The 56491-nt window shown below is 54.7% G+C and carries 61 protein-coding genes and 1 pseudogene (1 of these 62 cut by a window edge); 58 read left to right on the forward strand and 4 right to left on the reverse strand.

Annotated features, from left to right (window positions below; genetic code table 11):
- Positions 1-191 precede the first annotated feature (191 nt).
- From B5E62_RS06740 to B5E62_RS06770, 7 genes are all read left to right on the forward strand, one after another.
- The gene (locus tag B5E62_RS06740) at positions 192-992 is read left to right on the forward strand and encodes a MerR family transcriptional regulator (RefSeq protein ID WP_087173867.1); all 801 of its coding nucleotides are present in this window, start codon (positions 192-194) and stop codon (positions 990-992) included.
- Entirely contained in the window at positions 989-1801 is an 813-nt protein-coding gene (locus B5E62_RS06745; RefSeq protein ID WP_087173868.1) for an ABC transporter ATP-binding protein, read from the forward strand. The genes B5E62_RS06740 and B5E62_RS06745 overlap by 4 nt, the downstream gene beginning before the upstream one ends.
- Positions 1802-2512 carry an ABC transporter permease gene (locus B5E62_RS06750; RefSeq protein WP_087173869.1) on the forward strand — a complete coding sequence of 237 codons (711 nt, stop codon included), beginning with the start codon at positions 1802-1804 and terminating at the stop codon, positions 2510-2512.
- A 107-nt stretch (positions 2513-2619) separates the two neighbouring features.
- Positions 2620-3321 (forward strand): hypothetical protein, encoded by a 702-nt coding sequence (locus tag B5E62_RS06755; protein WP_087173870.1) that lies wholly within the window; start codon positions 2620-2622, stop codon positions 3319-3321.
- A 15-nt stretch (positions 3322-3336) separates the two neighbouring features.
- Positions 3337-3996 carry a suppressor of fused domain protein gene (locus B5E62_RS06760; protein WP_087173871.1) on the forward strand — a complete coding sequence of 220 codons (660 nt, stop codon included), beginning with the start codon at positions 3337-3339 and terminating at the stop codon, positions 3994-3996.
- A 243-nt stretch (positions 3997-4239) separates the two neighbouring features.
- The gene (locus tag B5E62_RS17120; RefSeq protein WP_206414303.1) at positions 4240-5220 is read left to right on the forward strand and encodes a helix-turn-helix domain-containing protein; all 981 of its coding nucleotides are present in this window, start codon (positions 4240-4242) and stop codon (positions 5218-5220) included.
- A 121-nt stretch (positions 5221-5341) separates the two neighbouring features.
- Positions 5342-7222 (forward strand): GLUG motif-containing protein, encoded by a 1881-nt coding sequence (locus B5E62_RS06770; protein ID WP_087173873.1) that lies wholly within the window; start codon positions 5342-5344, stop codon positions 7220-7222.
- Between the two features lie 140 nt (positions 7223-7362).
- Here the strand turns inward: B5E62_RS06770 and B5E62_RS06775 are convergent.
- Positions 7363-7886, reverse strand: a pseudogene (locus B5E62_RS06775) (helix-turn-helix domain-containing protein); the annotation flags it as partial.
- Positions 7887-8044: 158 nt separating this feature from the next.
- Here B5E62_RS06775 and B5E62_RS06780 point away from each other — a divergent pair.
- Positions 8045-8419: a hypothetical protein gene (locus B5E62_RS06780; protein ID WP_087173874.1), complete on the forward strand. Its 375-nt coding sequence runs from the start codon at positions 8045-8047 to the stop codon at positions 8417-8419.
- Complete coding sequence (locus tag B5E62_RS06785) at positions 8420-9181, forward strand: aminoglycoside 6-adenylyltransferase (protein WP_087173875.1); 762 nt, start codon at positions 8420-8422, stop codon at positions 9179-9181.
- Here the strand turns inward: B5E62_RS06785 and B5E62_RS17505 are convergent.
- Positions 9093-9611, reverse strand: a complete 519-nt coding sequence (locus B5E62_RS17505) for an FKBP-type peptidyl-prolyl cis-trans isomerase (RefSeq protein ID WP_330398040.1) — start codon at positions 9609-9611, stop codon at positions 9093-9095. The two genes, B5E62_RS06785 and B5E62_RS17505, sit on opposite strands and share 89 nt — an antisense overlap.
- A 480-nt stretch (positions 9612-10091) precedes the next feature.
- Between B5E62_RS17505 and B5E62_RS06795 the strand changes: the two genes are divergently transcribed.
- From B5E62_RS06795 to B5E62_RS06845, 11 genes are all read left to right on the forward strand, one after another.
- Positions 10092-10490, forward strand: a complete 399-nt coding sequence (locus tag B5E62_RS06795) for an RNHCP domain-containing protein (RefSeq protein WP_087173877.1) — start codon at positions 10092-10094, stop codon at positions 10488-10490.
- Positions 10474-10884, forward strand: coding sequence for an RNHCP domain-containing protein (locus tag B5E62_RS06800; protein WP_087173878.1), 411 nt, complete (start codon positions 10474-10476; stop codon positions 10882-10884). Before B5E62_RS06795 ends, B5E62_RS06800 begins: the two co-directional genes overlap by 17 nt.
- 99 nt (positions 10885-10983) lie before the next feature.
- A complete protein-coding gene (locus B5E62_RS06805; RefSeq protein WP_087173879.1) occupies positions 10984-11715 on the forward strand; it encodes an HAD family hydrolase in 732 nt (243 codons plus the stop codon).
- A 3-nt stretch (positions 11716-11718) separates the two neighbouring features.
- Positions 11719-12450, forward strand: coding sequence for a formate/nitrite transporter family protein (locus tag B5E62_RS06810; protein ID WP_275532579.1), 732 nt, complete (start codon positions 11719-11721; stop codon positions 12448-12450).
- A gap of 48 nt (positions 12451-12498) precedes the next feature.
- Positions 12499-13515 carry an aldo/keto reductase gene (locus tag B5E62_RS06815; protein ID WP_087173881.1) on the forward strand — a complete coding sequence of 339 codons (1017 nt, stop codon included), beginning with the start codon at positions 12499-12501 and terminating at the stop codon, positions 13513-13515.
- A gap of 23 nt (positions 13516-13538) precedes the next feature.
- Positions 13539-13916, forward strand: a complete 378-nt coding sequence (locus B5E62_RS06820) for a DUF5655 domain-containing protein (protein WP_087173882.1) — start codon at positions 13539-13541, stop codon at positions 13914-13916.
- A 173-nt stretch (positions 13917-14089) separates the two neighbouring features.
- The gene (locus B5E62_RS06825) at positions 14090-15253 is read left to right on the forward strand and encodes an iron-containing alcohol dehydrogenase (RefSeq protein ID WP_242957764.1); all 1164 of its coding nucleotides are present in this window, start codon (positions 14090-14092) and stop codon (positions 15251-15253) included.
- Positions 15254-15385: 132 nt separating this feature from the next.
- A complete protein-coding gene (locus B5E62_RS06830) occupies positions 15386-15820 on the forward strand; it encodes a GNAT family N-acetyltransferase (RefSeq protein ID WP_087173883.1) in 435 nt (144 codons plus the stop codon).
- Positions 15820-16236: a pyridoxamine 5'-phosphate oxidase family protein gene (locus B5E62_RS06835; protein WP_087174014.1), complete on the forward strand. Its 417-nt coding sequence runs from the start codon at positions 15820-15822 to the stop codon at positions 16234-16236. Before B5E62_RS06830 ends, B5E62_RS06835 begins: the two co-directional genes overlap by 1 nt.
- A 240-nt stretch (positions 16237-16476) precedes the next feature.
- The gene (locus B5E62_RS06840; RefSeq protein ID WP_087173884.1) at positions 16477-17076 is read left to right on the forward strand and encodes a hydrolase; all 600 of its coding nucleotides are present in this window, start codon (positions 16477-16479) and stop codon (positions 17074-17076) included.
- Entirely contained in the window at positions 17076-19124 is a 2049-nt protein-coding gene (locus tag B5E62_RS06845) for a HelD family protein (protein ID WP_087173885.1), read from the forward strand. The genes B5E62_RS06840 and B5E62_RS06845 overlap by 1 nt, the downstream gene beginning before the upstream one ends.
- 10 nt (positions 19125-19134) lie before the next feature.
- Here B5E62_RS06845 and B5E62_RS06850 read toward each other — a convergent pair whose 3' ends face one another.
- Positions 19135-20457, reverse strand: coding sequence for an MATE family efflux transporter (locus B5E62_RS06850; protein ID WP_087173886.1), 1323 nt, complete (start codon positions 20455-20457; stop codon positions 19135-19137).
- A gap of 175 nt (positions 20458-20632) precedes the next feature.
- On the opposite strand from B5E62_RS06850, the gene B5E62_RS06855 reads away from it, so the two are divergent.
- The 33 genes from B5E62_RS06855 to B5E62_RS07015 all read left to right on the forward strand — a co-directional run bounded on the left by B5E62_RS06855 (position 20633) and on the right by B5E62_RS07015 (position 51684).
- Positions 20633-21178 (forward strand): DUF4854 domain-containing protein, encoded by a 546-nt coding sequence (locus B5E62_RS06855; protein WP_087173887.1) that lies wholly within the window; start codon positions 20633-20635, stop codon positions 21176-21178.
- Positions 21179-21198: 20 nt separating this feature from the next.
- Positions 21199-21792: an HD domain-containing protein gene (locus B5E62_RS06860; RefSeq protein WP_087173888.1), complete on the forward strand. Its 594-nt coding sequence runs from the start codon at positions 21199-21201 to the stop codon at positions 21790-21792.
- Between the two features lie 41 nt (positions 21793-21833).
- Positions 21834-22436 (forward strand): flavin reductase, encoded by a 603-nt coding sequence (locus B5E62_RS06865; protein WP_087173889.1) that lies wholly within the window; start codon positions 21834-21836, stop codon positions 22434-22436.
- Positions 22437-22521: 85 nt separating this feature from the next.
- The gene (locus tag B5E62_RS06870; RefSeq protein ID WP_087174015.1) at positions 22522-22809 is read left to right on the forward strand and encodes a YabP/YqfC family sporulation protein; all 288 of its coding nucleotides are present in this window, start codon (positions 22522-22524) and stop codon (positions 22807-22809) included.
- Positions 22810-22828: 19 nt separating this feature from the next.
- The gene (locus B5E62_RS06875; RefSeq protein ID WP_087173890.1) at positions 22829-24109 is read left to right on the forward strand and encodes a sporulation protein YqfD; all 1281 of its coding nucleotides are present in this window, start codon (positions 22829-22831) and stop codon (positions 24107-24109) included.
- Positions 24096-25094, forward strand: coding sequence for a PhoH family protein (locus B5E62_RS06880; RefSeq protein WP_087173891.1), 999 nt, complete (start codon positions 24096-24098; stop codon positions 25092-25094). Before B5E62_RS06875 ends, B5E62_RS06880 begins: the two co-directional genes overlap by 14 nt.
- Positions 25095-25589, forward strand: coding sequence for an rRNA maturation RNase YbeY (gene ybeY, locus B5E62_RS06885; RefSeq protein WP_087173892.1), 495 nt, complete (start codon positions 25095-25097; stop codon positions 25587-25589).
- 21 nt (positions 25590-25610) lie between these two features.
- Positions 25611-27272 (forward strand): putative polysaccharide biosynthesis protein, encoded by a 1662-nt coding sequence (locus B5E62_RS06890; protein ID WP_087173893.1) that lies wholly within the window; start codon positions 25611-25613, stop codon positions 27270-27272.
- Positions 27273-27328: 56 nt separating this feature from the next.
- Positions 27329-27718, forward strand: coding sequence for a hypothetical protein (locus tag B5E62_RS06895; protein ID WP_087173894.1), 390 nt, complete (start codon positions 27329-27331; stop codon positions 27716-27718).
- A 46-nt stretch (positions 27719-27764) separates the two neighbouring features.
- Positions 27765-27986 carry a DUF896 domain-containing protein gene (locus B5E62_RS06900; RefSeq protein ID WP_087173895.1) on the forward strand — a complete coding sequence of 74 codons (222 nt, stop codon included), beginning with the start codon at positions 27765-27767 and terminating at the stop codon, positions 27984-27986.
- Positions 27964-28545 carry a 5-formyltetrahydrofolate cyclo-ligase gene (locus B5E62_RS06905; protein WP_087173896.1) on the forward strand — a complete coding sequence of 194 codons (582 nt, stop codon included), beginning with the start codon at positions 27964-27966 and terminating at the stop codon, positions 28543-28545. The genes B5E62_RS06900 and B5E62_RS06905 overlap by 23 nt, the downstream gene beginning before the upstream one ends.
- Positions 28542-28724: a DUF4250 domain-containing protein gene (locus B5E62_RS06910; RefSeq protein ID WP_087173897.1), complete on the forward strand. Its 183-nt coding sequence runs from the start codon at positions 28542-28544 to the stop codon at positions 28722-28724. Before B5E62_RS06905 ends, B5E62_RS06910 begins: the two co-directional genes overlap by 4 nt.
- A 112-nt stretch (positions 28725-28836) precedes the next feature.
- Positions 28837-30291: a tRNA (N6-isopentenyl adenosine(37)-C2)-methylthiotransferase MiaB gene (gene miaB / locus B5E62_RS06915; RefSeq protein ID WP_087173898.1), complete on the forward strand. Its 1455-nt coding sequence runs from the start codon at positions 28837-28839 to the stop codon at positions 30289-30291.
- A 79-nt stretch (positions 30292-30370) separates the two neighbouring features.
- Positions 30371-30799 (forward strand): putative ABC transporter permease, encoded by a 429-nt coding sequence (locus B5E62_RS06920; protein ID WP_087174016.1) that lies wholly within the window; start codon positions 30371-30373, stop codon positions 30797-30799.
- Between the two features lie 83 nt (positions 30800-30882).
- A complete protein-coding gene (gene mutS, locus B5E62_RS06925; protein WP_242957766.1) occupies positions 30883-33528 on the forward strand; it encodes a DNA mismatch repair protein MutS in 2646 nt (881 codons plus the stop codon).
- 1 nt (position 33529) lies between these two features.
- Positions 33530-35632, forward strand: a complete 2103-nt coding sequence (gene mutL, locus B5E62_RS06930; RefSeq protein WP_087173900.1) for a DNA mismatch repair endonuclease MutL — start codon at positions 33530-33532, stop codon at positions 35630-35632.
- Complete coding sequence (gene miaA, locus B5E62_RS06935; RefSeq protein WP_087173901.1) at positions 35632-36612, forward strand: tRNA (adenosine(37)-N6)-dimethylallyltransferase MiaA; 981 nt, start codon at positions 35632-35634, stop codon at positions 36610-36612. The genes mutL and miaA overlap by 1 nt, the downstream gene beginning before the upstream one ends.
- Positions 36576-36887, forward strand: a complete 312-nt coding sequence (locus tag B5E62_RS06940) for a hypothetical protein (RefSeq protein ID WP_087173902.1) — start codon at positions 36576-36578, stop codon at positions 36885-36887. The genes miaA and B5E62_RS06940 overlap by 37 nt, the downstream gene beginning before the upstream one ends.
- A gap of 23 nt (positions 36888-36910) precedes the next feature.
- Entirely contained in the window at positions 36911-38200 is a 1290-nt protein-coding gene (locus B5E62_RS06945; protein ID WP_087173903.1) for a methionine gamma-lyase family protein, read from the forward strand.
- Positions 38197-39471 (forward strand): aminoacetone oxidase family FAD-binding enzyme, encoded by a 1275-nt coding sequence (locus B5E62_RS06950; protein ID WP_087173904.1) that lies wholly within the window; start codon positions 38197-38199, stop codon positions 39469-39471. The genes B5E62_RS06945 and B5E62_RS06950 overlap by 4 nt, the downstream gene beginning before the upstream one ends.
- Entirely contained in the window at positions 39468-41108 is a 1641-nt protein-coding gene (locus B5E62_RS06955; RefSeq protein ID WP_087173905.1) for an NAD(P)/FAD-dependent oxidoreductase, read from the forward strand. Before B5E62_RS06950 ends, B5E62_RS06955 begins: the two co-directional genes overlap by 4 nt.
- 101 nt (positions 41109-41209) lie before the next feature.
- Entirely contained in the window at positions 41210-41470 is a 261-nt protein-coding gene (locus tag B5E62_RS06960) for a DUF4321 domain-containing protein (RefSeq protein WP_087173906.1), read from the forward strand.
- A 38-nt stretch (positions 41471-41508) separates the two neighbouring features.
- A complete protein-coding gene (radC, locus tag B5E62_RS06965; RefSeq protein ID WP_087173907.1) occupies positions 41509-42216 on the forward strand; it encodes a RadC family protein in 708 nt (235 codons plus the stop codon).
- A 6-nt stretch (positions 42217-42222) separates the two neighbouring features.
- Positions 42223-43245: a rod shape-determining protein gene (locus B5E62_RS06970; RefSeq protein WP_087173908.1), complete on the forward strand. Its 1023-nt coding sequence runs from the start codon at positions 42223-42225 to the stop codon at positions 43243-43245.
- Position 43246: 1 nt separating this feature from the next.
- The gene (gene mreC, locus B5E62_RS06975) at positions 43247-44125 is read left to right on the forward strand and encodes a rod shape-determining protein MreC (protein ID WP_087173909.1); all 879 of its coding nucleotides are present in this window, start codon (positions 43247-43249) and stop codon (positions 44123-44125) included.
- 3 nt (positions 44126-44128) lie between these two features.
- Positions 44129-44647, forward strand: a complete 519-nt coding sequence (gene mreD / locus B5E62_RS06980; protein ID WP_087173910.1) for a rod shape-determining protein MreD — start codon at positions 44129-44131, stop codon at positions 44645-44647.
- Positions 44640-47525: a penicillin-binding transpeptidase domain-containing protein gene (locus B5E62_RS06985; protein ID WP_206414306.1), complete on the forward strand. Its 2886-nt coding sequence runs from the start codon at positions 44640-44642 to the stop codon at positions 47523-47525. Before mreD ends, B5E62_RS06985 begins: the two co-directional genes overlap by 8 nt.
- 30 nt (positions 47526-47555) lie before the next feature.
- Positions 47556-48143, forward strand: a complete 588-nt coding sequence (locus tag B5E62_RS06990; RefSeq protein ID WP_087173911.1) for a septum site-determining protein MinC — start codon at positions 47556-47558, stop codon at positions 48141-48143.
- Complete coding sequence (gene minD / locus B5E62_RS06995; RefSeq protein ID WP_087173912.1) at positions 48128-48919, forward strand: septum site-determining protein MinD; 792 nt, start codon at positions 48128-48130, stop codon at positions 48917-48919. The genes B5E62_RS06990 and minD overlap by 16 nt, the downstream gene beginning before the upstream one ends.
- A gap of 15 nt (positions 48920-48934) precedes the next feature.
- Positions 48935-49147: a cell division topological specificity factor MinE gene (gene minE / locus B5E62_RS07000; protein ID WP_087173913.1), complete on the forward strand. Its 213-nt coding sequence runs from the start codon at positions 48935-48937 to the stop codon at positions 49145-49147.
- Entirely contained in the window at positions 49144-50292 is a 1149-nt protein-coding gene (locus B5E62_RS07005; protein ID WP_087173914.1) for an FtsW/RodA/SpoVE family cell cycle protein, read from the forward strand. The genes minE and B5E62_RS07005 overlap by 4 nt, the downstream gene beginning before the upstream one ends.
- Positions 50293-50309: 17 nt before the next feature.
- Positions 50310-50705 carry a methylglyoxal synthase gene (locus B5E62_RS07010; protein ID WP_033124905.1) on the forward strand — a complete coding sequence of 132 codons (396 nt, stop codon included), beginning with the start codon at positions 50310-50312 and terminating at the stop codon, positions 50703-50705.
- Positions 50689-51684: a D-alanyl-D-alanine carboxypeptidase family protein gene (locus B5E62_RS07015; RefSeq protein ID WP_087173915.1), complete on the forward strand. Its 996-nt coding sequence runs from the start codon at positions 50689-50691 to the stop codon at positions 51682-51684. The genes B5E62_RS07010 and B5E62_RS07015 overlap by 17 nt, the downstream gene beginning before the upstream one ends.
- Positions 51685-51795: 111 nt before the next feature.
- Here the strand turns inward: B5E62_RS07015 and B5E62_RS07020 are convergent, their stop codons facing one another.
- Complete coding sequence (locus B5E62_RS07020; RefSeq protein ID WP_087173916.1) at positions 51796-52008, reverse strand: DUF378 domain-containing protein; 213 nt, start codon at positions 52006-52008, stop codon at positions 51796-51798.
- 61 nt (positions 52009-52069) lie between these two features.
- Between B5E62_RS07020 and B5E62_RS07025 the strand changes: the two genes are divergently transcribed.
- The 5 genes in view from B5E62_RS07025 to B5E62_RS07045 are tightly spaced (at most 25 nt apart) and all read left to right on the forward strand, a layout consistent with a single transcriptional unit that may run on beyond the window.
- Entirely contained in the window at positions 52070-53014 is a 945-nt protein-coding gene (locus B5E62_RS07025) for a TIGR01212 family radical SAM protein (protein ID WP_087173917.1), read from the forward strand.
- A gap of 16 nt (positions 53015-53030) precedes the next feature.
- A complete protein-coding gene (locus B5E62_RS07030; protein WP_087173918.1) occupies positions 53031-54422 on the forward strand; it encodes an HlyD family efflux transporter periplasmic adaptor subunit in 1392 nt (463 codons plus the stop codon).
- Between the two features lie 16 nt (positions 54423-54438).
- Entirely contained in the window at positions 54439-55134 is a 696-nt protein-coding gene (locus tag B5E62_RS07035; protein ID WP_087173919.1) for a YggS family pyridoxal phosphate-dependent enzyme, read from the forward strand.
- 25 nt (positions 55135-55159) lie between these two features.
- Positions 55160-55774: a cell division protein SepF gene (locus B5E62_RS07040; RefSeq protein WP_087173920.1), complete on the forward strand. Its 615-nt coding sequence runs from the start codon at positions 55160-55162 to the stop codon at positions 55772-55774.
- 17 nt (positions 55775-55791) lie between these two features.
- Positions 55792-56491 carry the 5' portion of a YlmH family RNA-binding protein gene (locus tag B5E62_RS07045; protein ID WP_087173921.1) on the forward strand. 56 nt of this gene lie beyond the right edge of the window, so only the first 700 of its 756 coding nucleotides appear in the window; its start codon is at positions 55792-55794; its stop codon lies off the right edge, out of view.

The following is a 56491-nucleotide window of genomic DNA, read 5'->3' on the forward strand; positions in this document are numbered from 1 at the left end:
TATTTAATTTTTCCATAACTATATTTTACACCTTTTGCCGGGCTTTGTTTAGCCCGGCATTTGGTTTATTTTGGAAAAGAAAAGAGGCCATCGCACTAATCACTTAGTGCGACAGCCCCGAAATTTTTTAAAAAGACCTTGTTTGTGACGCTGCGTAATAATTTATAATAGGTGTCAGGAGGTGGAAGATCATGGCAAGATACAGGGCAATCCCGCAAGGGTTTATGACTGTTGGCCAAGTTGCAAAGAAAATGGGCGTTACCGTCCGTACTCTGCAATACTATGATAAGGAAGGACTGCTTTCCCCATCGGCAGAGAGCGAAGGTGGACGCAGGCTTTATACTGATAAGGACCTGGTCAAGCTCCATCAGATCATATCCTTGAAATCACTGGGATTTTCTCTGGACGATATAAAGGGGCGGCTGATTTCTTTGGAAACACCGGCTGATGTTGCAAATGCCCTTACAGAGCAGGCAGAGGATATACGCCAGAAAATAGGCCGGCTCCAGGCTTCTCTGTCAGCAATAGAACAGCTGAAAACAGAGGTGTTGCAAATGCAGACGGTCAACTTTAAGAAGTATGCGGATATTATAGTCAATCTGCAAATGGAGAACGACTCTTATTATCTCATCAAGCGTTTTGACGACGATACGCTGGACCACATACGCAGACAATTTGATAAAGAAAGCGGCCTGGATTTCATGGACAGATTTAACCGCCTGAGTGACGAGATCGTACAGCTTCAAGAAGAAAATGTACCGCCTGAGAGTGAAAAATGCCAGCAGGTTGTAAAAGAATACTGGGGCCTCATTGTGGAGTTTACAAATGGTGATATGAGCATGCTCCCGAAATTGATGGAGGTCGGCAGCATCGATACAGCCACAAACGCCTGGGAAGAAAGGCAAAAAATCGTAAACGATTATTTAGAGCCGGCTTTGCAGGTCTATTTCTCAAGACTTGGAACCAATCCCTTTGAGGAGGTGGAATCGTGAAAGATGCAATACAGGTCCGCGGATTAACGAAAAGCTACGGCAGCCATATGGTCCTTAAAGGTCTCGATATTCAGATTGAAAAAGGAGAGATTTTTGCTCTCCTCGGCGTAAACGGGGCAGGGAAAACGACTGCACTTGAATGTATCGAAGGCCTGCGGAGCTATGACAGCGGCGCGGTCACTATAAACGGGAAAACGGGCATCCAGCTGCAGTCATCCTCCCTGCCGGCCCACATCAGGCCGATGGAGGCTGTCAAGCTGTTTGCGAAATGGAATAGAACAAAAATCGACCAGGCCATGCTTGACGGTCTTGGCATCCAGCAGATGGAAAAGAAGCAGTACCTGCAATTATCCACAGGGCAGAAAAGGCGGTTACATCTGGCCCTTGCCCTTGTCGGCGACCCTGATGTCATTTTCCTCGATGAGCCAACCGCGGGGCTTGACGTGGAGGGAAGACTGTCGCTCCACGAACAGATCCGAAATCTCAGGGCACGCGGAAAAACAATCGTTCTTGCAAGCCACGATATGGCGGAGGTAGAAACCTTATGTGACCGCATTGCCATCTTGAACAATGGAACGATCGTCTTTTGCGGCACAGCTTCGGAGCTGACCGATAAGGTGGGAAGAAAATATTTTATCCATATCAGGACGCAGCAGGGAGAAAATATTTTTGAGACTGACAATATCGAAGACACTCTGATCACCCTGCTGGGTGGATTAAAGCAGAAAAAAATCCATGTATCGGATATCAAAGTGGATCGTGGCACGCTGGAACAGCATTTTATCGAACTGGCAAGGAGGGACGCTTAAATGAACGGCTTTTTATATGGCGCGGCATTACAGTGGAAACTGGATATACGCAGCAGATCTTTGTTGGTAACCTGCTATATCGTCCCGCTTATTTTCTTTCTGCTGATGGGCGGCATTTTTACTTCTGTCATGCCTGAAATGAGAGGCACACTGATACAGTCGATGATCGTGATGAGCGTTTCCATGGGGGCGTTTATCGGGGTGCCGCCATCACTGGCAGAAACTTACGGGAGTGATGTGAAAAAGGTTTATAAGGCAAATGGAGTACCTCTGTATTTGGGCCTTGTCACAATGTTTCTATCTGCATTTGTACACTTGATGCTCAGCTGTGCCATTATCTTACTGCTTGCCCCCATACTGTTTGAGGCGTCTTTGCCGGAACAGCTTCTGTCTTTCTTTCCTGCCCTTGCCATATACATCATCGTGTCGCTGGGTATTGGAAGTGTGTTGGGACTGGCCGTAAAAAACCAGGCGAAGCTGACGATGACAGCGCAGCTTGTGTTTTTGCCATCCATCATGCTCTCGGGGATCATGTTCCCTGCCGACCTGTTGCCCGGCTTTCTCAAAGCTATAGGGCGCATCTTTCCCGCTTCCTGGGGATACCGCTTGATGCTGGACCATGGAATCTGCCTTGAAAATCTGTGGTATCTCATTCTTGTGTTCTGTGCGGCGTCGGCCCTGTGTGCGGTACTTCTGAAAGAGTTGTATTAAACGGAGTATGAGATATTGTGTTTTTAATAGTCTGAGCGTATAATGAAGACATAAAATATGCTTGGCCGTATGATGGAGAGCCGCACCACAAGAGAGGGCGCCGAAAAATGAAGGTTACAGGAACAAAATGCTACGTACAGATCGAGGATGATGCCGGGAATATCGCAAGATTTGACGGGGAGGTCTGCTTGGGAGAATTTTGCGCGTTGGCTGACTCGGTTGAATGGGTCCGGCACAGTGGTGAGGCGACAGAGCAGGACAGGATCGACCTGATCTATCAGGCAACCCGATATGGGAAGGACACCGGCACCAGGATACTCTTTTTCAGCTCTGATGGCCAGGTGATGTTTGAAGACGAGCTTGGGCTGAAAACGGAAGTGTACTGCTCCAAAACGTACCTGGTCATTGTGGCCGTGGCCGTCGTGTCCCTGCTTTTTCCCACTCTGCTCATAGCTGCGCTGGATGTGGCAAGTCTGAGATTTACCACAGGGATGGGGATTGTGACCATTCTGCTGGCCAGTCCGTTCCTTGTCTGGGCCTTCCGGATATGCAGATTCCGGATCACGGCCGAGGGGGATGTCGTAACTGTCAGACCTGCGGCCGGAAGGATCCGGCGGTTTCCCGCGTCCGACATAACAAGGGTTGTCCGGAGGGTCAAGATGGATTCCGGCTGGGAGATGATACAAAGGGTCAGGTTTTATACAGGGGGTAAGCGTGTGTCGCTAGGTCAGAGCATGACAGGCATTGAGGATATGGACGCATATCTCATGCGGCATGTTGACGCAGAAAAGATCACTACCAGGAAATGAGGGAGGTGCTGCAAAATGACGAGAGAGGAATATGTGGAGAGAATGGAGAGGGAGGATGACTGGGCCCCTGGCTGGGATGCCATCGACAGAGAGTTTGACCGGCTGTACCCCGGACAGGAGCCTGCCCACTACGGTACAAATATCCACGCAAGAGCAATTTTCGGAGGCGATAACTATCTTGACGGATATTCTGTTTATCAATCGCAGAAGGGCTATCAGCATATAGTCACATACGGAATGAGTGAGCTCTACGCAAATGAAGAGGCCCTTGGAGAGGAGTACAGCAGATGGGGCTATGAGATGACGATAAAGCTGAAAGAAAACAGCGCGGAGGATTGCCTGTGGGCACTGGATATGCTGTCAAATCTTGCGCGGTATACATACACGACCGAAAGATTTTTTGAAGCGGGCGAATGCGTGCCCGGAAACGGAACTCCTCTCCACGTGGGGACAGATTCGCTCATAACGGCACTTCTGATCGTGAACGATACCTCTGCCCAGACGCTGGACACACTCCACGGCAAAGTGGAATTTATCCAGCTCGTGGGGATAACGGAGTCAGAGCTGGATGCGATCAGAGAAGACAGCAGTCATATTTCTCTTCTGATAGAAAAAATGAAGAAGGACAACCCGGAGCTGATAACAGATATGAAGAGAAAAACGTCTTATTTATAGTGTCTGCTTTTGACCGGGGCAGTCTGTCTTTAGTTCATGCGGGATATCGTGATACATCCCCGGCTTTCTTATGATAAAATCTACGAACAGGGACAAAATTGTTCGTAATAAAGGAGATACAAAATGGAGGATAGGACGGTGTGCGAAGCTGCAAAAGAGGGGAGGTGTCTGTGCGCCTCATCCAAAGACCTTGTGCGGAGGGAAGACTTGACGGGACAAGCAGAACAGGCATTTCCAAATCTTATGCCATTGATGAACACAGCCTTTGTGCCGGGCAAGTGCCTGGAATATATCCGAGGGATGAAAAAGGGACCGAAAAAGGATATTGCATTTGCGGAATATCACTATTTCAGCGGGCATCCGCGTGAAGCCGCGCAGGAGACAGAGATGTATCTGACCTGTGGGGACCCGGAGCTCCGCCTCTCTGCCTGCCTGATCTACGCATATTCCAATCTGTCTGTCGGGCAGATACAGCGTGCCCGATATGGGCTGGAAGAGATAAAGGACACACTGAAAGCGGATACAGAGAGAACTCCTCATGCCAGGTCGATCGAAGGGTTTATTTCAGCGGCAGCGGCAGTCCTGCTTCATCTTCCGCTGCCGGAGGAGCTGCCGGACACGCGGGAGTTCATGCCTCTGCTTCCTGCAGGACTGAGGGCGTTTGCGCTGTATGTGCAGGCGCACTATCTCTATCTCCAGAAAAAATATGAACACAGTATCGGCATCATAGAAGCGGCACTGACTATGGGCGGGGAGCAATATCCGATCCCGGCCATCTATCTTCATCTGGCGGCTGTCATGGACCATATGAGCCTAAAGCAGCCCGATAAAGCAGAAGAACACCTGTTAGCCGCATGGGAGCTGGCGCGTCCGGATGACCTGATCGAAGGCTTTGGTGAGCACCACGGACTGCTGGGCGGAATGCTGGAGGCAGTAGTCAAGCAGAGGTGGCCGGAGGATTTTAAGCGTATCATCGCGATCACCTATGGATTTTCCTCCGGATGGAGAAAGATACATAATCCGGAGACAGGGCACGATGTGGCTGACAACCTGACCACGACTGAGTTTGCGACAGCCATGCTGGCGGCGCGGGGCTGGACGAATCCCGAGATCGGGGAGCATATGAATATTTCCGTAAATACAGTGAAGCATCACATCTCCCAGGCTATGAAGAAGTTACATATCGAGAGCAGAAAAGATCTAAAAAAATACATGCTCAAATAAAAAGAAAGCTTACAGTAACAGGGCTATTACCCATTTTGAGGTGAAAAACGGGTAATAGCCCTGTACTTTTTAAAATGGTAAAATCAGACATAGACAGAGGGCATCTTAAGGAGGAATGATCATGAGATTAAAATTATTCAAGAGGGTATCCGCAGCGCTGCTGTCGCTGGTGCTGTTGGCCGGACTGATGCCGGCGGAAGCCTTTGCAGCTGGCAGTGTTCCTGACACCGTATGGACGGACTATGCCGCAGCAGACTTTGCAGGCGGCACAGGGACGGAAGCGGATCCTTATCAGATCGCTACTGCGGAGCAGTTAGCTAAGCTGTCAAAAGATGTAAGCGAAGGAAACCACTACCAGGGAACGTTTTTTGAACTTACCGGAAACATCGATCTGAGCAGTCATCGCTGGATCCCCATAGGCATTCATAAATGGGAATTAAGTGGAGCATCTACCTACAGTTGGTTTGAGGGATTTGTCGATGGGAACAATCAGACGATCAGCGGTCTTATTGTGGATGAGAGAACAGATAAAAATGCCGCCGGTTTCTTTGGAGATATCCGGAATGTCAGAGGAGGTACCGTGGGCGCGAAAAATCTGATCATTTCAGATGCCAGCATCTATGCCGATGAAGACGGACTTATGGAATTAAGGGCAGGCATTCTTGCAGGATATGCTCTGGCCAATTCGGGTCAGCAGATTGTATTTGAAAACATAACCGTTTCCGGTGATATTGAGATAGAAAGTACCGATGGCTTTAACAATGTTGGCGGAATGATCGGATACGGCGACGGAGTAAAAGCAACAGACTGTAAAGCGGAACATATTTCTATTGCAGGAGCCAGCAACAGCGGCGGATTCATAGGCAACAGCGGTGACTCTGTCTTTGAAAACTGTGAGGCATCCGGAACGGTTTCCGGCTTGTGGGCGCTGGGAGGCTTTGTCGGATATACTACGGCAGCAGACTATTCAGAAGCTACACAGTCCGTTTATAAGCATTGTGCCGCAGATGTGGATATTACAGGCTCTGACTGGAACCTGGGCGGCTTTGCCGGTTACGCAGAGTACGGGAAATTTGATAACTGTGTTGCTTTCGGAAATGTATCCAGTACTGTCGATGGCTGGAAGCCGAATATCGGCGGATTTATCGGGGAAAGTGACAATGCCGAGGCCAGCAGCAGCCATGCGGCGGGTGAGGTGATCTCCGCCTCCTCAGATTTTAAAGCCGGCGGCTTTGTGGGCAATTATGTGGGCGGCACATTTGCAGAATGTTCCTTTAACAGTGAGAAGAACAGCGGTCTGACCGCCGCCGGCATAGGCGCCATTTCATCCGGTGTGGAAGGCGGCAGCACGAATGAGGTACTGGTCAACATCTGTGAGGATTACTACGGCGATCACAAGTATAGTTCCGATTGGACGATAGATACGGCGGCTGCCTGCACAACAGAGGGGAGCAAATCCCAGCACTGTGAGCGCTGCGATACCAAAGGCAATATCACGGTCATTCCGGCAACAGGCCACACTATGCAGAAGACCGACAAGGTGGAGGCTGCCTGCACGACACCGGGCAAGGAGGCCTACTACACCTGCAGAGTCTGCGGGAAGCATTTCGAGGACGAAGCCGGTACAGTGGAAATTGCGGACCTTGACGAATATGGAAATATCCCTGCGACCGGTCATAAAGCTGGGACAGAATGGAAATCAGACGGAACCGGCCACTGGAAGGAATGCGTATATTGCGGAGACAAAATGAATGAGGCCGCCCACACCTACAAATGGGTGACGGATAAAGAAGCGACAGCGTCCCAGGATGGTTCCAAATATGAAGAGTGTTCGGTATGCGGCTATGCAAAGGCTGCGGTGAAAATCCCTGCAGCGGGGGCGTCAGACATCCCGCGGACCGGTGATGTCAGCAATATCGCCCTTTGGCTCATGGCTTTGCTGGCAGCCAGCACAGCGCTGACCAGCGCTGCCCTTTACAGCCGAAAGAAAAAAATAAAGTAAACAATTTATAACATGCGCCTTGGGGGATAAAAAGCCACAGGGCGCAGCTTTTTTATGCGGGCTAAACTCGCATTTAACGATCTGATCCTCAAAAACCATAGACTTTTCAAGGCCGCACGCCTGTTTTTCGTTCAAAATGGTGCTTGTTCCGATCCGCCCTTCTGTCCACTCTGCATCGGGTCGCAGTAATAAATGCTGGAACGCTGTATTCCGTTCACGCAAGGAAGAGCTTTTCTTTGGTGAAAAACAAGGTCAGCAGGGTTTTTTTGGATTCCCTGGAAGAATGGACCGTATCCATTTGGACATAGTCCGTGAGGGAAAGGGAACAGAAGTCGCAATAGGATCGGTTGGCAAAGACTGCCCTGTCCGTGATCTGTATTTTATGGCACTTTCTTGGCTTGAAATGGACTTTCCGCTTCAGATTTATGTTCCTTGCCGTAAAGAGTCCCTGGTCGGTCAGAGGGGAAATGATCTGGTCCTTTTGGCGAAGCTCTTGTTTGGTCATGTTGATCCCTGTTCTGGGATCCCGGAGTTTTTCCCGGTATTTCCTGTCAGCGAACCTGGCAATATCCTTAAAGGAAGAGCCCTTATTTAGTTCGTTTTCGATATAGATACGGTTTTCAAGGGTAAGCTGTTTTTGGTTACCAGGAATATATTTACTCATGATGAGCCTCCTTCTACTGCTGTCAGAAGGAGAGATTTTTATGCGGACAATAAAGAAAATGACAGGGAAATGATGGGATGGTATAATAGGAGAGGATGGTCAGATACTTTGAGGCATACCACTCCGGATAAGATCATTGTGAAGAAAGGGAAATGACTATGAAAGAGAAGAAAGTGCCCGTTTTTGTCTGCGTCATATGCAGTCTGCTTGCGTCGGTACTGTTTTTAGGTATTGGATATTTTAAGGGATTGTCCGCATCCGGCGGCCAGACATTCTATGCGACGATCGCGGATCTGGGAGACAGTTATATGACTGTCAGGGGAATAGAGGAAAATGATATCAATTTCAGGGGAGACTTCCGTTTGAGCGTGGATGAAGACACAGAAATCATGTGGAGACACACTGACATAGGTCTGGAGGACCTGGAGCCGGGGGACCGCATCTCGGTGACCTTCAAAGGCGGGGTGGAAGAAACAAGTCCGGCAGGGCTGGAGGATGTTACACAGATCCTGCTGCTGGAGGATGAACTGTAAGTGGGGAAAGAGCATATGCGCACAGAGAAAGAAATGTTTCAGATCATCATCAACACTGCCAGGTCCGATGATCGTGTGCTGGCGGCGTATCTGAAGGGATCAAGGGCAAACCCCAATGTTCCCAGGGACATTTACCAGGATTTTGATATTATGTATGTGGTGACGGAGACGGAAAGTTTCCGCGCGGATCTGTCGTGGATGGATCCCTTCGGTAAAGTCATTCTGAAGCAGGAGCAGGATGATGTGTTTGGATACGGCGACCGTTTTGGACTGCGCAGCCACTATGACAGGACTTATTCCTGGCTGCTCATATTTGAAGATGGCAACCGTATTGATATCGGCGTCGAGACAGTGGAGGCCATGCGGGAAGGGAGCAACAGAAACAAGCTTTTTCTCCCGATTCTGGATAAAACAGGATGTCTTCCCAAGCTGCCACCACCGACAGATGAGGACTTTTATGTCCGAAAGCCCGGAGCGGAGCAATTCCGGGGATGCTGCAATGAATTTTTCTGGTCTCTTTGTGATGTGGCAAAGGGGATCTTCCGGGATGAACTTCCCTTTGCCATGGCGATCTATTATGCGCAGCCCCACCATATGCTTGGAGTTATGCTGGGGTGGTATATAGGGAGCAGGACAGACTATTCGGTCTCCTGCGGCAAGCAGAATAAATATTTTAAACGGTATCTGCCGGAAACAATCTACCGGTTATACCAGCAGCCTTTCCGTTCAGATCCTCTACGCCGTAGTCCTCAGGGAAGGTGACATTGACTTCCACTGTGTCGCCCGGATGGGCGTCTATGAGCTGGTCTTCAAAGCCGTCAATGTAGGAACCGGAGCCGATCACCAGGTCTGTGCCTGCGCCGTCTGTGCTTCCGCCTTCAAATTCCACACCGTCCACCGTTCCTACATAGTCAATGTTGACTGTGTCGCCACTCTCTACAGTGAGTGATGTGTCAGTTGAGTAGGAGGTGCTGCCCGTCTCATCGCTGCTGGTGTCCGCTGTGTCTGTGCCGGAGGTGTCTTCTGCGGTTGTGCCGGAAGATGAGTCGTCCCCGGATGAGCGGGAAGAGAGGGCTATGGCTGCAATGAGAAGGATGACGGCAAGACAGGGAACTGCTATGGTGAGGAATTTTTTGAGCTTGCGTATGCGTTCTTTTTTGCGGCGTTCCTGTGCTCTGCGCTGCTGTGCCATTTTTCGATTTTCTTTTTTCATTGTGTACTCTTACCTCGTTTCGTTAAAAATGTCTTTTATTATTTTACAGGGAAAATATGATCAATCTATGATTTCCGGGAGGAAAATAAGAAAAATCAGGGCTTGTGCGTGGAGGAGCGCTGTGCTATGATGGAAAAAGCAAAATAAGGGAGGTGGCTTGATGTCGGCTATTCGCTAATAAAAAGGACAACGGATCTTGTCTCATCTATATTATGGAGATGGGTTTATTTGTTGTATCTGTCTGCGGATAGTGGCATCAGGCTGGCTTTTGATCAAAAGGCAGTTCTATTTACTGTGGGAATATGTGGGATACCGCATCTTTTTGCATAGGGAGAGGACTGTATATATTTGTAAAGTCTGATACAGAACAGGACAGATATGCGGATAACCCGGATGGAAGGGTTGTCCTTTTTTTGTGGTCATAAAAGATGCAGAATATAAGATCAGAGGAGAAAGATCATGAAAGAAGAAAAAGAATACAGATGTCTCTGCTGTGGCTGGACATCAGACCTAAAAGACAAAGAACCCTGGCCGGATCACTGTCCCAACTGCCTGTCGGGCATACACAGTGCAGACGAGGAGGGAGAGCCATGCGGCGGTATACTGGAGCCGGTGGGGATCTGGGTGAGAGAGAACGATGCCTGGGAGATCGTGGAGAGATGCCGGTTTTGCGGAGAGATGACCACTGTGGAGATGTCGGAGAAAGACAATCTCATAAAAGTGATGGCCATTGCCTCCAGACCTCTGTCCTCACCGCCTTTTCCCATTGAGAGGCTGGAAGAGCTGACAAGGATCATGGGCGGACGAGGAGAGCTCAGAAGAAGAGAAGGAGAAAAGAAAAATGAACAGAGAAAATAAAAAGCGAAAATATGACAAGAAATATTTCCGGACGCATCCCTGTATGGATCCTTTTACGTGCAAGGTGTGCGGGTGGCCGGTCGTGCCTGCGGGAGCTGGAAGCAGCCACAGAAATCACTGTCCCAACTGTCTGTACAGTCTGCACCTGGACAGGGAGCCGGGAGACCGGGCATCAGACTGTCACGGCCGGATGGAGCCCATAGGCGTGTGGGTCAGAAAGAATGGAGAGTGGGCCATCATACACCGCTGTCTGCGCTGCGGAAAGATCGGATCAAACCGCATTGCGGCAGATGATAATCCTATGAAGCTTATGGCGCTTGCCATGCGGCCCTTTGGGAGCAGCGCTGTCTCACGGGAAGAGATCCGGGATATGACAGTGTCCATGGAAAGCTAGGCAGCGGATCCGGGAAAAAAGATAATTGCGTGAGAGTGATATTGTCTATCCCATGAATTGAGGGTATAATAAATAAGACAAAACGAGAGGAGCCTTAAGATGTACGAGACCTGTATTTTTGACCTGTATGGTACGCTGGTGGATATACACACAGACGAAAAGAAAGAAGAACTGTGGGAAAAACTGGCTCTCTTCTATGCGTTTTACGGAGCTTTCTACACGCCCGGGGAGCTGCGGGAGGCATACGGCAGGCTGACAGAAGAGCTGAGCGCAGGAAAACGAGGAGTCAGAAAAGATGCCCACGAGGCGTTCCCGGAGATACAGATCGAGGATGTCTTTGAGGCTCTGTTCCGCGCAAAAGGCGTGCAGGCAGATGAGCCCCTTGTGAGACATGCGGGACAGTTTTTCCGCATCCTTTCCATGGACCGTCTGCGGCTCTATGAGGGAACAAAGGAGATGCTCCAGGCTCTGCGGGAACATGGGAAGAAGATATACCTTCTGTCCAACGCCCAGAAGATTTTTACGGAGTATGAGATGCAGGCCCTGGGACTCACTCCCTTTTTTGACGGCATTTTCATCTCCTCGGAGCAGGGCTGCAAGAAGCCGGACCTGGCTTTTTACGAGTCCCTCCTCACAGCTTTTGACATTCCAAGGCAGACGGCGGTCATGACGGGAAATGACGGCCTGTGCGACATAGAGGGGGCGAAGCGGGCCGGGCTTGCCACGGTCTACGTGCGGACGGAGATTTCCCCCAGGGAACCCCTCCCCGCGGCAGACCATGTCCTGGAGGAGATAGACATGAAAAAGCTCAGGGATATCCTCCTTGGATAGGAACTGGCTGAAAAGAGAGCTGACGGAAAAAAGAGAACAGAAGAGGAAAATACGATGAAAGAAAAATGGATGAGCAGTGTCATGGCAGGCGTTTTTATCTCCATGGGAGCCATGACCTATCTTGCGATCCCAAATACACTGGTGGGAAGCCTGTTTTTTGCGGTGGGCATCCTCCTTGTCCTCAATCTCCACAACATGCTGGTGACGAGGGTGTGCCCCCTGATGGTGTATGACAGGAGATACCACTGGGGAGATGTGGCTGTGGCCTGGGCGGGGAACGGCATAGGGACGCTGATCGCAGCTGCCGCCGTGCAGGGCACGAGATTTAAGGAGACCATCCGGGAGCCCCTGACCAGGATCAGCGAGACGAAGCTTGCGGACTCCCCCTTGAGCCTCTTTATCCTGGCTGTGTTCTGCGGGTTCTTTGTGGCCTTTGCAGTGCTCATTGGCGCCAGGTACGAAAAGGGCTCTTTTGCCCAGATATTTTATGTGTGGCTCTTTATCACAGCCTTTGTGTTCTGCGGGTTTGAGCATATCGTAGCGGACATGTTCTATCTGTCCTGCTGCTGGCTCCAGTACGGGATAGACGGTCTGGAGGCCCTGAAGGTGCTGGCCCTTGTCACGGCAGGGAATCTGGCCGGGGGCATGTTCATTGCCTGGGCCGTGCGCAGCCTGGACCAGAAGGGGGACAGCGCCGGAATAGACAGAAAATATGCCGGGACAGGCAGGAAATAAAAAGACAGCAAGAGTTGAAAATACAAAATGAAACGGAGGAAACAGAGCATGGACAAAGTGATCTTGGGAAAGACGGGGATCGAGGTAAACAAGAACGGTTTCGGGGCGCTGCCTATCCAGCGCATCAGCAAGAAGGAGGCTGTCTATCTTTTGCAGAAGGCCTTCTACAACGGAGTCAACTATTTTGACACTGCAAGGGCCTACTCGGACAGCGAGGAAAAGCTGGGAGCAGCCTTTGAGTACACAAGGGACAGGATCGTCATCAGCACGAAGACGGCGGCCCAGACAGCTGAGGATATGTGGAAGGACCTGGAGGAGAGCCTTACAAAGCTGAAGACAGACTACATAGATATCTACCAGTTCCACAACCCTGCCTTCTGTCCGAAGCCGGGGGATGAGTCCAGTCTTTACGATGCGGCACTGGAGGCGAAAAAGCAGGGAAAGATCCGGCACATCGGCATCACCAACCACCGGATAGCTGTGGCGAAGGAGGCCATCCAGTCAGGGCTCTATGAGACGCTGCAGTTCCCCTTCTCCTACCTGGCGGCAGATGCGGATATGGAGATCGTGGAGGAGTGTAAGAAGGCGGATATGGGCTTTATCGCCATGAAGGGCCTGGCCGGGGGACTGATCCACAATTCGGCCTGTGCCTACGCCTTTATGGCCCAGCCTCAGTTCGCCCATGTGGCGCCGATCTGGGGTGTGCAGAGAGAGTCGGAGCTGGACGAGTTCCTCTCCTATCAGGTCTGTCCGCCGCAGCTTGACGGGGACCTGCTTGCGGAGATCGAGAAGGACAAGGAGCAGCTCTCCGGTGATTTCTGCAGGGGCTGCGGCTACTGCATGCCCTGTCCCGCAGGCATCGAGATAAACAATTGTGCCAGGATGAGCCTGATGCTCCGGCGCGCGCCCCAGGAGGGATGGCTTTCCGAGGAGTGGCAGGAGAAGATGAAGCTGATCGAGAACTGCCTCCACTGCGGCCAGTGCATGAGCAAATGTCCCTACGGCCTGAACACGCCGGAACTTCTGGCGAAGAACTATGAGGACTACAAGACATTTCTGAAGTAAGAGATGGAGCAGGAGAGATAAAAATGGATGACAAATTGCTGCGGTTTTTTGACCAGATGCCGGAGGCCCTTCCCCTGTATCAGAAGTTTGAAAGAGAGGTCCTCTCCCGGGTGGAGGATGTGCGCATCAAAGTGCAGAAGACCCAGATCACCTACAGCAACAGGCATGTCTTTGCCTGTGTCTCCTTTGCAAAAGTAAGAAAGGCAAAGGAGAGGCCGCCAGTTTACATTGTGGTCACTTTTGGGCTGGCATACAAAAAAGAGTCTCCCCGCATCGACATTGCGACAGAGCCCTACCCAAACCGGTGGACCCACCATGTCCTCGTATCCCGTGAGGAGGAGATCGACGGGGAGCTGCTGGGCTGGGTGGAGGAGGCGGCCGCCTTCTCCGCGGCGAAGTGACAGGGAAGATTTTTAGGACGGAGTCTTGACAGATGGAAGAAAAGCTATCATAATAGGTTCATTGAGAAATGAATACGGAAATATGGCAAGGGAGCTGTGAGAGATTGACATCACGGCTCCTTTTTTGTTTTCGCATTTTCCAGAAGGGAACACAGAAAGGAAGGAGAGCTATCATGATGACAACATTTGGCCATTATCTCCCGGTCAATCTGATCTTCGGACCCGGGAAGACAGAAGTACTGGGAGAGGAGGCCGCAAGATACGGGAAAAGGGCCATGGTCGTGACGGGAAGAGGCAGCACAAAGAAATCCGGGCTGCTGGACCGGGCAAAGGCACTGCTGGAAAAAGAGGGGATAGAAGTGACGGTATTCGATGAGGCGGAGCCCAATCCTCTTGCATCCACTGCCATGAGAGGGGCTGCCATTGCCCGGGAGAAGGGATGCGATGTGGTCGTGGGGCTGGGAGGGGGAAGCATCATGGACTGCAGCAAGGCGGTGGCCTTCTCGGCCTGCAACGAGGGCCCTGTCTTTGATTATATCTACGGCACAAAGAAGGGAAGCGGGGCCCTGCCCCTTGTCCTTGTGCCAACCACCTGCGGAACAGGCAGCGAGGGAAACTGCTTTGCCGTGCTCACAGACGACGGGACCAGGGATAAAAAGTCTCTGCGGGACAACGCAGTCATCGCCAGGGCGTCCATCGTTGACCCGGAGCTGATGACAACCATGCCGGCCCGCGTTCTGGCATCCGTCGGATTTGACGCCCTGTGTCACTGCATGGAGGCCTATATGAGCAAAATCTGCGATCCTATCACGGAGATCATGGCGCTGGAGGGCATCCGGCTCATCGGCGGAAATCTGGTGAAGATCTACGAAGAGAAGAAAAAGGGCCTCACAGACCTGGCTGCCATGGACATGGCTGCCTGGAGCGCTGTCTGTCTTGCCAGCACATACGGCGGCATGGCCATTAACCAGGCCGGAGTGACCGCGCCCCACGGACTGGAGCATCCGGCCAGCGGCATGCGCAATATCACCCACGGCAGAGGCCTGGCAGCCCTCACTCCGGTCATCTACAGGCGCACCATAGAGGCGGCTCCGGAGGCCTTTGCCGTCATTTCAGAATGTCTGGGAGGCAGGGATGAAAAGGACTGCGTGGATGTCATCGAGGCGCTCCTTTGCCGTCTGGACCTGCGGACCACCCTGGCGGCGGAGGGCGTCCTTCCGGAGGATGTGGAATGGATGACCAAAAATGCCTTCAAGGTCTCTGCGGCCGGCCTCCAGAACCACCCCAGGGTGTTCACAGAGGAGGAAGTGGCCCGGATCTACCGGGAAGCCCTGTAAAGGCAGAATGGTATAAGGGTATATAGGTGTTGGGGTAGAAATACTTATAGAGTAGTTGAGCAATCCTCTCTGATACAGTATAATGTGGTATCAGAGAGGACTTTTTTATTGGGAAGGAGTGCCGGGGAGAGGATGGTCAGAAAATTTGAGGAGAAGGACCTGGAAACGGTCATGGAGCTCTGGCTTGCGGGCAATCTGCAGGCTCACAGCTTTATCCCGGAGCAGTACTGGAAGGACAGTCAAAAGCTTGTGAGAGACCTGCTGCCAGGCGCTGCCCTCTATGTGTACGAGGAGGAGGCGGGCTGCCCGGACGGATTTATAGGTCTGAACGGGGACTATATAGAGGGCATCTTTGTGAGAGGTGAAAAGCGCTCAGGCGGTATCGGCACCGCCCTGCTGGATCTCGCAAAGAAAGGCCGCAGTGCTCTCACCCTCCGGGTATATCAGAAGAATGAGAGGGCCGTGAAGTTTTATCTGAGGAACGGGTTCCGCATCCGGGAGGAAGGGTTTGATGAAGGGACCGGAGAGAAAGAGTATGAGATGGTGTGGAAAGGAGAAGAAAGATGATGAGGGATGCAGAAAAGACGATAGGGAATATGGCGGACAAGGCGGGCAACTGTTTTATAAGCTACGTTGACGGTGAGGGCTTTCCAGTGACAAAGGCCATGCTGAAGCCAAGGCAGAGGGAGGGAATCAGGACCTTCTGGTTTTCCACTAACACATCCTCCAACAAGGTGAAATGCTTCCGGGATAACCCGAAGGCCAGCATCTACTTCATGGACAGGCGCTATTTCAGGGGTGTCAGCCTGTCCGGCACAGTGGAGGTGCTGGAGGACCCGGAGGTGAAGGAGCGGCTCTGGCTGGAGGGAGACACGCTGTTCTACAAGGAGGGCGTGACAGACCCGGATTACTGTGTGCTCAAATTCACGGCGGAGAAGGGCCGTTACTACAGCAATATGAAGTCGGAGGACTTTGAGATTTGAGGGGGATCATCGAAATCCTTGAAGAAAAAGGAAATTTTCCTTTGTCCCTAAAAGCATATGTAAAAGAGAAAAATCTATAGACAATATAATCCCCGGAGCTTTCCGGGGATTTTTGTACGATAAAACTCTGTCCCACGGTGAAGGGCCTTCTGAAAATATACATCTGGATACTAACGCCGGCATCTGGTATAATAGAATGCAAACTCACCAGACTACACAGAAGAAAGGCAGGCAAGAGCAATGAAGAGCAATCTGACAAGAGAGGAAGCTCTGGAGCTTCTGAAGACATATAACAAGGAACCCTTCCACATCCAGCACGGTCTGACGGTGGAGAAGGTGATGCGCTGGTATTCCCGGGAGCTGGGATACGGCGACGAGGAGGAGTACTGGGGGATCACGGGGCTTCTCCACGATATCGATTTTGAGCTCTACCCGGAGGAGCACTGCCGGAAGGCGCCGGAGCTTCTGCGAAAGGCGGGAGTTGGGGAGGACATGATCCACTCTGTGTGCTCCCACGGATACGGCATCTGCTCGGAGGAGGAGCCCTCCTGCGAGATGGAGAAGGTCCTCTTTGCGGCGGACGAGCTGACAGGACTGATCTGGGCGGCGGCCCTGATGCGCCCCTCAAAGAGCGTGTCGGACATGGAGGTGTCCAGCGTTAAGAAGAAATTTAAAGACAAGCGGTTTGCTGCCGGCTGCTCCAGGGATATCATCCGGAAAGGGGCTGAGATGCTCGGATGGGAGCTGAATGAACTGTTTGAGAAGACGCTCCTGGCCATGAAGTCATGCGAGAAGGATATACAGGAGGAGATGGCAGCCATTTACGGAGAAGAGGAGTAATGAACAGAAACGAACACTACACAGAAGGTATTTCTTTTCTTGAGGAAGTAACACAAAAGCTGAAAAAGAGAATAGAGAAGCTGGACCAGTCTATCCTGGCGGGCCAGAAAGATATTGAGAGCATGCACGACTACTACTGGGAAAACTACGCGGAGATGGACCAGTACGGGTATGAGGACTACGACAACCAGCAGGCCCTCCTGAGCCAGACAAACGCCAACAATGAGCTCCTCCTGAAGAGGAGACGGTTCCGTAGGATGCTGGACTCTCCCTTTTTTGGGAGGGTGGACTTTGTCTACGAGGGAGAGGATGAGGCTGAGGTCTTCTACATCGGGATAGGGAACTTTGCCGAGGACGCGGGCATGACACCTCTCATCTACGACTGGAGGGCACCGGTCAGCGGACTCTTCTACGACTATGACAGAGGGCCTGCCTCCTACCAGGCGCCGGCCGGTGTCATGGAGGGAGAGATCACCGCGAAGAGGCAGTACAAGATCCGAAAGGGAAAGCTGGTCTACGCCTTTGAGAGCGACACGAAGATAGACGACGAGATACTGAAGGCAGAGCTTGGGACAAACGGGGATGTGAAGCTGAAAAATATTGTCAGCACCATCCAGCGGGAGCAGAACGCCATCATCCGCAACACAAAGGACAAGATACTGGCCATCCAGGGTGTGGCGGGAAGCGGAAAGACTTCCGTGGCTCTCCACCGTATCGCTTACCTTCTGTATCACGACAGGGAAAATCTGAAATCCTCAGATGTGCTGATCCTGTCGCCCAACAGCGTTTTTGCGGACTATATCTCCCACATTCTTCCGGAGCTGGGAGAGGAGCCGGTGCAGGAGATGAGCTTTGACCTGTTTGCCTACAAGGAGCTGAAGGGCACGGCCTCCGACTGTGAGGACCGGTGGCATCACCTGGAGCGGGCCATGAAGTTCCCCGATGAGGAGAGGGAGCGGATTTATAAAGAGAAGCAGTCGGAGGTGATGGCCGCCCGGATGGAGGGCTTTCTCGCCCTTCTGGAGGACAGCCTGATGGACTTTAAGGACATCGAGTTCAAAGGCCTTAGGAAGACGGAAGATGAACTCATCCAGCTGTTCTATTTTAAATTCCAGGACATCCCTCTTTTAAAGCGGATGGACGCGGTGATGGAATACTTTGTGGACGAATTTGAGACTCTCAGGGACAGGGATCTCTCCGACGAGGAGAGGGAGTATATCCAGGAGAAATTCGACCGCATGTATGTGACGAAGGATATCTATGTCATTTACAACTGGCTCATGGAGGACTGCGGCTATCCCCGCCTGCCGGATGTGCCCTGTGAAAAGAGGGTGCTGGAGTACGAGGACGTGTTCCCCATGCTGTATCTCAAGTACAGGCTTATGGGCAGGGGAGCCCACAGGAGTGTAAAGCACCTTGTCATAGATGAGATGCAGGATTACTCCTATATCCAGTACCTGATCCTGGCAGAGCTTTTCTCCTGCAGCATGACTATACTGGGAGACAAGTTCCAGACTATGGACGACCATGTGCAGGATGTGCTTCCCTTCCTGCCAAAAGTATTCGGAAGGAAAGTGCGGAAAATCGTCATGGACAAAAGCTACAGGAATACTGTGGAAATTGCCACCTACGCTGCCGCTATACATGGAAGTGAAGTGCCGGGGCTCCTGGAGCGCCACGGGAAAGAGGTGGAGGAGAAGTCGTTTGACAGTCTTGACCGGCTGCTGGACGAGGTGGAGCGCTGCCTGAGGCTGCAGGGAGAGGACGGCTTTGAGACAGCCGCCGTGCTGGCTATGACCGAGGAGGAGGCGTGGGATATCAGCAGGCTGCTGGAGAAGAGAGGGGTGGAGACGTCTTATATTGACAGGGACAGCAGCTCCTTTAAGCCGGGACTTACCGTCACCACCTTCTATCTCGCAAAGGGCCTGGAGTTTGATCAGGTGTTTACGGTATGGGACAGCAAAAAAGAGAACCCGCTCCTGACGCAGGCAAAATATATCTGCGCGACGCGGGCTCTCCATGAACTCTATATGTTCGAAGAAAAATAGGGCCGCGGCCCTATTTTTTTTGAAGCTCCTTCCGGTAAATGCAGATTCCTGTCGCCATCGTGACAAGCTCTGCCGCCGGGAAAGCGAGCCAGATCCCGGTGCTGCCGAAAAGGAGGGGGAGGATGTACGCAAAGGCGATAACGAGGACGCATCCCCTCATGAGGCAGAGAAGGAGCGACTTTCCGGACCTTGCCACAGACTGGAAGTAGCAGATGAACACCATGTTGACACCCAGAAACAGGAAACCGGTAAAGTAGATCCGCACCGCCGGGGCGGCCAGCTTCAGGATTTCCGGTCCGGGATCCAGGAAGATGTAGGTGAAAAGATCAGGTACGGCAAGCCCCAGGAGCACGGGGACTGCACAGATCACGAGGGAGGTGCGCAGGGACAGGGACTGTACCTTCTGTATCCTCTCCTTAAGGCCGGCTCCGTGGTTGATGGAGAGGATGGGCTGGGCTGCCTGTTCAATCCCCTTACAGAGACAGATCACGACAAGGGCTGTGTTGCTGATGATGCCGTACACGGTAACGCCGGTGTTGCCCAGATAGCGGATGAGCTGCAGGTTGAAGAAGAAGATCGTGAACCCGGAAGCCGCTTCGATGACAAAGCTGGTAAAGCCGTTTGCAAAGATCCTGCCTACAAACACAGGCCGGAAGCCCTTCAGCGTAAAGCGGAGCTGGTTCCTGCCTGTGAGAAAATGCGTGCACAGGATGAGGACAGTCAGGGTGGAGCCTATGACGGTCGCCAGAGCCGCCCCTGCCATGCCCATGTCCATGGGAAAGACAAAGACAATGTCCAGGATGATGTTTGTCACGCCGCCTGCAATGACTCCGCACATTGAAAGTCTGGGCGCGCCGTCATTCCGGATAAAGGTCTGCAGAAAAGAGGAGAAGAAATAGGTCCCCATTCCCCAGATGATATAAGGGATATAGTCCATGATATAGGGCATCGTCTCCTCTGTCCCTCCCAGGAACAGGGCCAGGTCCTCCATAAAAACAGTGCAGAGGACGAGACAGACAAGAAACATACATATGTTGAGGAGAAAGGCGGCAGTGAAGCACATGTTGCCCTCCTCTTTTTTCCCCTTCCCGCGGCAGATGGACATGAGCACAGAACCTCCGACACCGCAGAGGAGCCCAAGACCAAAAAATACATTGTAGATGGGAAGAGCGATGTTGAGAGCCGCGAGGGCTGTCTCTCCCAGGCGTTTTCCTATAATGATGGTATCAGCCAGCACGTAGATGGAAGTGACCATAGTGCCGCAGATGGCCGGGACCAGATAGTGGAAGAAGAGCTCCCGGACAGGACGCTGTATAAATTCGTTTGTATCCATAAGTTGTTTCCCTTTCTCGTTTAAGAATGTTCCTGAATAGTCTAGCATATACGCCCGGCAATGAAAAGAACGAAGAAAAATTCCGAATATTAAGATGACGGGCACATAGTTTATTGACAACATATCTCTGCTGATTTAAGATGAATACAAATACCTTTATGAGGAGGGATCACAGATGAGGAGGATCAGGGGAAAGTTCCTCTGGGCGCTGCTGGCCTGCACGCTGGCCTGCGCTTCCGCCGGCTGCGGAGCGGACGATGAGGCGAAGGCAAAGGCAGAGGAGGAAAAACGTCTGGAAGAAAAGGAGAGGGAAGCGGCGCTGGAGGCTGAGAGGGAGGCTGAGGAGGCCCGTGCAGCGGCAGAGCGGGAGCCCTACTATCTGTACGACAATATGGAGGAGTATGTGGCCTCGGATCTGGTACAGAATCTGCTGGGCAGCTCGCTGGCCGAATACAACACGGACGAAATAGGGTTTGCAGTGAGAGGTGAGGGCAACCGCCTGATCTATGAGTACACCTACAAGACGCTTGCCATGACAGAGGAGATGAGGCCCCTGATGGAGCAGGAGCTGGATAAGCAGGCGGAAGCCATCCAGTCTGTGGCGGACTCGCTGCAGGATGTCGTTGACGTGGAGCAGCCTACGGTGGTCGTGCGGTATCTGGACATGAACGGGGCCCAGATCGCGGCCCGCGAATACACGGCCCGGCAGGACGCCCAGTGACAAAAAGGAGGAGGTCAGCCATGGAGCGGGAAAGGTTAGAAAAACAGTTCTCTTTTATCAGAGAGATCGACAGGGAAAAATTTATAGGAAGACAGACCTATCTGACGGACGGGGAGAGGAAAGAGAACGATGCGGAGCACGCCTGGCATATGGCTGTCATGACCCTTCTCCTTGTGGAGTACGCCAACGAGGAGATCGACGTGCTGAAGACAGTTACCATGCTCCTTATCCACGACATCGTGGAGATTGATGCGGGAGACACCTACGCTTACGATGAGGAGGCGAAAAAGACGCAGAAAGACAGGGAGAGAAAGGCTGCGGAGAGGATCTACGGCCTGCTGCCTGCCGACCAGGGTGAGAAGCTGAAGGAACTGTGGCAGGAGTTTGAGGCCTGCGCCACGCCGGAGGCAAGATTTGCCCGCTGTATGGACAACCTCCAGCCCATGATGCTCAACGCCGCCACTGACGGAAAGGCCTGGGTGGAGCATCAGGTGGAGCTGTCACAGATACTTGGCAGGAACGAATGCACCCACGCCGGCTCGGAGACTCTCTGGGAGTACGCGAGAAAGAGCTGGATAGAGCCCAATGTGGAGAGCGGAAGAATACGGAAATAAATATTGATCTTATAGCGTGCATAGAAAAGGGAGGAAGAAAGATGGATATGACTGCGATGTTTAAATTGAGCTATGGACTTTTTGTGGTGACCGCAAGGGAGGGAGAGAAGGATAACGGCTGCATCACCAACACGGCGGGGCAGGTGACGACAACGCCAAACCGCATAACGCTGGCTGTGAACAAAGGAAATTATACCCACGATATGATCCTGCGGACAGGAGTGTTCAACGTGTCCATCCTGTCGGAGAAGGCGTCCTTTGACATCTTTAAGCATTTTGGCTTCCAGAGCGGAAGAGACGTGGACAAGTTCGCGGACTACGGTGCGGCAGAGCGTTCCGCAAACGGGGTGTACTACATCACAGAGGGGACCAATGCCTATCTCTGTGCAAAGGTAGTGGATACCATGGACCTTGGCACCCACACACTGTTCCTGGCGGATGTGACGGATGGGGAGGTGCTGGACGGGTCGCCCTCGGCCACCTACGCATACTATCACTCCAGCATCAAACCTGCACCTGCTAAGGAGCAGAAGAAGGGGTGGAGATGCAAGATATGCGGATATATCTACGAGGGTGAGGAGCTGCCGGCGGACTTTATCTGTCCGGTCTGCAAGCACGGCGCTGCCGACTTTGAGAAAATCTGACGTGAGCTGCCGGTGGACCGGAGGCATGCATAGAGCAGGGATGCCCCGCATAGATTAGGTATAAAGCTGTGTGGGGCATTTCAGCATGAAGAGAGAGCAGAAGGATGAGGATATGCTGCTCCGCGGTCGCATAGCCGGAGCCGCCGAGGTGCCGAGGGAGTTGGTCCTGTCCCTTCCGGTCCTGACCGCCACGGGCAGGCAGGAAATCCGCCTGGAGAACTACCGTGGCATACAGGAGTACACCCAGGAGCTGATCCGCGTCAACACAAGGAGCGGCCAGATATGCCTGACGGGAAAGCGGCTGGCGATAGAGTATTACACAAACACAGAGATGAAGGTCACCGGGCTTATCAGCAGTATTGAATATAAATGACAGATGGGAGGATGTGTGCTTGTTCTGGTCCATAGTCCGATATGTAAAGGGGTATCTTCTGATCCGGGTGGAGGGGTATTCGCCGGAGCGTTTTCTCAACGCCTGCAGCCACCGGGGGATCGATCTGTGGGGGCTTCGCTCTGTCGGCGGCGCCTACGAGATGTACATGACGGTCAGGGATTTCAGAAGGATAAGGGCGCTTTCAAGAAAAACAGGGACAAAGGTGAGGGTCAGGAGACGGTATGGCCTTCCTTTTTTTTTACACAGATACCGGAAGCGGAAGATGTTCTTTGCAGGTGCTCTTCTGGCTGCGGTCCTCGTGTATGTCCTCTCCCTTTTTATATGGGAGATAGATATCAGGGGCAACTCAAGGAGGACAGACGAGACCCTCCTCTCCTTCCTGAGGTCAGCGGATGTCCACTGTGGGATGTCCGCCGGGAGCGTGGACTGTGAGGAGATCGCCAGAGACCTTCGGGCAGCCTACAGCGACCTGGTGTGGGTCTCCGCCTCGGTCCAGGGGACAAAGCTGGTCATACAGGTCAAGGAGAACAGCCACCTGTCCGCGGAGCTGCCCGCAGATGAGGGGGACGAAGGAGGGACGGACCTGACAGCCCGGGAGGACTGCACGATCGTGTCCATGGTCACCAGAAAAGGGACACCTCTCGTGCGGGAGGGAGCCCGGGTGAAGAAGGGAGATATCCTGGTGAGCGGCAGAGTGGACCTGAAAAACGATGCGGGCGAGGTGACAGGGTACAGATACTGTCAGGCCCAGGCGGACATCACGGGAGAATATCAGATAGCCTACGAGGACACGATGTCAAGAGAGTACGAGGTGCGGTCCTACGAGTATGACAGGGGAAGCATAAGGCTTCAGGAGGAATTTTTCCTGCAGGCGGGAGACTGGACCCTGACCTTTGGAGGCCTGAAGAACAGCTACCGGGAGTATGAATACTACGTAGAGGCAAGCCGGCTCTCTCTGGGAGGGATTATCTCCCTCCCGGTCTTTTTCGGAAAGAGGACGGCAGTGCCCTGTCGGGTCAGCACAGAGAGCTATACGGACGGAGAGCTCCAGCGGTCACTCAGCAGCCGGTTTGAGAGGGCCTGTCAGGACATGGAAAAAAAGGGACTGGAAATTACAGAGAATGATGTTAAAATATACACAGAGCAAAATGCGGCCTGCGCCCGGGGGACACTGACTGTCCGCGGACCTGTGGAGGGGGAAGCCCCCACGCAGATACTCCCCGAGCCTTCGGCGGCAGGCCAGACAGAAAGGGAAGACCAGACAAATGGGAATGAATGAACTGACCATGGACATTCCGGCTGAATACCAGATGCATGTGTTCGGCCAGTTTGACAGCTATGCAAAGAAGATCGAGCGCGCCCTCCGCGTGACCCTGATACCGAGAGGTGATACGGTGAAGATACTGGGAGATGCACAGCAGGCCGAGAAGGCGAAGAGCGTCCTTCTCCAGCTGACAGAGCTTGCCAGGAGGGGCAATGAGATCCGGGAGCAGAACGTGGACTACACACTCTCTCTTGCCATGGAGGACCAGGAGGACCGGGTGCTGGAGATTGACCGGGACATGATATGCCACACGCTCCAGGGAAAGCCCATCAAGCCCAAGACCCTGGGACAGAAAAAATATGTGGACGCCATCCGGCAGAAGATGATCGTCTTCGGCCTTGGCCCTGCGGGGACAGGAAAGACCTATCTGGCTATGGCCATGGCCATCACGGCCTTTAAGAACAACGAAGTGGGGAGGATCATCCTGACCCGGCCGGCCATCGAGGCAGGGGAGAAGCTGGGCTTTCTGCCGGGGGATCTGCAGAGCAAGATAGACCCCTACCTGCGCCCGCTCTATGACGCATTGTACCAGATCATGGGAGCAGAGAGCTTCCTGAAGAATTCGGAGAAAGGGCTCATCGAGGTGGCCCCCCTTGCCTATATGAGGGGCCGTACCCTGGACAATGCCTTTATCATACTGGATGAGGCCCAGAACACCACGCCCGCCCAGATGAAAATGTTTCTGACCCGCATCGGCTTCGGTTCTAAGGTGGTCATCACCGGGGACGCTACCCAGAAGGACCTTCCCTCCGGGCAGACGTCGGGACTGGATGTGGCCGTCAACGTGGTGAAGAATATCGATGATATCAGCATCTGCCATCTGACCAGCAGGGACGTGGTGCGCCATCCCCTGGTGCAGAGGATCGTCAAGGCCTACGAGGAGTACGAGTCAAAGGCGGAGTCTAAAAAGAGCAGAGGAAGAGACAGAAGGAGAAAATAAATGTCACTTTATTTTGAGGAGGAAGGGGCGGTGAGACTGCCCCTTCCCTGTGAAGAGCTGGCTGGCAAGGTTATCGAGGCTGCCCTGGACTATGTGGGGTGCCCCTACGAGGCGCAGGTGAACCTGCTCCTCACCACAAATGAACAGATCCATGAGATGAACCGGCAGTTCCGTGGGATAGACAGGCCCACGGACGTGCTCTCTTTCCCAATGGTGGAGTACGCGGAGCCGGGAGACTTTGATTTCCTGGAAGACAGAGAGGACTGCTTCGACCCCGAGAGCGGGGAGCTTGTCCTGGGGGATATCGTGATCTCCAAGGACAAGGTGCTGGAGCAGGCGCAGGCCTACGGCCACTCGGTCCAGAGAGAATTTGCTTTCTTAATCGCCCATTCTGTGTTACACTTAACAGGATACGACCATATCGGGGAGGAGGAACGCCTCGTTATGGAACAGAAACAGAGGGATATACTGGAAAAACTCCGGATTTTACGATAAGAAGAGATATGGAGCAATATTATGTCTAAGAAAAAGGGAACCAATTTTTTGGCTCAGGGAACGATACTGGCCGCCGCTGCCATGATCACAAAGGTGGTGGGGCTCGCCTACCGCATCCCCCTGACCAATATCATGGGCAGCGAGGGGAACGGCTACTACGGTGTTGTCTTCCAGGTGTACAGCCTGGCTCTGATGCTCACCTCCTACAGCCTTCCCATGGCGGTATCCAAGCTGGTGTCAGCCAGGGTATCTACGGGGCAGTACAAAAATGCCTACCGTGTCTTCCAGGGGGCTATGGTGTTTGCGCTGGTGGCCGGTGGAGTGGTGACTGCCATCGTGTTTTTTGGTGCCGGATTTATCTCCACGGATATACTGAAGATGGGGATGAGCGTCTATGCTCTCCGGGTGCTGGCGCCCTGTATCCTGATCGTTGCGTTCCTTGGAGTCCTGCGGGGATTTTTCCAGGGCTACGGGACGATGATACCCACGGCTGTCTCCCAGGTGATGGAGCAGCTCATCAATGCCATTGTCAGTGTTGTGGGCGCCTACCTTCTCATGCAGACCGGGCGGGCCATGGCGAGCGGCGAGGAGAAGGAGATGTACGGAGCGGCCTTTGCCGCTGCCGGCGGAACGCTGGGGACAGTCATCGGCGCATTGACAGCGCTCCTGTTCCTGCTGTTCGTGTTTGCCGCCTACAAGACAAGGCTGAAAAAGCAGATGAGGAGAGACCGCACAAGGAGGCTGGAGAGCAGAGGGCAGGTGTACAAGGTCCTGCTCTTCACGATCGCGCCTGTGATCCTGAGTGCCACGGTCTACAACATCAGCAACATTGTGGACCAGACCATGTTCTCCAATATCATGTCCGCCCAGGGGATGGCGGAGAGGGAGTACTCCTCCCTCCTGGGCATGCTGAACGGACAGTATGACACTATGACCAACATCCCGCTGAGCGTGTCCAGCGCCCTGGCCTCGTCCTTTATCCCCAGTCTGGTTGCCACCATCCAGACCGGAAACCGCAGACAGATACACAACAAGATCAATATGGTGTCACGGTTCAATATGCTGATAGCCATACCCTGCGCAGCCGGGTTTATCGCTCTGGCGGGGCCGCTCCTGGACCTTCTGTACTTTACCCAGGACAACGCTATCCCGGCTCTCATGCTGCGGATCGGAGGCATCTCCGTGGTGTTTTTCTGCCTGTCCACTGTGACAAACGCGGCCCTGCAGGGACTGGACGAGATGGGAAAGCCTGTGAAGAATGCGGCTGTTTCCCTGGTGATCCACGTGGCGGCCCTGTTTATCATGCTTGTCGTCTTTAAGTGGGGGATCTACTCTATCCCTGTCAGCAAGATCATATTTGCGGCATCCATCTGCATCCTGAATGCCCATGACCTGCGGGAGACCTGCGGGTACGTGCAGGAGCAGAGGCAGGCCTTTGTGATCCCCGCGATCGCGGCGGTGATCATGAGTATCGTCGCTCTCCTTGTACACCTTCTCGGGGTGCTGTTCATCGGCGAGATGCCGGCCACCGTGCTTGCGGTGATCGCGGCGGTTGCTGTGTACGGGGTAAGCCTGGTGGGGCTCGGCGGTGTCACGGAGGAGGAGCTGCTGGCTGCTCCCAGAGGAGCCACCCTCGTCAGCATCTGCAGGAAGCTGCATCTGATCAGGGGCAGATATCGCTAAGTATTGTATAAATCGTGAAAAAGTGCCGATACTTTACTAAAAAAGGAGTTGTCCTTATGAAGAAAAGGTTGAGTATCGGTTTTTTCACTGCCGCCCTGGCGGCTTTTATCGCGCTGGCCGCAGCCTACCATTTCACATATGAGCGGGCAGTGGAGCGGGCCCGGGAGGAGGTGGCCCTCTCCGTCCGGGATGAGGAGGAAACGGAGACGGAGCAGAGCGGCCAGGCTGTGACCACGGAGGGGGATGCGTTCAAGGAGGACGCTTACTATCTGATGGAGGTCAACGGCTATGTGGTGGTATTCCTGAGCGATAAAAGGACTGCCTATGAGTACACAAGCATCGAGGTCTCATCCCTCCCCGCCACTTTGCAAAATGAGATAAAAAACGGAAAATATATTGAGAGCACGGAGCTCCTGTACAGTTTTCTTGAAAACTATACCAGCTAGGAGCGGCCAGGCTTAAAATAATACAGAATATACAGAGGAAGAAGATATGGATGAAAAGAAGATAAAAAGGATCAATGAGCTCTACCACAAGTCCAGGGCGGAGGGGCTTACGGACGAGGAGAAAAAGGAGCAGCAGCTCCTGCGGCAGGAGTATATCGCGTCCGTGAGGGAGAACCTCCGGGGACAGCTCAACAATATTTCCATACAGGAGAAGGACGGTTCCATTACCGACCTGGGGAAAAAGTATGGACAGAAAAAAGGAAATTAGAAGACAGCTCCTGGGCCTGCGTGAGAGGCTGGGACGGCAGGAGTGGCTGGAGAGAACAGAGGCTGTCTTTCAGAACACCGTGTCCCACCCCTGGTTCCAGGAGGCGGAACACATCTACTGCTATGTGGATTTCCGGGGGGAGGCCGGGACGGCGGCCATTATGGAGAGGGCCTGGGAGCTGGGAAAGTCGGTGGCTGTCCCCAGGACCCGCGGGGAAGAGATGGGCTTTTTCTACATCCGTTCTCTGGAGGAGACAGCTCCCGGGAACTTCGGCGTGAGGGAGCCTGACCCGGAGAGGTGTGAAACGGCGGATGGCCGGGAGGGGCTGATGATCCTTCCGGGCAGTGCCTTTGACCTGAAGGGGTACAGGATCGGCTATGGGAAAGGCTACTACGACAGGTACATGGAGGCCCACCCGGGGCTTCGGACCATGGCCCTGGCCTTCGATTTCCAGGTGCTGGAAGAAATCCCCCATGAGCCACACGACAGGCGGGCCCGGGTGATCGTCACCGACAGACGGGTCATTACAACAGCGAAAAAGGAGATGCAGGACAGATGATGAGAAAACTTCCGGGAGACCCGGTGCTGATGTTGGGCGTGGTGAACACAAAGCTGAGAGATTTTTACAGAGATCTGGATGACCTCTGCGATGACATGCAGGTGGACAAAGCGGAGATCACCAAGATCCTGGAAGGGATTGATTACGAATACGACAGAGCCAGAAATCAGTTTATATAAGTGTGATATAAGATTTCCTGTTGCCTCCGGCCATACTGCATGCTATAATCTTCAACGGCGAAATGAGATTTGAGTAAATAGTCTTTTGAATATGTATGAGGTGATAGGTTTAATGGCAGAGAATGAAAAGTGGAACAGAGCATTCAGCGAAAATGTAGATGGACCGCCTGCTCATGAGCCGGAGCGGCAGTACTATTTTATAGAGAAGGCCAGAGGCTATATAGAGGAGGCGTCAGCCAGAGCAGGCCGGCCTCTCACCTTCCATGTTACTACCTTCGGCTGTCAGATGAACGCCAGGGACTCGGAGAAGCTGGAGGGGATTTTGAAGAAGGTGGGCTATGTGGAGGAGCCGGACGAGGAGAAGGCGGATTTCGTCATCTACAACACCTGTACCGTGCGTGAGAACGCCAACCAGAGAGTGTACGGCAGGCTGGGACAGCTTGGACATGCGAAAAAGTCCAACCCCCACATGATGATCGCCCTGTGCGGCTGCATGATGCAGGAGCCCCAGGTTGTGGAGAAGCTGAAGAAAAGCTACCACTTTGTGGACATCATATTCGGCACCCACAATATCTACAAATTCGCCGAGCTGATCGCGGCGCGGATGGAGTCGGACCGGATGGTCATCGACATATGGAAAGACACGGACAAGATCGTGGAGGACCTGCCTGTGGCCAGGAAATATCCCTTCAAGTCCGGGGTCAACATCATGTTCGGCTGCAATAATTTCTGCAGCTACTGCATCGTCCCCTATGTCCGGGGACGGGAGCGGAGCCGGGACCCGAAGGCTATCATCCGGGAGGTGGAGCGCCTGGCGGCGGACGGCGTGGTGGAGGTCATGCTCCTTGGACAGAACGTGAACTCCTACGGAAAGACGCTGGAGCACCCCATGACCTTTGCCCGGCTCCTTGAGGAGGTGGAGAAGGTGGAGGGCATCGAGAGGATACGCTTTATGACCTCCCACCCGAAGGACCTCTCCGACGAGCTCATTGAGGTGATGGGCAGGTCCGGGAAGATATGCCGTCATCTCCATCTCCCGGTGCAGTCCGGGAGCAGCCGCATCCTGCAGAAAATGAACCGGCGGTACACAAAGGAGCAGTATCTGGCGCTTGTGGAGAAGATACGGGCCGCTGTGCCGGACATCTCTCTTACAACGGATATTATTGTGGGATTTCCGGGAGAGACGGAGGAGGATTTCCAGGAGACGCTGGATGTGGTGCGGAAAGTGAGGTATGACAGCGCCTTTACTTTTATCTACTCAAAGAGGACAGGGACGCCCGCGGCGGCCATGGAGGAGCAGGTTCCCCAGGATGTGGTGAAGGACCGGTTTGACAGGCTCCTGAAAGAGGTACAGGAGATTGCTTCCGAGGTGTGCGCCGTTCACCAGGGCACTGTCCAGGAGGTGCTGGTGGAGTCTGTAAACGACCACGATCCGTCCCTCATGACCGGCCGGATGAGCAACAATCTGCTTGTCCATTTTCCGGGGGAGGAGGCGCTCACCGGAAAGCTTGTGCAGGTGCGCCTTGACGAGTGCAGAGGATTTTATTATCTTGGGCATATGGTGTAAAATGCCAGCTATGACTATTTATATTTTGATGGAGAAACGCTCACACTATATAGGAGACTATACAGTGAGGGCGTTTTTTATGAGAGGATACGGAAAGAAAATCTGTGAATATCTGCTGCTGTGGCTTGTGGGAGGCTGCCTGTATTTCAGCTTTGAGGTGGTGTTCAGGGGCTTCTCCCACTGGAGCATGTTTGTATTGGGCGGCATATGCATGTGCTTCTGCGCGTGGCAGGGGAGCGTCAGGGAGTGGAGGGACCCTCTGTGGGTGCAGCTCCTTCGGTGCATGGTCTTTATCACCTCCTGTGAATTCATCACCGGGATCATCGTGAACAAGTGGATGGACTGGCATGTGTGGGACTACACGGGGATGCCCCTGCAGCTCTTCGGACAGATATGCGTACCCTTTATGCTCCTCTTTGGCGCGCTGGCTGGCCTGGGGATCTATCTGGGAGGAAATATCCTCTGGAAATTTTTTGGAGAGAAAAAACCGCATTTTTTCCTGATTTAATTTGACAGGAAAATATGCTATACTTAACTATGTATGCCTGCGGGCATCCAGACAAAAGACAAGAACAGCAAAGGAGAACTTACATGGCTGAATTAACCCCAATGATGCAGCAGTACGTGGAGACCAAGGAGCAATACAGCGACTGCATCCTGTTTTATAGATTGGGAGATTTTTACGAGATGTTTTTCGACGACGCCATCACCGCGTCCCGGGAGCTGGAGATCACTCTGACAGGGAAGAACTGCGGACTGGAGGAGAGGGCGCCCATGTGCGGCGTGCCTTACCACGCGGTGGACAGCTATCTGAGCCGCCTGGTGGCGAAAGGATACAAGGTGGCCATCTGTGAGCAGATGGAGGACCCGGCCACGGCAAAGGGGCTGGTCAAGAGGGAGGTGGTGCGCATCGTCACCCCGGGGACCACAGTGGATCCGCAGGCCCTTGACGAGACGAAAAATAATTACATCATGTGCGTGGCCTACATCGGGGACAGCTACGGAGTCTCTGTGGCGGATGTGACTACGGGAGAGTATTTTGTGACAGAAATCGGTGACAGCGGCCAGCTCTTTGACGAGATCACCCACCTGATGCCCTCGGAGCTGATATGCAATGAGGCGTTCTATATGAGCGGCATGGACCTGGATGACCTGAAGGGGCGGCTGGGCATCACCATCTATGCCCTGGACTCCTGGTATTTTGACGATGCCATCTGCCGCCGGACCCTGAAGGAACACTTTAAGGTGAGCTCCATGGAGGGACTTGGCATCGGAGATTTTGACTGCGGTGTCATCGGTGCCGGAGCCCTCCTTGTCTATTTGAAGGAGACCCAGAAGACGGACCTGGTCCAGCTCTCCCATCTGACCCGGTATGTGACAGGAAAATATATGGTACTGGACAGCTCCACAAGGAGGAACCTGGAACTCAGCGAGACGCTGCGGGAGAAGCAGAAGAGGGGCTCCCTCCTGTGGGTGCTGGACAAGACAAAGACCGCCATGGGTGCCAGGATGCTGCGAAAGCAGCTGGAGCAGCCCCTCATAGACAAGAGGCAGATCGAGATGCGGCTGGACGCGGTGGAGGAGCTTCTGGATAATGCTATCTGCCGGGAGGAGATGCGGGAGTACCTGACCCCGGTCTATGACCTGGAGCGGCTCCTGAGCAAGATCACCTACAAGTCAGCCAACCCGAGGGACCTGACCGCCTTCCACAGCTCCCTGTCCATGCTGCCCCACATCCGGTGCATCCTGGAAGAGATGAGGTCACCTCTCCTGAGGGAGATCCTGGGGGAGATGGACGCCCTGGAGGACATCTGCGGCCTGATAGGGAGGGCCATCTGCGAGGACCCGCCCCTTGCCATGAAGGAGGGCGGCATCATCCGGGAGGGCTACAGCGAGGAGGTGGACCGCCTGCGCAATGCCAAGACCGAGGGGAAGGACTGGCTGGCAAAGCTGGAGGAAGAAGAGCGGGAGAAGACAGGCATCAAGAACCTGCGGATCAAGTACAACAAAGTGTTCGGCTACTACCTGGAGGTGACCAACTCCTTTAAGGACCTGGTGCCGGATTACTATACAAGAAAGCAGACGCTGGCCAACGCGGAGCGCTATATCACACCACGCCTCAAGGAGCTGGAAGACACGATCCTTGGGGCGGAGGACAAGCTGTACGCCCTGGAGTATGAGCTGTACTGCGAAGTCAGGGACACTATAGGACAAGAAGTGGTGCGCATCCAGAACACGGCAAAGGCGGTGGCACAGCTGGATATGCTGGCCTCCCTGGCTGTGGTGGCGGAGAGGAACCGGTACGTCCGGCCAAAGATAAACGAGAAGGGCGTCATCAACATCAAGGACGGCCGGCATCCGGTGGTGGAGCAGATGATACCCAACGATATGTTCATTGCCAACGATACATATCTGGATGACAGGAAGGACCGGATTTCCATCATCACCGGGCCCAACATGGCGGGTAAATCCACCTACATGCGCCAGACTGCCCTCATCGTGCTGATGGCCCAGGTGGGTTCCTTTGTGCCCGCAGCCAGCGCGGATATCGGCATCGTGGACAGGATCTTCACGAGAGTGGGAGCTTCAGATGACCTGGCCTCCGGCCAGAGCACCTTTATGGTGGAGATGACGGAGGTGGCCAACATCCTGCGGAACGCCACCCGGCACAGCCTTCTCATCCTGGATGAGATCGGCCGGGGCACCAGCACCTTCGACGGCCTGAGTATCGCCTGGGCGGTGGTGGAGCACATCAGCAACACCCGGCTGCTGGGAGCGAAGACCCTATTTGCCACCCACTATCACGAGCTGACAGAGCTGGAGGGCAAGATAGACAACGTCCACAACTACTGCATCGCGGTGAAGGAAAAAGGAGACGACATTGTGTTCCTGCGCAAGATCGTGAAGGGCGGCGCGGACAGGAGTTACGGCATCCAGGTGGCCAAGCTGGCCGGTGTACCGGACCCTGTCATCGAGCGGGCCAAGGAGATCGCGGAGGAGCTGTCCTACGCGGACATCACCACAAGGGTCAAGGATATCGCGTCAGGGGGCAAAGAAACAAAGAAAAAGACAAAGAAGTACGACGAGGTGGATATGGCACAGATGTCCCTTTTCGACACGGTCAGGGACGACGATGTACTGGAGGAGATCAAGAATCTGGACGTCAGCCATCTCACGCCCATCGACGCCCTGAACACGCTGTACCAGCTTCAGAATAAATTGAAAAACAGGTGGTAATATGAGCAGAATACAGGTTTTAGACCAGGTAACCATAGACAAGATAGCAGCCGGCGAGGTGATCGAGCGGCCGGCCTCCATTGTGAAGGAGCTTCTGGAGAACGCCATCGACGCGGGAGCCACCTCCATCACGGTGGAGATACGGGACGGGGGGATTTCCTTTATCCGGGTAACGGACAACGGCTGCGGCATTGAGATGGAGGACATTCCGGCGGCCTTCCTGCGCCACTCCACGAGCAAGATACGCTCGGCGGAGGACCTGTCCCACATCTCCTCCCTTGGCTTCAGGGGAGAGGCTCTCTCCAGTATTGCGGCCGTGGCACAGGTGGAACTGATCACCAAGACAAAGGGCAGCACCTTCGGGGCCTCCTACAGGATCGAGGGAGGCAAAGGGGGACACCCGGAGGAGACGGGAGCGCCGGACGGCACCACCTTCCTTGTGCGGCAGCTCTTCTACAATACCCCCGCCAGGCGGAAATTCTTAAAGACCCCCATGACGGAGGCAAGCCATGTGGGGGATCTGGTCACCAGGCTGTCCCTGTCCCACCCGGAGATTTCCTTCCAGTTCCGCAACAACGGCCAGTCCAGGCTGCACACCTCCGGAAACGGCAGCCTGCGGGATGTGATCTATCACGTGTACGGGAGAGAGATCGCCTCCCATCTGCTGGAGGTGGATCTTGAGGGGCGGGGCATCCGAATAACCGGCTGTATCGGGGAACCGCTTGTCTCCAGGGGGAACAGGAACTTTGAAAACTACTTTATCAATGGAAGATATGTGAAGAGCAGCATTATCTCGAAGGCCATTGAGGATGCCTACAAGGACTTCCAGATGCAGCACAAGTATCCCTTCACTGTGCTCCACATCCAGGTGGACACGGAGATCGTGGATGTAAATGTGCATCCCACCAAGATGGAGGTGCGCTTCCAGAACCAGCAGGAGATATACGGCAGCGTCTGCGAGGCTGTGTCACGGTCGCTCCACCACGAGGAGCTGATTCCGCAGGTGGCCGTGCCAGAGCCGCCGGAGGCCATCCCGGAGAGGCAGGTCCCGGAAAACGGGGGAGGGGTGCCGGCGACAGAAAAGACGATCGCTCAGAACACGGCAGAGAATGTGCAAAAACAGAGCATGCTCTATAAAAAACAGAGCGCATACGGCAGCACGGATGAGCCAAAGAGAGAAAAACAGAGTACGCTCTTTGGAAGTGAGCCTGAAAATGCGGGGCAGGCAGCGCAGGCCCGGACGGGCCGGGAGCCGCAAAAGGACCTGGACTATTTTATGAAGAAGATGAGAGAGCGAGTTCTCTCCTATCACCAGCAGGCTGCTGCCGCGGAGGTGCGGGAGCAGGGGCAGATACACAGACCGGAGGAGGCCCGCGACCGGATCAGGGAGGCTGCAGGCTACCGGGTGGAGACCGAAAAAACAGAGTGTACTCCGGAAATTCCGGGAGAGCATGAAGGAAAAACAGAGTACACTCCAAAACAGCTCAACCTTTTCGAGGAGAAGCTTCTGAGTCCTCAGGCTGCCTCCAGGTATCGGATCATAGGACAGGTGTTTGAGACCTACTGGCTGGTGGAGTTCGGGGACAATCTCTACATCATCGACCAGCATGCCGCCCACGAGAGAGTCCTGTATGAAAAGACGCTGGCGGGGATGAAGACGAGGGATTTTACCTCCCAGGTCATCAGTCCCCCCATCATCCTGAGCCTGACCATGCAGGAGGCCCAGCTCCTCAATACATACATGGACCAGTTTACAAGGGTGGGGTTTGAGATAGAGGAGTTCGGGCAGGACTCCTATGCAGTGCGGGCTGTGCCGGACAATCTTTTTGGCATTGCGAAGAGGGATCTTCTCATGGAGATGATTGACAGCTTATCGGATGAGCTTTATACTGGACTGGCACCTGATATCATTGACGAGAAGATCGCGTCCATGTCCTGCAAGGCGGCGGTGAAGGGAAATATGAGGCTTTCCGCCAGGGAGGTGGAGGCTCTCATCGGTGAGCTGCTCCGGCTCGAGAACCCCTACCACTGTCCTCACGGAAGGCCGACCATCATCGCCATGAGCAGGCGCGAGCTGGAAAAGAAATTCAAGAGGATCGTGTGATGAAAGAGCCACTTATCGTGTTGACAGGCCCCACTGCTGTGGGCAAGACAAAAGCATCCATCACCCTGGCAAAGAGGATTGGAGGCGAGATCATATCCGCTGATTCTATGCAGGTGTACCGCCATATGGATATCGGCTCCGCCAAGATACGCCCCGAGGAGATGGGGGGAGTGCCCCACTATCTGGTGGATGTGCTGGAGCCGGACCAGGAGTTCAACGTGGTCCGCTTTCAGTCCATGGCCAGGGAGGCGGTGGAGAAGATACGGGCAAACGGCCATATTCCCATCGTGGTGGGCGGAACAGGGTTTTATATCCAGGCGCTCCTCTACGATATTGATTTTACAGAGGGAGGGGAGGACAATGTCCTGCGCGGGGAGCTGGAGGCCTTTGCCAGGGAGAAGGGGCCGGCCGCACTCCACGCCCGTCTGGCAGAGGTGGACGAGGAGTCTGCAAAGGCCATCCACCCGAACAATGTGAAGCGGGTGATCCGGGCTCTGGAATTCTATCACCAGACAGGCGGGAAGATTTCGGAGCACAATGAGCGGGAGAGACAGCGCAGCTCCCCTTATGATTTCCGGTACTTCGTACTGAACGATGAGCGGAGCAGGCTGTACGGGCGCATCGACAGAAGAGTGGACCAGATGATGGAGGAGGGCCTTGTGGAGGAGGTCCGCCGCCTGAAGGAGATGGGGCTGCGCTCCGGCATGGTATCCATGCAGGGACTGGGCTACAAGGAGATACTGGATCACCTGGAGGGCAGATGCAGCCTGGAGGAGGCTGTCTACAGGATCAAAAGGGACACGAGGCATTTTGCCAAGCGCCAGATCACCTGGTTTAAGAGGGAGAAAGAGGTGATCTGGATCGACAAGCCCTCGTATGACTACGATGAGAAAAAGATAGTGGAGGCAATGCTTTCCTATATAACGGAGGGAGTAGAAGGGATATGTTTAAAGGACTATTCGGAGGCTCCAGATTTTTAAAGAGGATGAATCCTCTCATGGAGCTCTATTCGTACAGCAAAAATTCGGAGAAGACATATAAGGAGCTGATGGCTCTGGAGCCCCTTGCGAAGACAAAGGGGGAGAAGGCCATGTTCAACCTGAACAGGGCAGGCCTTTTATATGATATGTATAAATACCGGGAGGCGGCGGACGTGATGAGGGAGATCCCGTCCATCAACCCGGAGTTCGATGCCCAGTGTGCCCGGATGAAGACCCGCATCATGGCGGCTATGACAAGAGGCGAGCACAGGTAGAAAGGTGAAAAAGGAGTAAGACAATGCAGGATGAACAGATGACCCGGATGTATGAGCAGATGGGAATATCCGAAACAGTATACAGGTTTGGCAGACAGATGGAGGAGAAGCTGGCGGAGCGGTTTGCGTCTATTGACAGGACGGCGGAGTACAATCAGATGAAGGTGATCCGGGCCATGCAGGAGAACCGGGTCAGTGAGGGCTGCTTCCACTACACGAGCGGCTACGGCTACGACGACCTGGGAAGGGAGACGCTGGAAAAGGTGTACGCCGGCGTGTTCCATACCCAGAGCGCCCTGGTGCGTCCCCAGATCGCATGCGGGACCCACGCCCTCTCCGTGGCGCTGGCTGCCAATCTGCGGCCCGGGGACGAGCTCCTCTCGCCTGCGGGAAAGCCCTACGATACACTGGAGGAGGTCATCGGCATCCGCCCCTCACGGGGATCCCTGGCCGAGTACGGTGTGACCTACCGGCAGGTGGACCTGCTGGAGGACGGCACCTTTGACTATGAAAATATCGAGAAGGCTATCAACGAGAGGACAAGGATGGTCACTATCCAGCGGTCCAAGGGGTATCAGACCCGGCCCAGCTTTTCTGTGGCACAGATAGGTGAGCTGATCGCCTTTGTGAAGAAGCTGCGTCCGGACCTCATCTGTATGGTGGACAACTGCTACGGAGAGTTCGTGGAGCTGACGGAGCCCAGCGATGTGGGGGCCGACATGGTGGTGGGCTCCCTCATCAAGAATCCGGGCGGCGGACTGGCGCCCATCGGCGGGTACATTGCGGGCAGAGAGGAGCTCATCGAGAACTGTGCCTGCCGCCTTACATCTCCCGGCCTTGGCCGGGAGGTGGGCGCTTCTCTCGGCGTCATGCAGTCCTTCTACCAGGGCCTTTTCCTTGCGCCCACCGTGGTGGCCAGCGCCCTGAAGGGGGCCATCCTGGCGGCCAATATCTATGAGGCATGCGGCTTCAGAGTGGTGCCTGACGGGAGGGAGAGCCGCCACGACATCATCCAGGCCGTGGAGCTGGGTACGCCGGAGGGGGTCATCGCCTTCTGCCAGGGGATCCAGGCGGCGGCACCGGTGGACTCCTATGTGACACCGGAGCCCTGGGCCATGCCGGGATACGACAGCGATGTGATCATGGCAGCGGGAGCCTTTGTACAGGGGTCCTCCATCGAACTTTCCGCGGACGCTCCCATCAAGCCGCCCTACGCTGTCTACTTTCAGGGAGGCCTCACCTGGCCCCACGCAAAGCTGGGCATCCTGATGTCACTGGAATACCTGGTGCGGAAGGGGCTGGTGAGGCTATGAGGATACTGATCGCCGGAGGCGGGGCGTCCGGCATGACTGCCGCCATAGCGGCGGCCAGGCGGGGCGCCCGGGTGACGATACTGGAGAAAAAGGAGATGCCCGGAAAGAAGATACTCTCCACGGGGAACGGCCGGTGCAATCTCACGAATATGGACATGGAGGCAGTGTATTTCCGGGGCGGGGACCGGGGGACCATCGAGCAGGTCCTCGCGGCCTTCGGCCCGGAGGATACGCTGCGCTTTTTTGCGGAGCTGGGACTGATGACAAAGGCCAGGGGCACCCTGGTCTACCCGGTCTGCGACCAGGCCGCCGCGGTGCGGGAGGCCCTGGCCATGGAGCTGAAACGGCTGGGAGTGGAGGTCCGCACCGGAGTGACCGTGGAGAGGGCCGAGGCGGGGGCGGAGGGCTTCCGGCTCGGCCTTGTCGGGGCAGACGGGACGCGCGCCTCCTGCGCGGGTGACGCGCTCATCCTGGCTACTGGCGGAAAGGCGGCGCCGGCCCTGGGGAGCGATGGCAGCGGCTATGCACTGGCAAAAAAGCTGGGACATACCCTGGTCCGCCCCCTCCCGGCTCTGGTGCAGCTCCGGTCGGATGCCGGCTTTACAGGAAAGCTTTCAGGCGTCCGTGTGGAGGCCCGGGTCAGTCTCTATGTGGAGGGGGAGGAGGCCGCCTCCGACACGGGGGAGGTGCAGTTTACGGACTACGGCCTCTCAGGCATACCGGTCTTCCAGGTGAGCCGCTTTGCAGCCAGAGCCCTGGACCGGAAAAAGCAAGTGTACGCCCGGCTTGATTTCCTGCCGGACATGAGCCGGGAGGAGGTCCGCCGGCTCCTGGAGGAGCGCTGGCCCGTCTTTGCGGACAACACGGCGGAGGAGTTCCTCCACGGGCTGTTCCACAGGAAGCTGGCCCCTGTGCTGCTGAGCGGGAGCCGCATCCGCTGGAAGGAGAAGATGAGGGATGTGGACGGGGATGCCCTGTCCAGGCTTGCAGGCGTATGCAAGAGCCTGCGGATGGACATCACAGACACCAACTCCTTTGATCAGGCACAGGTGTGCGCCGGCGGCGTCCCGCTGGAGGAGGTCTGCGGGGAGACGATGGAGTCCCGCCTGACTCCGGGGCTCTTCCTTGCCGGAGAGCTGCTGGACGTTGACGGCATGTGCGGCGGCTACAACCTGCAGTGGGCCTGGGCCACAGGCTGGCTTTCGGGAAGCAGTGCCGCGGAGGCGGCAGAAAAAAGAGAGGATAAGAGAAGGGACGGGAGACGGCCATGATACGGATCCAACAGATGAAACTGCGCACAGCGCATACCCGGGCAGAGCTTGGGGAAAAGATAAGGAAAATGCTGCGGCTTTCGCCCGGCCAGGAGTTCTCCTACAGGATCGTGAGAAGGTCCCTGGACGCCCGGCGAAAGCCGGAGCTTTTCTATGTGTACACGGTGGATGTTGCCGTAAAGGGCGAAAAGACTCTCCTGAGGCGGAACCGGGACAGGAACATCCAGCAGGCAGGTGAGAGGTCCTACCGCTTTCCGGAGCCGGGAGAGGAGGAGCTGCGCTGCCGCCCGGTGGTGGCCGGCTTTGGCCCTGCGGGCATTTTTGCCGCCTACATGCTGGCCCTCCACGGCTACCGTCCCCTTGTGGTGGAAAGAGGGATGGAGGCGCGGCAGCGGATCAGGGACGTGGAGAAATTCTGGGAGACCGGCGTTCTGGACACGCGCTCCAATGTCCAGTTTGGAGAGGGGGGAGCCGGCACCTTCTCCGACGGGAAGCTGAACACCCTCGTAAAGGATAAATACGGGAGAAACAGGAAGGTGCTGGAGATCCTGCGGGACCACGGTGCCCCGGAGGAGATCGTCTGGGACGCCAGGCCCCATATCGGGACCGACCTTCTGGTGCGGGTGGTGAGCCGGATGCGGGAGGATATCATCAGGCTGGGCGGACAGGTCTGTTTCCACACCCAGCTGGTGTCCCTTGAGCCGGTCCCGGGGAAGGAGGGGATCCTGTCCCTGGGGCTCAGGGATACTCTGTCCGGGGAGACGAAGAGTGAGATGACCCAGGCCCTCATCCTGGCTGTGGGGCACAGCGCCCGGGACACCTTTGCCATGCTGCGGGAAGCGGGTGTCCCCATGGAGGCAAAAGCCTTTGCGGTGGGCGTACGGGCGGAGCATCCCCAGGCCATGATCGACAGGGATCAGTATGGGATGAGAGAGGGGGCAGAGCGGCCGGAGGGCCTGCCTGCCGCTGCCTACAAGCTGACATGCCAGCTGCCGGATGGGCGTGGGGTCTACACCTTCTGCATGTGTCCCGGAGGCTATGTGGTGAACGCGTCCTCCGAGGAGAGAAGGCTGGCTGTGAACGGCATGAGCTACCACGACCGCGCCGGACAGAACGCAAACAGCGCCGTCATTGTCACTGTGACACCCGAGGATTTCGGCGGGGATGGCCCCCTGGCGGGCGTGGAGTTCCAGAGGAGACTGGAGGAGAGAGCCTGGCAGGCCGGACAGGGGAAAGTGCCCGTCCAGCTCTACGGGGATTTCTGCAGGGGAAAGGTGTCAGACCACACAGGAGAGGTACAGCCCCAGATCAAGGGGGAGTACTGCTTCGGAGATGTGCGGGGCATTTTTCCGGAGGAGATAGGCGACGCCATAGCAAGAGGCATACGGGAGTTCGGGAAAAAACTTCCCGGCTACGACCGGGAGGACGCGGTCCTCTCCGGCGTGGAGAGCCGCACCTCCTCCCCGGTGCGCATCCTTCGGGATGAGACGCTGGAGAGCCGGGTTGCGGGACTCTATCCCTGCGGGGAGGGAGCTGGCTATGCGGGTGGCATTATGTCGGCCGCTATGGACGGCGTGAAGGTGGCTGAGGCAGTCGCCAGAAAATACCGGCCCTTCGACAAAGAGGCGAATGATTAAGAAATTTTTAATGGAATGAGGCTATACACTTTTTTTGAAATATGGTAGAATATATTGAGTTTTTGAAAGAAAACTTAAGAATGATGTGAGGTGGAGTACATATGAGAGGAGCAGGCAGTAAAAATTCCTGGGCCTTATTTCTGCTTATTCTGGCAGGGATCGTCCTAGGAGGTTTTATCGGCATGCTGGCACAGGATACAGGGGCTTTGAGCTGGCTGAATTACGGGCAGACCTTCGGACTGGACGAACCGGTTGTCCTGGATCTGGGCATACTTGTCCTTACCTTCGGTCTGTCTGTCAGGATCACGATAGCCAGTATTATCGGAATGGTTCTGGCGATCATAATCTATCGCTTCCTGTAACATGGGCTCTTTGGGAGTGTTATAGGTGTCTGCAAAAGATGACTCAGAAAAGTACGAATACAATGAAAAGTCTCCTGGAGTCTGAGCGCCCCTATGAAAAATGTGAGCGCCTGGGAGAGAAAAACCTAAGCGACGCGGAGCTGCTGGCAGTCCTTCTTAGGACCGGCACAAAGGGAGAGAATGTCCTGGAACTGTGCCGCCGCATCCTGGCGGCAGGAGGCGGCAGCCTCGACGCACTGCACGGATTTACGCGGGAAAGATTTCAGAAGATAAGAGGAGTGGGCCGGGTGAAATCCATCCAGCTCATCTGTCTTGTGGAGCTGTCCAGGAGACTGGCCAAGGAGACGGCAGGCAGGGGGCTGAATTTCTCATCCCCCGCGTCAGTGGCCAGGTATTATATGGAGGACATGCGTCATCTCGGCCAGGAGCATATGAAGCTCCTGATGCTGAACACAAAATCCGCGCTGCTGGGGGAGAGGGATGTCTACAAGGGCACGGTCAACGCCTCCCTGGTCAACCCAAGAGAAATTTTTGTGGAGGCGCTCCGGACAGAGGCAGTGTCCATCATCCTCCTGCACAACCACCCCAGCGGAGACCCGGCGCCCAGCAGGGCGGATGTCGCCACTACGGAGCGCATCCGGCAGGCGGGAGAATTGATCGGGATAGAATTGTTAGATCATATCATTATTGGGAATAATTGTTATATCAGTTTCCGGGAAGAGGGGCTGCTATACACGAAAGGATAAGGTCAAATGGCACGAAATATATACGGGCTTGATCTCGGCTCCTATGAGATCAAAGTATATGATAAAAAGAAGGATACCATCTGGAAGGAGAAGGATGTCATTGCCATAGCGAACAAAAAAGAGGTGTTTGCCGTGGGCGACGAGGCTTTTGAGATGTACGAGAAGGCACCGGCCAACATCCAGGTGGTGTTTCCCATGAAGCACGGGGTCATCTCCAGGTTTGACCACATGCAGTATCTGCTGCAGGGGCTTCTCAAGAAGGACAGGGGCTTCGCCAGAGGAGCGGAGTATGTGATCGCTGTCCCCACAGACGTGACGGAGGTGGAGAAAAAAGCCTTTTTTGACCTGGTGATCCACTCCACTGCCAGAGCGCGCGAGGTCAACATCGTGGAGAGGGGGATTGCCGACGCGGTGGGGCTGAACCTGGATGTGCAGAATACAAAGGGACTCTTCATCGTCAACCTGGGAGGAGAGACCACGGAGCTGTCCGTGCTGGCAGGGGGAGGCATCGTGCTGAACCGTCTCCTCAAGGTGGGAGGCATTACCCTGGACCACGCGGTGGCCCAGCTTGTCCGCTATAATCATGACTTCCTGATCGGCAGGGTCACGGCGGAGATGCTCCGCAAGAGGTTTGGCGTCTTCAGCGATGACAATACAGCCTCCATGACTGTGGCGGGCCGGGATCTTATCACCGGGGTGCCGCAGCAGCGGGAGATATCTATCAGCCTGGTGCGGGCCGCTGTGAAGGAGCCCCTCGAGGAGTGTGTCCGGGGCATCGAGTCACTCCTTGACAGGACCCCGCCGGAGGTGCGCAAGGCCATCTACAAGAACGGTATCTTTCTCACCGGCGGCCTGGCCAATCTGCCGGGCCTGGAGGTCTATATGGAGGAGATGACAGGCATCCGGGTGCGGACAGCCATTGACCCGGATATCTGTGCCGTGACGGGGCTGAAGCAGATCATTCAGTCCAGGGAACTGAAAAAACTGGCATATTCCATGCTGGATGAAAATTATAGGTGGATGAGATAGCATGAAGATCAAAAATCAAAATACCCTTCCAAGTAAATATGTGCTCCTGATACTGGTGGTCGTGTGCGGCATCCTCCTGGGTGCGGAGCGCTTCATGGACGGGGGCGGCCCCTTGAGCTGGATCGCGAACTACACTATCGTACCCATGCAGCGGGGCATCAGCTATGTGGGGACGTGGATGAGCGACCTGACAGATAATTTCGCAACCCTCAGCGACCTGAGAAAGGAGAACGAGCAGCTCCAGGAGCGAGTGGACCAGCTCACCATAGACAATACAAGGCTGAGCCAGGAGCAGTACGAGCTGGAACGGCTCCAGGAGCTCTACAAGCTGGACCAGAATTACGGCGACTACGAGAAGGTGGGCGCCCATGTGATTGCGAACAACGGGACCAACTGGTTCAGTTCCTTCACCATAGATAAAGGCAGTGAGGACGGGATACGCAAGGATATGAACGTCCTGGCCGGGAGCGGCCTGGCCGGTATCGTGACGGAGGTGGGGCCCAACTATGCCCAGGTCCGCGCGGTCATAGACGATGAGAGCAATATCAGCGGCATGGTGCTGTCCACCTCGGACCTGTGTGTTGTGAGGGGAGACCTTACATTGATGGAGGACGGGCGGATCCGTTTTGAAAATCTGCCAAACAACGACAATGAGATACAGGTGGGAGAGCAGGTGGTGACTTCCCATATCAGCTCCACCTATCTCCAGGGACTGTTTATCGGATATATATCGGAGATCAATGTGGACTCAAACAATCTGACCCGCTCGGGCTATATCACCCCTGCCGTGGATTTCAGCAATCTGCAGGAGGTGCTTGTCATCACCACCACAAAGGCGGAGCTGACGGAGGCGGACGGGTCGGAGGACGGAGGAGAGTAGCCTATGAAGAGAAAGATCATCACGGCCTGCTTTATCATCGTGTGTTTCCTCCTGCAGTCCACCGTTTTTTCCAAGCTTCAGTTTGCCTCCGTGAGGCCCAACCTGATGATCGTCCTGACCTCGGCCTTCGGGTTTATGAGGGGGAGGAAGACAGGGATGGCGGTAGGGTTTTCCTGCGGCCTTCTGATGGATGTATGCTGGGGCAGCGTGCTGGGATTCTACACACTGATATTAACCGTGATCGGGTATCTCAACGGCAGCTTTAAGAGACTCTTTTTCGATGAGGATATCAAGCTCCCGCTTGGACTGATCGCCGGGAGCGAGCTGGCCTACGGCCTGACCGTCTATGTCTGCCTGTTTATGATGCGGGGGGATTTCCATTTCGGATATTACCTGACACATGTGATCATGCCGGAGCTGGTCTACACCATCCTGGTGACGATCGTCCTGTATCAGGTCATACTACACGTGAACCGTAAACTAGAGGCCGAAGAACAAAGGAGTGCAAGCAGGTTTGTTTAGTATTTGGGAACGCATAAAATCAGGAATTTACGAACTGTTCCAGAGACGGGCAGTTGTGTCCATCATCATCTTCTGTGTCATGTTTTCCATTCTGGTGGGACGGCTTTTCCAGCTCCAGATTGTGAATGGACAGTCCTATCTTGAGGATTATACTATCCAGATACAGAAGACCAGGACCATACAGGGGACCAGGGGAAACATCTACGACAGAAACGGGAATCTCCTGGCCTACAATGAGCTGGCCTACTCGGTCACCATAGAGGACAACGGCGTGTACAACACCACGGCCGAGAAGAACGAGGCTCTCAACGAGGAGATCACCAGGATCATAGAGATTGTGGAGGGAAACGGGGACTCGGTCATCAGCGATTTCAGTATCGTGCTGGACGCAAACAATGAGTATCAGTTCTCCATGACCGATGAGACACAGCGGCTCCGGTTTGTGGCGGATGTATTCGGTGAGAGCTATATCGACAGTCTGGACGACGAGCAGAGGAACATGTCTGCCGCCGAGATCATCGATTATCTCTGCACCGATGAGACCTATGGCTACGGCATCGACCAGGATGCGCTGGACAGGTCCCAGGTCCTCAAGATGGTGAATATCCGCTACGCCATCGGCCTCAACAGCTTCCAGAAATATATCCCCACTACCGTGGCGGAGGATGTGAGCGACGAGACGGTGGCGGAGATCATGGAGCACCTGAACGAGCTCCAGGGCGTGGATATCGCGGAGGAGTCACTGCGGCGGTATACAGACAGCAAATACTTTGCCAATCTGATCGGATACACGGGCCAGATATCCCAGGAGGAGTACAATGCCCTCGGCGAGGAGGAAAAGGAGCAGTACGACCTGACAGACACGGTGGGTAAATCCGGTCTGGAGCAGGTGCTGGACAGCACGCTCCAGGGGGACAAGGGTGAAGTGAAGCTCTACGTGAACAGCGTGGGCCGGGTCATCGACACGGTCGGGGAGACGGAGCCAAAGGCGGGGAATGACGTGTACCTGACCATTGACGCGAACCTCCAGAAGGCGGCCTACGACATCCTGGAGCAGGAGCTGGCAGGCATCCTCCTGTCCCGGATGCAGGACATCCTTGATTACGACAGGACCCAGTCGGAGGACGCGGCGGATGTCATCGTGGCAAGCGGCGACGCCTACAATGCTTTTATAGACAATGATATCGTGGATATGAGCCACTTTTCAGCGGAGGGAGCCGGGGCTGCCGAGCAGTCCGTGTACGGGAAATTCGCTCCCTACAAGGAGCAGGTGCTCTCCCAGCTTACTTCCATCATGCAGGATGGGAACGCCTCCGCCTACAGGGATATGTCCAGGGAGTGGCAGGCCTACCTGTCCCATGTGGTGAACGAGGTGCTGACCGGGGAGAATGGTGTCATCATGAGCGATGCCATTGACACGGATGACGAGACCTATCAGCAGTGGAGGAATGAGGAGACCATCAACATTTACACCTACCTCAATTACGCCATCTCCCAGAACTGGGTGGATGCCTCCAAGCTGCAGGCCTATCTCTCCTCGGAGGGGAACTACTCGGACTCCTCGGAGGTGTACAGCGCCATGATATCCTATGTGACGGACAGGCTCAGCAGCAGTACGGATTTTGACAAGCTCATATACCAGTATATGATAAAAGCCGGGACTGTGACAGGGCGGGAGCTGTGCATGATCCTGTACGAGCAGGGCGTGCTCCCCATGGACGAGACCCAGTACAACAATCTGGCGTCAGGTGCCACCGGGGCTTACGATTTCCTGCGCAGCAAGATACAGTCCCTGGAGATCACGCCGGGACAGCTGGGCCTGGAGCCCTGCAGAGGCTCTGTGGTCATCACGGACACGGACAGCGGGGATGTGCTGGCCTGCGTCTCCTACCCGGGATACGACAACAACCGGCTGGCCAACACCATGGACAGCGAATACTATAATGAGCTGAACACCAGTACCTCTCAGCCCTTCTACAACAGCGCGACACAGGAGACGACGGCTCCCGGTTCCACCTACAAGCCACTTGTGGCGGTGGCGGGCCTGACAGAGGGGGCCATCGACACGAGTACGACCGTGTACTGTGACGGTAATTTTGATGTGATCAGCCCGGAGGTACACTGCTGGGTATACCCGGCAGGGCATGGCACGATGAATGTGGTCAGCGGCATCACCAACTCCTGTAACGAGTTCTTCAATAATATCGGGTACCAGCTTGGCATGCAGACTGACGGGACCTACTCCAGCGAGTACGGTCTGGAGAGGCTTGCGAAGTACGCGGAGCTGTTTGGCCTTAACGAGACCAGCGGCCTGGAGATACCGGAGATGGACCCGAAGGTTTCCGACGAGGACTCCGTCCGCTCCGCTATGGGACAGGGTACCAACAACTACACCACCAGCCAGCTGGCCCGCTACATCACGGCCGTGGCCAACAAGGGCACGCTCTATGAGCTGACCCTCCTGGACCGGGTGGAGAATGTGGACGGCGAGGTGGTGGAAGAGTTCCAGAACGGGGAGGCAAGGACCATCGAGGGCGTATCCTCCTCTACCTGGGATGCAGTCCACGCCGGCATGGAGGGCGTGGTCCAGAACAGCTCTGTGTTCACAGCCATCAATGCAAGCTCGATGAGCGTGTCCGGAAAGACCGGTACCGCCCAGCAGAGCACGACCCATGCGGACCATGGACTGTTTGTGGGCTTTGCCCCCAGCGATAACCCGGAGATAGCCATGGCCATCCGTATCGCCAACGGCTACAGCTCCACCTACGCTTCGGAGGTGGGCAGCAATATATTCCAGTACTACTATCAGATAACAGACTCCGCGCAGCTCATCACAGGTCAGGCTGCCGAGATCACAGTCAATACTTCAGGAGACTAAACAAACAGGGCTGGGAGATGATAGCATATTTTGAAAGACCATGTCATGATCAAGGGCAGCAAATACGGTCTGGCGGTCTATCTGGACGATAGAGTGCCCTTTGAGGAGCTGCTGGAGGAGACCGGGAACAAATTCCGGGCGGCCGCCCGCTTCTTTGCGGGAGGCGAGATGGCGGTCAGCCTTGAGAACCGTATTCTGACAAAGGAGCAGGAGCGCAGGATGGTCGAGGTGATTTCCGGCTCCGCAGGGATACAGATCCTGTGTATACTGGATCACGATGAGAAGAACGAAAAAATATACAGAAGCGCCGTAGAACAGACGCAGGCCGAAATGCCCGGGCAGGACGGCCGTTTCTACAGGGGGACACTGAAGAGGAATCAGGTGCTGGAGTCAGAGACCAGCATCGTGATCGTGGGAGATGTGGAGGAGGGGGCCACCGTTGTTTCCAAGGGGAGCATCGTGGTGGTCGGCGGCCTGTATGGCAGCGCCCAGGCCGGCGCTGCCGGCAGGACAGACGTCTTTGTGGCTGCCCTTTCCATGGAACCGCAAAAGCTCCGCATAGGCGGCAGAAATGTGAAACCAGTGATAGGAGGAAGTTATTCATGGGCGAAGTTATAGTGATCACATCTGGAAAAGGCGGTGTGGGGAAGACGACCACCACCGCAAATATCGGGGCAGGTCTTTCAATGCTGGATAAGAAGGTCATCATCATCGACACGGATCTGGGGCTGCGGAACCTGGATGTTGTCATGGGACTGGAAAATTTTATCGTGTACAACCTTGTGGATGTCATAGAGGGAAAGTGCAGGCTGAAGCAGGCGCTCATCCGGGACAAGCGGTATGAAAATCTGTACCTGCTCCCGTCTGCCCAGACGAAGGACAAGACGGCTGTGTCACCGGGGCAGATGAAAAAGCTCACCTCGGAGCTGAAGGAGACATACGACTACATCCTTCTGGACTGCCCGGCAGGGATCGAGCAGGGATTCCAGAATGCCATAGCGGGCGCGGACAGGGCCGTGGTGGTGACCACGCCGGAGGTGTCGGCCATCAGGGATGCGGACCGCATCGTGGGACTGCTGGAGGCGGAGAAGATAGGGAAGATAGAACTCATCATCAACCGCATCCGTATGGATATGGTGAAGAGAGGAGATATGATGTCCGTGGACGATGTGACAGAGATCCTCTCTGTGCCGCTGATAGGTGCCATTCCGGACGATGAGCAGGTGGTCATCGGGACCAACCAGGGAGAGCCCGTCATATCCATGGAGTCGAGAGCGGGGGAGGCCTACCGGAATATATGCAGGCGTATCACAGGGGAGGAGGTCCCCTTTCTCGACCTGGAGGCCGGAAGCGGGCTATGGTCCAGACTGACGCATATCTTTCATAAAAATTAAGGAGGCATCGGGAGTATGGGAAGACGTTCTTCTGTGCGGATCGCAAAGGACAGGCTCAAGGTCCTGGTGGTGTCAGACCGCATGAAATGCAAGCCGGAGGCGTGCGAGAGGATCACGCGCGAGCTCTTCCAGGTTCTTTCCAAATATATTGAGATCACACCCGAGGAATTTGACGTCTCCTACAGCAGGACGCACGTACATATCAGACTTACAGGAGAAGAGCAGTGAAATTTTTAAAAATAACAAAACCTTACCGACTGAAAGATTATAAATTTACCCTTGTCATACTCGTGCTGGCTATTTCCTTCCTGGGAGTCCTCGTCATCGGCAGCGCCAACGAGGCCTACCAGGGCCGCCAGCTCATAGGACTTGCAGGGTCCGTGGTCCTTATGATCATCGCCTCCCTGATCGATTATGTGTGGATCGCCAATTTTTACTGGATATTCTACATCCTGTCCGTGGGGATGCTGGGCCTGGTGCTGATACCCGGCGTGGGAGAGGTGGTGAACGGCGCGAGACGGTGGATCAACCTCGGCTTTACCAATTTTCAGCCCTCGGAGCTTGCGAAGATATTCCTCATAATCTTTTTTGCCAGGTTCATCATGAAGCACGAGGAGGACTTAAGCAGCAGACGGACCATCCTGAAGGCAGTGATCCTCATCCTCATCCCTCTTGTCCTCATCTACGAGGAGCCGAACCTGTCCACCACCATCTGTACGGCGGCCCTCTTCTGCATGCTCATGTATGTGGGCGGCCTGTCCTACAAGTTTATCGGCATGGTGCTCCTTGTCACCGTGCCTGTGGCCATCATCCTGCTGAGCATAGTGGTGCAGCCGGATCAGCAGATACTGGACGAGTACCAGCAGAGGCGTATCCTGGCATGGCTGAATCCGGAGGAGTACTCCAGCGACGAGGCCTACCAGCAGAACAACTCGGTCATCGCCATCGGATCGGGGCAGCTCACGGGAAAGGGACTCAACAACAATTCCACTACATCGGTGAAGAACGGAAACTTTATCCTGGAGCCCCAGACGGACTTTATCTTCGCCATCGTGGGGGAGGAATTAGGCTTTGTGGGATGCTGTATTTTTATTGCATTGCTCCTGCTTATAGTGATACAATGTATACTGATAGGGATACGGGCGCAGGATACAACGGGGAAGATCATATGCTGCGGGGTCGGCTCCCTCATAGGGATACAGACCTTCATCAATATAGGGGTTGCCACCCAGATCATCCCAAACACAGGCATACCGCTGCCTTTTGTCAGCTACGGCCTTACGTCTCTCGGGAGCATGTACCTTGGCATAGGACTGGTGCTCAACGTGGGACTGCAGCCGAAGAAATATCAGGATAAACTAACTACACTTTAATGAGGAGGATGCATTGTATGAATATCGGTCTGATCGCACACGACTCCAAAAAGACGCTGATGCAGAATTTCTGCATCGCCTACCGGGGGATACTGAGCAAGCACAATCTGTTTGCCACCGGGACCACCGGGCGTCTCATCGAGGAGGTGACCAACCTTTCGGTCCATAAATACCTGGCGGGACCACTGGGCGGGAAACAGCAGCTAGGAGCGCAGATCGCCCAAAACGACATAGACGCTCTTATCTTTCTTCGGGACCCACAGAGTCCCAAGCCTCACGAGCCCGAGGTGAACGACGTGATACGTTTGTGCGATATGCACAATATCCCCATGGCGACGAATCTCGCCACGGCTGAGATCATTGTTCTTGCGATTGACAGAGGAGATTTGGATTGGCGTGAAATGTACAGGTAAGAAACTCATACTGGCAGGGAGCCTTTCTGCCTTCCTGCTGGGACTGACAGGCTGCGGGGCGGACGACGCGGTGCTGACCTATGAGAAGGAAAACTACAACAAAAGTTTATATGAGGCGGAGCTCTTTGCGGAGGACTTGTGTGTGACAGGCGGGGACGTGTCCCTGGAGGGCTTTGAGGGGGACAGCTCCCTCCACGCGGCGGGGCTTTTCAATGTCACGGACGGGGAGGTGGTCTACGGGCAGGACCTCTTTACAAGGCTTTATCCGGCCAGCACCACCAAGATACTGACAGCCCTGGTCGCTATAAAAAACAGCAGTCTGGATGATGTCGTCACGGTCAGCAGCGCGGGCGCGGCTTCCAGCTTTTCCTGGGACGCTTCCATCGCCGGCCTTCAGACCGGGGACCAGCTCACCCTGCGGGACCTCCTCTACGGGCTCATGCTCCCCTCCGGCAATGACAGCGCGGTGGCTATCGCGGAGTATGTGGGCGGTACAGAGGAAAATTTTATGGAGATGGTCAATGAGGAGGCCCAGAGCCTGATGGCCACCGGGACTCATTTTGTGACGCCGAACGGCCTCCACGACGAGGATCACTACACCACGGCTTACGATATGTATCTCATCTTTAACGAAGCTGTCAAGTACGATGAATTTGTGGAGATCATCAGCGCTGACTCCTACACGGCGCAGATCACCGGCGCCGACGGAGCAGTCAGGTCTGTCACCTGGGAGCCCACCAGCTTCTACGCGAGAGGGGCGGCTGCTCTACCCACGGGGGCCACAGTCATCGGCGGTAAGACAGGCTACACAGGGGAGGCCGGGAACTGTCTCGTCCTTCTCGATCAGGCGGCCGACGGAGACTACTACATCTCCATTGTCATGGGAGCGGAGGACAAGCCGCTTCTCTACCAGGATATGACAGCCATGATCGACCAGATCCCGTCCCTGGGAAGCGGGGATGACGAATCGGGTGAATAAATAAGAAAGCGCCTGGCGCTTGATAAGGAGGGGCATCCGGTACTGTATACCAGGATACCCCTCTTGTGTATTTTATCGGACACCGTGTTTTCATCAGGTGCTGTCCATGGTTCAGATATCTGCATCGGACGCGTTTCGTATTCTCCCGAAAAAACTGATGGCGTACAGACCGCAGAGTCCTACCAGTGTGTAGATGATCCTCGAAAGCCAGGTCAGGTTGCCAAAGAGAAAGGCCACAAGGTCAAAGCAGAAAATACCTACCAGAAGCCAGTTGACAGCACCGATGATAACGAGTGCCAGTGAAATATTGTCAAGCCATTTCATGAAAGTCCCTCCTTTATTCATCAGATGATGCTAGTATACCCTGAAAGGTTTTTTGCAATTCATGACAGAAAAAAAATCATACTTTCCCTATTCGGAATATCTGAAAAAAATATACGGAGAAAAAGTTTACAAACTGCCGGTCAATCTTCCGGTCACCTGTCCGAACCGGGCCGGCGGAGCAGGGGGATGCACCTTCTGCGCGGCGGCCGGCACAGGATTTGAGGCCCTCCCTCCGGAGCTGCCGGTGAGGGAGCAGCTCCGGAGGACAAGGGAGAAGGTTGAAAGGAAATACAAAGCCCGCAAATTTATCGCCTACTTTCAGAATTATACCAACACGTTCCTCCCGCTGGAGGATTTCACTGCCTATGTGGAGGAGGCCGCGTGCGAGAGAGATATTGTGGAGATCGATATCTCCACCAGGCCGGACTGCGTCTCCCGGGAGTATCTCGAGGTGCTCCGGAGCCTTCGCGGAAGGAGGGGGACAGACATCTGTGTGGAACTGGGGCTCCAGACAGTCAACTACCACACGCTGAAGAAGATGAACCGGGGGCACACTCTCGCGGAGTTCATAGACGCGGTCATGCAGATACGGGCCTATGGCTTCCGGATATGCGCCCATGTCATATTGAATTATCCGGGAGACGGGATGGAGGACGCGGTGGAGACGGCCAAGGTGCTGTCGGCCCTGGGCGTGGACACGGTCAAGATACATTCCCTCTATATCGCCAAAAACACAGTGTTGTGTGAAGCCTACGAAAATGGTACAATATCCTTATGTTCAAAAGAGGAGTATATAGACCGGCTCATCGCTTTTCTGTCTTACTTGAGCCCGGATATTGCCGTGGAGCGGCTTTTTAGCCGTATCCCGGAGGAGGACGCGGTCTTCTGCAACTGGGGGACCAGCTGGTGGAAGCTGCGGGACGAGGCAGAGCGGAGGATGAGGGAAAGGGACGCCTGGCAGGGGAAATATTTTCACTATCTTGGCGGAGCAGCATTAAGGAAATGACACAGGAGGCATCATTTTGTCTGGAAAAGCACAGGGAAATATTCAGGTTTACCGGAAAAAATGGAATTTTAATATAGGGATCGTGATCTTTGGAGTTATCCTCATCTATCTTGTCGTGACAGTCCTCACCTACGCCACGGCGAAGCATGTCACTGCCTACGAGGTCCGGGAGGGCTCTATTTTCAGGGATACAGCCTACACAGGGCTCGTCCTGCGCCAGGAGACAGTGGTGAACGCAGAGGCGGACGGCTACATCAACTATTTTGTCCCGGAGGGGAGCAAGGTGGGAAGGAAGACAAATGTGTACAGTATCTCTTCGGAGAAGCTGGATTTCTCATCCTCCGGACAGGAGGATGCGGAGCAGGAGCAGTCCGTCTCCTCGGAGGAACAGCAGATGATCCTCCAGCAGACACAGAGCTTCAGCGACAGCTTCCAGGACAGCCGCTTTGAGGAGGTCTATACTTTCAAGGACTCTGTGGAGAATATCCTCTCCAGCAGCTCCTCACAGAGCAGGCAGTCCCAGCTTGCGGCCCTGATCCAGAGCGGCGCGGAGGGTGTCACCGCCTACCCGGCGGCTGACGATGGCGTCATCGTCTACTCTGTGGACGGATACGAGGGGCTCACGGCGGACCAGGTGACAGCGGACATGCTGTCCCGGGCGGACTATAAGAGCACGGAGCTGTCGGACAACGCAAAGGTGAAGGCGGGGGATGCGGCCTACAAGCTGGTGACAGATGAGTCCTGGTCCCTTGTCATCGTCCTGGATGCGGATATGGCGCAGGAGCTGGCCGAGACCGCCACGGTGCAGGTCCGCTTTTCCAAAGACGGCGAGACGGCCAGCGGCAGCCTTTCCATCTACAACACAGAGGATGAGGATGTGAACCTGGGCTATATCACTTTCAACGAGTCCATGGTGCGGTATGCGGGAGAGCGGTTCCTGGACATCCAGCTGGTGCTGGAGGATGAGTCAGGCCTCAAGATACCAAAATCCTCCGTGGTGGAGAAGGAGTTTTACACGGTGCCCCAGGACTATATCACCCAGGGCGGCGATTCAAGCCAGAACGGCGTCCTCGTGCAGACGGATGAAAATACCACCACCTTTGAGGCGGCGGAGGTCTATTACCGGGACAATGAGACCGGGCTGGTCTATCTTGACGCGGACGCCTTTAAAGAGGGGACAGTCCTTGTAAAGCCTGATTCCAGCGAGACCTGCACCCTCGGAGAGAAAGGGACACTGCAGGGAGTCTTCAATATAAACAAGGGCTATGCGGAGTTTACCCAGGTGGAAATCCTCTGCGAGAATGAGGAGTATTATATCGTGCAGTCCGGCAACGATTACGGACTTGCAAACTATGACCATATAGCGCTGGACGGCAGCGACATCCATGAAAATGAGATCATATTTTAAAGGGAGTGATGCGGTAATGCTGCGGGAGAATTTCAGACAGGTGGAAGAGAACATCCGGAGAGCATGCGGGAGAGCGGGCAGGGATCCGGGGGATGTGACCCTCATCGCTGTGAGCAAGACCAAGCCTGTGGAGCTGCTGCGGGAGGCTTACGACCTCGGCACGCGGGTCTTCGGGGAGAACAAGGTGCAGGAGATCGTGGAGAAGTACGAGGCCCTGCCAAAGGATATACACTGGCATATGATCGGACATCTCCAGAGGAACAAGGTCAAATATATCATAGACAAGGTGGACCTCATCCACTCGGTGGACTCAGTGCGGCTCGCGGAGACCATAGAGAAGGAGGCAGCCAAGCATGACCTGACAGCCAACATCCTGTTGGAGGTGAACGTGGCCGAGGAGGAGAGCAAATTCGGCCTGAAGGTGGATGAAGTGGAGCAGGTGGTGGATGAGATTGCCAAATTTTCCCACATAAAAGTGTGTGGATTAATGACAATTGCTCCTTTTGTGGAAAATCCGGAAGAAAATCGCCCATATTTTCGCCGTTTGCGCAACTTATCTGTTGACATAGGAGGCAAAAACGTTGATAATGTTACTATGAGTATTCTCTCGATGGGCATGACCAATGATTATGAGGTGGCGGTCGAAGAGGGCGCGACGATGGTACGGGTCGGGACAGGACTGTTCGGTGCGCGCGATTATGCTCTGAGATAAACGTAAGATAGGAGAATTTGAAAAAATGGGAGTATTAGATAAGTTTCTTGACATTATGAAATTGAGCGATGACGATGACGATTACGAGAACGACGATTTCTTTGACGATGACGACTACGAGGAGGATGACTACGACGACAGGGCTTCAAAGAAAAGCGGACTTCTCTCAAGGTTCAATAGAGGAAAAGACAGCAGCCGCGACCGGGATGATTACGATGACTATGATGACGATTATGATGAGAGACCTGCAAGGCAGACGCCCTCCAGAGCTTCCCATCCCGCTCATCAGTCAGGCGGGAGCAGCAAGGTAACGCCTATGCGCCAGCCCTCCTCAAGAAGGCAGGCACCGAATATGGAAGTGTGCGTGATCAAGCCATCTTCTGTGGAGGATGCGAGAGAGATAACAGAGACGCTGCTGAGCGGCCGCACTGTGATACTGAACCTGGAGGGCCTGGACCTGGAGGTGGCCCAGCGGATCATCGACTTTACATCCGGCGCTACCTTTGCTATCAACGGCAATCTGCAGAAGATTTCCAATTACATATTCCTTGTGACGCCGACAAATGTAGATATTTCCGGGGACCTGCAGGACCTTCTGGGCACATCCTTTGACGCGTCATCCATGCGCACGAGATTTTAGAGGACGCCGGACGAGACATGAACAAAGAGGAAATGATGCTTCAGAAGCGTCTCATCGAACTGTCTGATCTTTCATACAGAAGGGATATTGTCACCTTTTCGGATTTTTTGAATTTGAATGAACTGAATATACTGCACACGACCCCCAGAAATCTCTTTCCCGCCAGGTATGAGACCTATGGGGGTTATGAGCCTGCGGAGCGTCAGATGGTTGCATTTCTGCCTGATGCTCTTTATTATGAGTACCGGTATCCCATATCCGTACTCAGGATCAGCCCGGCCAACAGAAAATTTGCCGAGGACCTCTCCCACAGAGACTTCCTGGGTGGGATACTGCACCTGGGGATAGAGAGGAGCTGCCTGGGAGACCTGCTGGTGGAGGACGGCGTCTGCCATGTCTTTGTGACGGACGCCATGGCGGATTTTATCTGCCATGAACTCACCAGGGTACGCCACACAGTGGTGAAGACAGAGAAGATAGATGAGACCGCCTTCTCCTTCACGCCCCGCCTTGAGATGATCAAGGGGACGGTGGCATCAGTGCGGCTGGACACAGTGCTGTCCGTGGCCTTTCCCATGTCCAGGAGCCGGCTCACCGGACTCATCGAGGGCGGCAAGGTGTTTGTCAACGGGAGGCTGACCACCTCCAACGGGTACCGCCTGAAGGAGGAGGACATCATCTCTGTCAGGGGCATGGGAAAGCTGGTGTACCAGGGCA

The organism is Lachnoclostridium sp. An118, assembly GCF_002160985.1.
Taxonomy (GTDB): domain Bacteria; phylum Bacillota; class Clostridia; order Lachnospirales; family Lachnospiraceae; genus Claveliimonas; species Claveliimonas stercoravium.

Excerpts from the sequence above, each read along its gene's own strand:
- mreC (WP_087173909.1), top strand. The coding sequence starts at position 43,247 with ATGAAGATCAAAAATCAAAATACCCTTCCAAGTAAATATGTGCTCCTG.
- B5E62_RS06755 (WP_087173870.1), top strand. The coding sequence starts at position 2,620 with ATGAAGGTTACAGGAACAAAATGCTACGTACAGATCGAGGATGATGCC.
- B5E62_RS07010 (WP_033124905.1), top strand. The coding sequence starts at position 50,310 with ATGAATATCGGTCTGATCGCACACGACTCCAAAAAGACGCTGATGCAG.
- ybeY (WP_087173892.1), top strand. The coding sequence starts at position 25,095 with ATGTCACTTTATTTTGAGGAGGAAGGGGCGGTGAGACTGCCCCTTCCC.
- B5E62_RS06740 (WP_087173867.1), top strand. The coding sequence starts at position 192 with ATGGCAAGATACAGGGCAATCCCGCAAGGGTTTATGACTGTTGGCCAA.
- minD (WP_087173912.1), top strand. The coding sequence starts at position 48,128 with ATGGGCGAAGTTATAGTGATCACATCTGGAAAAGGCGGTGTGGGGAAG.
- B5E62_RS06770 (WP_087173873.1), top strand. The coding sequence starts at position 5,342 with ATGAGATTAAAATTATTCAAGAGGGTATCCGCAGCGCTGCTGTCGCTG.
- B5E62_RS06865 (WP_087173889.1), top strand. The coding sequence starts at position 21,834 with ATGGATATGACTGCGATGTTTAAATTGAGCTATGGACTTTTTGTGGTG.
- B5E62_RS06815 (WP_087173881.1), top strand. The coding sequence starts at position 12,499 with ATGGACAAAGTGATCTTGGGAAAGACGGGGATCGAGGTAAACAAGAAC.
- B5E62_RS06955 (WP_087173905.1), top strand. The coding sequence starts at position 39,468 with ATGATACGGATCCAACAGATGAAACTGCGCACAGCGCATACCCGGGCA.
- B5E62_RS06825 (WP_242957764.1), top strand. The coding sequence starts at position 14,090 with ATGATGACAACATTTGGCCATTATCTCCCGGTCAATCTGATCTTCGGA.
- B5E62_RS06820 (WP_087173882.1), top strand. The coding sequence starts at position 13,539 with ATGGATGACAAATTGCTGCGGTTTTTTGACCAGATGCCGGAGGCCCTT.
- B5E62_RS06880 (WP_087173891.1), top strand. The coding sequence starts at position 24,096 with ATGGGAATGAATGAACTGACCATGGACATTCCGGCTGAATACCAGATG.
- B5E62_RS06970 (WP_087173908.1), top strand. The coding sequence starts at position 42,223 with ATGGCACGAAATATATACGGGCTTGATCTCGGCTCCTATGAGATCAAA.
- B5E62_RS06840 (WP_087173884.1), top strand. The coding sequence starts at position 16,477 with ATGAAGAGCAATCTGACAAGAGAGGAAGCTCTGGAGCTTCTGAAGACA.
- B5E62_RS06895 (WP_087173894.1), top strand. The coding sequence starts at position 27,329 with ATGAAGAAAAGGTTGAGTATCGGTTTTTTCACTGCCGCCCTGGCGGCT.
- B5E62_RS07025 (WP_087173917.1), top strand. The coding sequence starts at position 52,070 with ATGACAGAAAAAAAATCATACTTTCCCTATTCGGAATATCTGAAAAAA.
- B5E62_RS06835 (WP_087174014.1), top strand. The coding sequence starts at position 15,820 with ATGAGGGATGCAGAAAAGACGATAGGGAATATGGCGGACAAGGCGGGC.
- B5E62_RS06845 (WP_087173885.1), top strand. The coding sequence starts at position 17,076 with ATGAACAGAAACGAACACTACACAGAAGGTATTTCTTTTCTTGAGGAA.
- B5E62_RS06950 (WP_087173904.1), top strand. The coding sequence starts at position 38,197 with ATGAGGATACTGATCGCCGGAGGCGGGGCGTCCGGCATGACTGCCGCC.
- B5E62_RS06900 (WP_087173895.1), top strand. The coding sequence starts at position 27,765 with ATGGATGAAAAGAAGATAAAAAGGATCAATGAGCTCTACCACAAGTCC.
- B5E62_RS17505 (WP_330398040.1), bottom strand. The coding sequence starts at position 9,611 with ATGGCACAGCAGCGCAGAGCACAGGAACGCCGCAAAAAAGAACGCATA.
- B5E62_RS06830 (WP_087173883.1), top strand. The coding sequence starts at position 15,386 with ATGGTCAGAAAATTTGAGGAGAAGGACCTGGAAACGGTCATGGAGCTC.
- miaB (WP_087173898.1), top strand. The coding sequence starts at position 28,837 with ATGGCAGAGAATGAAAAGTGGAACAGAGCATTCAGCGAAAATGTAGAT.
- B5E62_RS06800 (WP_087173878.1), top strand. The coding sequence starts at position 10,474 with ATGAACAGAGAAAATAAAAAGCGAAAATATGACAAGAAATATTTCCGG.
- mutL (WP_087173900.1), top strand. The coding sequence starts at position 33,530 with ATGAGCAGAATACAGGTTTTAGACCAGGTAACCATAGACAAGATAGCA.
- B5E62_RS06750 (WP_087173869.1), top strand. The coding sequence starts at position 1,802 with ATGAACGGCTTTTTATATGGCGCGGCATTACAGTGGAAACTGGATATA.
- B5E62_RS06945 (WP_087173903.1), top strand. The coding sequence starts at position 36,911 with ATGCAGGATGAACAGATGACCCGGATGTATGAGCAGATGGGAATATCC.
- B5E62_RS06760 (WP_087173871.1), top strand. The coding sequence starts at position 3,337 with ATGACGAGAGAGGAATATGTGGAGAGAATGGAGAGGGAGGATGACTGG.
- B5E62_RS06870 (WP_087174015.1), top strand. The coding sequence starts at position 22,522 with ATGAAGAGAGAGCAGAAGGATGAGGATATGCTGCTCCGCGGTCGCATA.
- B5E62_RS06805 (WP_087173879.1), top strand. The coding sequence starts at position 10,984 with ATGTACGAGACCTGTATTTTTGACCTGTATGGTACGCTGGTGGATATA.
- mutS (WP_242957766.1), top strand. The coding sequence starts at position 30,883 with ATGGCTGAATTAACCCCAATGATGCAGCAGTACGTGGAGACCAAGGAG.
- mreD (WP_087173910.1), top strand. The coding sequence starts at position 44,129 with ATGAAGAGAAAGATCATCACGGCCTGCTTTATCATCGTGTGTTTCCTC.
- B5E62_RS06890 (WP_087173893.1), top strand. The coding sequence starts at position 25,611 with ATGTCTAAGAAAAAGGGAACCAATTTTTTGGCTCAGGGAACGATACTG.
- B5E62_RS06940 (WP_087173902.1), top strand. The coding sequence starts at position 36,576 with ATGTTTAAAGGACTATTCGGAGGCTCCAGATTTTTAAAGAGGATGAAT.
- miaA (WP_087173901.1), top strand. The coding sequence starts at position 35,632 with ATGAAAGAGCCACTTATCGTGTTGACAGGCCCCACTGCTGTGGGCAAG.
- B5E62_RS06850 (WP_087173886.1), bottom strand. The coding sequence starts at position 20,457 with ATGGATACAAACGAATTTATACAGCGTCCTGTCCGGGAGCTCTTCTTC.
- minE (WP_087173913.1), top strand. The coding sequence starts at position 48,935 with ATGGGAAGACGTTCTTCTGTGCGGATCGCAAAGGACAGGCTCAAGGTC.
- B5E62_RS06780 (WP_087173874.1), top strand. The coding sequence starts at position 8,045 with ATGAAAGAGAAGAAAGTGCCCGTTTTTGTCTGCGTCATATGCAGTCTG.
- B5E62_RS07035 (WP_087173919.1), top strand. The coding sequence starts at position 54,439 with ATGCTGCGGGAGAATTTCAGACAGGTGGAAGAGAACATCCGGAGAGCA.
- B5E62_RS06860 (WP_087173888.1), top strand. The coding sequence starts at position 21,199 with ATGGAGCGGGAAAGGTTAGAAAAACAGTTCTCTTTTATCAGAGAGATC.
- B5E62_RS07040 (WP_087173920.1), top strand. The coding sequence starts at position 55,160 with ATGGGAGTATTAGATAAGTTTCTTGACATTATGAAATTGAGCGATGAC.
- B5E62_RS06920 (WP_087174016.1), top strand. The coding sequence starts at position 30,371 with ATGAGAGGATACGGAAAGAAAATCTGTGAATATCTGCTGCTGTGGCTT.
- B5E62_RS06960 (WP_087173906.1), top strand. The coding sequence starts at position 41,210 with ATGAGAGGAGCAGGCAGTAAAAATTCCTGGGCCTTATTTCTGCTTATT.
- radC (WP_087173907.1), top strand. The coding sequence starts at position 41,509 with ATGACTCAGAAAAGTACGAATACAATGAAAAGTCTCCTGGAGTCTGAG.
- B5E62_RS17120 (WP_206414303.1), top strand. The coding sequence starts at position 4,240 with ATGCCATTGATGAACACAGCCTTTGTGCCGGGCAAGTGCCTGGAATAT.
- B5E62_RS06855 (WP_087173887.1), top strand. The coding sequence starts at position 20,633 with ATGAGGAGGATCAGGGGAAAGTTCCTCTGGGCGCTGCTGGCCTGCACG.
- B5E62_RS06905 (WP_087173896.1), top strand. The coding sequence starts at position 27,964 with ATGGACAGAAAAAAGGAAATTAGAAGACAGCTCCTGGGCCTGCGTGAG.
- B5E62_RS07020 (WP_087173916.1), bottom strand. The coding sequence starts at position 52,008 with ATGAAATGGCTTGACAATATTTCACTGGCACTCGTTATCATCGGTGCT.
- B5E62_RS06910 (WP_087173897.1), top strand. The coding sequence starts at position 28,542 with ATGATGAGAAAACTTCCGGGAGACCCGGTGCTGATGTTGGGCGTGGTG.
- B5E62_RS06795 (WP_087173877.1), top strand. The coding sequence starts at position 10,092 with ATGAAAGAAGAAAAAGAATACAGATGTCTCTGCTGTGGCTGGACATCA.